This is a genomic window from Pseudomonas sp. EL_65y_Pfl1_R83 (genome assembly GCF_963970695.1).
In the GTDB taxonomy this organism is placed as follows: domain Bacteria; phylum Pseudomonadota; class Gammaproteobacteria; order Pseudomonadales; family Pseudomonadaceae; genus Aquipseudomonas; species Aquipseudomonas tritici.
The window spans coordinates 112,669-157,242 of record NZ_CAXAQI010000017.1; the positions used below are offsets into that span (position 1 = coordinate 112,669).

General features: G+C 56.9%; 37 protein-coding genes and 1 pseudogene (1 of these 38 only partly in view). 16 read left to right on the top strand and 22 right to left on the bottom strand.

Annotated elements, in window-relative coordinates; translation table 11 throughout:
- Positions 1–167 carry the 3' portion of a DUF2474 domain-containing protein gene (locus AACY08_RS22325; protein WP_339471427.1) on the top strand. 1 nt of this gene lie to the left of the window's left edge, so only the last 167 of its 168 coding nucleotides appear in the window; only part of the start codon is in view: it crosses the left edge, with 2 bases visible at positions 1–2; the stop codon is at positions 165–167.
- A gap of 68 nt (positions 168–235) precedes the next feature.
- Here the strand turns inward: AACY08_RS22325 and AACY08_RS22330 are convergent, their stop codons facing one another.
- Both AACY08_RS22330 and AACY08_RS22335 read right to left on the bottom strand, forming a co-directional pair.
- Entirely contained in the window at positions 236–1,360 is a 1,125-nt protein-coding gene (locus AACY08_RS22330; RefSeq protein ID WP_339471428.1) for a class I SAM-dependent methyltransferase, read from the bottom strand.
- A gap of 162 nt (positions 1,361–1,522) precedes the next feature.
- The gene (locus AACY08_RS22335; protein WP_339471430.1) at positions 1,523–2,233 is read right to left on the bottom strand and encodes a helix-turn-helix transcriptional regulator; all 711 of its coding nucleotides are present in this window, start codon (positions 2,231–2,233) and stop codon (positions 1,523–1,525) included.
- 383 nt (positions 2,234–2,616) lie between these two features.
- Here AACY08_RS22335 and AACY08_RS22340 point away from each other — a divergent pair, with 383 nt between their 5' ends.
- The gene (locus AACY08_RS22340) at positions 2,617–3,393 is read left to right on the top strand and encodes a ferredoxin--NADP reductase (protein ID WP_339436773.1); all 777 of its coding nucleotides are present in this window, start codon (positions 2,617–2,619) and stop codon (positions 3,391–3,393) included.
- A 44-nt stretch (positions 3,394–3,437) separates the two neighbouring features.
- On the opposite strand, the gene mscL is transcribed toward AACY08_RS22340, so the two are convergent.
- Positions 3,438–3,857, bottom strand: a complete 420-nt coding sequence (gene mscL, locus AACY08_RS22345) for a large-conductance mechanosensitive channel protein MscL (protein ID WP_339416826.1) — start codon at positions 3,855–3,857, stop codon at positions 3,438–3,440.
- Positions 3,858–4,143: 286 nt separating this feature from the next.
- Between mscL and katB the strand changes: the two genes are divergently transcribed.
- From katB to radA, 3 genes are read left to right on the top strand one after another with little or no spacing between them, the layout of a single operon-like run.
- The gene (gene katB, locus AACY08_RS22350) at positions 4,144–5,685 is read left to right on the top strand and encodes a catalase KatB (RefSeq protein WP_339471431.1); all 1,542 of its coding nucleotides are present in this window, start codon (positions 4,144–4,146) and stop codon (positions 5,683–5,685) included.
- A gap of 58 nt (positions 5,686–5,743) precedes the next feature.
- Positions 5,744–6,283: an ankyrin repeat domain-containing protein gene (locus AACY08_RS22355; protein WP_339471433.1), complete on the top strand. Its 540-nt coding sequence runs from the start codon at positions 5,744–5,746 to the stop codon at positions 6,281–6,283.
- A 35-nt stretch (positions 6,284–6,318) separates the two neighbouring features.
- A complete protein-coding gene (gene radA / locus AACY08_RS22360; protein ID WP_099584746.1) occupies positions 6,319–7,686 on the top strand; it encodes a DNA repair protein RadA in 1,368 nt (455 codons plus the stop codon).
- Positions 7,687–7,736: 50 nt separating this feature from the next.
- Here radA and AACY08_RS22365 read toward each other — a convergent pair whose 3' ends face one another.
- Complete coding sequence (locus AACY08_RS22365) at positions 7,737–8,105, bottom strand: PilZ domain-containing protein (RefSeq protein ID WP_339471434.1); 369 nt, start codon at positions 8,103–8,105, stop codon at positions 7,737–7,739.
- Between the two features lie 174 nt (positions 8,106–8,279).
- On the opposite strand from AACY08_RS22365, the gene AACY08_RS22370 reads away from it, so the two are divergent.
- The 3 genes from AACY08_RS22370 (at position 8,280) to yjiA (ending at position 11,668) form a co-directional block, all read left to right on the top strand.
- Positions 8,280–10,346, top strand: a complete 2,067-nt coding sequence (locus AACY08_RS22370; RefSeq protein WP_339456786.1) for a carbon starvation CstA family protein — start codon at positions 8,280–8,282, stop codon at positions 10,344–10,346.
- A gap of 15 nt (positions 10,347–10,361) precedes the next feature.
- Entirely contained in the window at positions 10,362–10,559 is a 198-nt protein-coding gene (locus tag AACY08_RS22375) for a YbdD/YjiX family protein (protein WP_003176208.1), read from the top strand.
- Positions 10,560–10,708: 149 nt separating this feature from the next.
- Positions 10,709–11,668, top strand: coding sequence for a GTPase (yjiA, locus tag AACY08_RS22380; protein WP_339471435.1), 960 nt, complete (start codon positions 10,709–10,711; stop codon positions 11,666–11,668).
- 99 nt (positions 11,669–11,767) lie between these two features.
- Here yjiA and glyA read toward each other — a convergent pair whose 3' ends face one another.
- Together glyA and AACY08_RS22390 are read right to left on the bottom strand one after the other, a co-directional pair.
- The gene (gene glyA / locus AACY08_RS22385) at positions 11,768–13,021 is read right to left on the bottom strand and encodes a serine hydroxymethyltransferase (RefSeq protein ID WP_339471437.1); all 1,254 of its coding nucleotides are present in this window, start codon (positions 13,019–13,021) and stop codon (positions 11,768–11,770) included.
- A 206-nt stretch (positions 13,022–13,227) separates the two neighbouring features.
- A complete protein-coding gene (locus tag AACY08_RS22390) occupies positions 13,228–17,079 on the bottom strand; it encodes a sensor domain-containing protein (protein ID WP_339471438.1) in 3,852 nt (1,283 codons plus the stop codon).
- Positions 17,080–17,395: 316 nt separating this feature from the next.
- On the opposite strand from AACY08_RS22390, the gene ettA reads away from it, so the two are divergent.
- Both ettA and gdhA read left to right on the top strand, forming a co-directional pair.
- Positions 17,396–19,060 carry an energy-dependent translational throttle protein EttA gene (gene ettA / locus AACY08_RS22395; protein WP_339436780.1) on the top strand — a complete coding sequence of 555 codons (1,665 nt, stop codon included), beginning with the start codon at positions 17,396–17,398 and terminating at the stop codon, positions 19,058–19,060.
- A 341-nt stretch (positions 19,061–19,401) separates the two neighbouring features.
- Positions 19,402–20,739: an NADP-specific glutamate dehydrogenase gene (gene gdhA, locus AACY08_RS22400; RefSeq protein WP_339471439.1), complete on the top strand. Its 1,338-nt coding sequence runs from the start codon at positions 19,402–19,404 to the stop codon at positions 20,737–20,739.
- Here the strand turns inward: gdhA and AACY08_RS22405 are convergent.
- The 6 genes from AACY08_RS22405 to AACY08_RS22430 form a co-directional block, all read right to left on the bottom strand.
- Positions 20,736–21,233, bottom strand: a complete 498-nt coding sequence (locus tag AACY08_RS22405; protein ID WP_339471440.1) for a GreA/GreB family elongation factor — start codon at positions 21,231–21,233, stop codon at positions 20,736–20,738. The genes gdhA and AACY08_RS22405 overlap by 4 nt on opposite strands.
- 70 nt (positions 21,234–21,303) lie before the next feature.
- Positions 21,304–21,660, bottom strand: coding sequence for a hypothetical protein (locus AACY08_RS22410; protein ID WP_339416807.1), 357 nt, complete (start codon positions 21,658–21,660; stop codon positions 21,304–21,306).
- A gap of 240 nt (positions 21,661–21,900) precedes the next feature.
- A complete protein-coding gene (locus AACY08_RS22415; protein WP_339471442.1) occupies positions 21,901–22,986 on the bottom strand; it encodes a type I restriction endonuclease in 1,086 nt (361 codons plus the stop codon).
- 214 nt (positions 22,987–23,200) lie between these two features.
- Entirely contained in the window at positions 23,201–23,500 is a 300-nt protein-coding gene (locus tag AACY08_RS22420; RefSeq protein WP_339471444.1) for a chorismate mutase, read from the bottom strand.
- Between the two features lie 102 nt (positions 23,501–23,602).
- Positions 23,603–25,456: an Lnb N-terminal periplasmic domain-containing protein gene (locus AACY08_RS22425; protein ID WP_339471446.1), complete on the bottom strand. Its 1,854-nt coding sequence runs from the start codon at positions 25,454–25,456 to the stop codon at positions 23,603–23,605.
- A 93-nt stretch (positions 25,457–25,549) separates the two neighbouring features.
- Positions 25,550–26,038 carry a DUF3015 domain-containing protein gene (locus AACY08_RS22430; protein WP_339436782.1) on the bottom strand — a complete coding sequence of 163 codons (489 nt, stop codon included), beginning with the start codon at positions 26,036–26,038 and terminating at the stop codon, positions 25,550–25,552.
- A gap of 267 nt (positions 26,039–26,305) precedes the next feature.
- Here AACY08_RS22430 and AACY08_RS22435 point away from each other — a divergent pair, with 267 nt between their 5' ends.
- Entirely contained in the window at positions 26,306–28,744 is a 2,439-nt protein-coding gene (locus tag AACY08_RS22435; protein WP_339436783.1) for a Lon protease family protein, read from the top strand.
- Between the two features lie 314 nt (positions 28,745–29,058).
- Complete coding sequence (locus AACY08_RS22440; protein ID WP_339471448.1) at positions 29,059–29,367, top strand: PA4575 family protein; 309 nt, start codon at positions 29,059–29,061, stop codon at positions 29,365–29,367.
- 3 nt (positions 29,368–29,370) lie between these two features.
- Here the strand turns inward: AACY08_RS22440 and AACY08_RS22445 are convergent, their stop codons facing one another.
- On the bottom strand, positions 29,371–31,194 hold the full coding sequence (locus AACY08_RS22445) for a hypothetical protein (RefSeq protein ID WP_339471449.1): 1,824 nt from the start codon (positions 31,192–31,194) through the stop codon (positions 29,371–29,373).
- 165 nt (positions 31,195–31,359) lie between these two features.
- Between AACY08_RS22445 and AACY08_RS22450 the strand changes: the two genes are divergently transcribed.
- Positions 31,360–31,848 carry a TIGR00645 family protein gene (locus tag AACY08_RS22450; protein ID WP_339471450.1) on the top strand — a complete coding sequence of 163 codons (489 nt, stop codon included), beginning with the start codon at positions 31,360–31,362 and terminating at the stop codon, positions 31,846–31,848.
- A 14-nt stretch (positions 31,849–31,862) separates the two neighbouring features.
- Here AACY08_RS22450 and AACY08_RS22455 read toward each other — a convergent pair whose 3' ends face one another.
- The 4 genes from AACY08_RS22455 to AACY08_RS22470 all read right to left on the bottom strand — a co-directional run bounded on the left by AACY08_RS22455 (position 31,863) and on the right by AACY08_RS22470 (position 36,126).
- Positions 31,863–33,296, bottom strand: coding sequence for an ArnT family glycosyltransferase (locus tag AACY08_RS22455; RefSeq protein ID WP_339471451.1), 1,434 nt, complete (start codon positions 33,294–33,296; stop codon positions 31,863–31,865).
- 134 nt (positions 33,297–33,430) lie between these two features.
- Positions 33,431–33,940: a hypothetical protein gene (locus AACY08_RS22460; protein WP_339471452.1), complete on the bottom strand. Its 510-nt coding sequence runs from the start codon at positions 33,938–33,940 to the stop codon at positions 33,431–33,433.
- A gap of 347 nt (positions 33,941–34,287) precedes the next feature.
- A complete protein-coding gene (locus AACY08_RS22465) occupies positions 34,288–34,548 on the bottom strand; it encodes a DUF6124 family protein (protein WP_339471453.1) in 261 nt (86 codons plus the stop codon).
- A gap of 1,137 nt (positions 34,549–35,685) precedes the next feature.
- Positions 35,686–36,126, bottom strand: coding sequence for a GFA family protein (locus AACY08_RS22470; RefSeq protein ID WP_339471454.1), 441 nt, complete (start codon positions 36,124–36,126; stop codon positions 35,686–35,688).
- 120 nt (positions 36,127–36,246) lie between these two features.
- On the opposite strand from AACY08_RS22470, the gene AACY08_RS22475 reads away from it, so the two are divergent.
- Positions 36,247–37,143 carry a LysR family transcriptional regulator gene (locus AACY08_RS22475; RefSeq protein ID WP_339471455.1) on the top strand — a complete coding sequence of 299 codons (897 nt, stop codon included), beginning with the start codon at positions 36,247–36,249 and terminating at the stop codon, positions 37,141–37,143.
- 229 nt (positions 37,144–37,372) lie between these two features.
- On the opposite strand, the gene AACY08_RS22480 is transcribed toward AACY08_RS22475, so the two are convergent.
- The 4 genes from AACY08_RS22480 to AACY08_RS22495 all read right to left on the bottom strand — a co-directional run bounded on the left by AACY08_RS22480 (position 37,373) and on the right by AACY08_RS22495 (position 40,663).
- Positions 37,373–37,681, bottom strand: a complete 309-nt coding sequence (locus AACY08_RS22480; RefSeq protein ID WP_339471456.1) for a hypothetical protein — start codon at positions 37,679–37,681, stop codon at positions 37,373–37,375.
- Positions 37,682–38,098: 417 nt separating this feature from the next.
- Positions 38,099–38,536: a hypothetical protein gene (locus tag AACY08_RS22485; protein WP_339471457.1), complete on the bottom strand. Its 438-nt coding sequence runs from the start codon at positions 38,534–38,536 to the stop codon at positions 38,099–38,101.
- A gap of 61 nt (positions 38,537–38,597) precedes the next feature.
- Complete coding sequence (locus AACY08_RS22490) at positions 38,598–39,935, bottom strand: sensor histidine kinase (RefSeq protein WP_339471458.1); 1,338 nt, start codon at positions 39,933–39,935, stop codon at positions 38,598–38,600.
- Positions 39,936–39,985: 50 nt separating this feature from the next.
- Positions 39,986–40,663, bottom strand: coding sequence for a response regulator (locus AACY08_RS22495; RefSeq protein WP_339471459.1), 678 nt, complete (start codon positions 40,661–40,663; stop codon positions 39,986–39,988).
- A gap of 129 nt (positions 40,664–40,792) precedes the next feature.
- On the opposite strand from AACY08_RS22495, the pseudogene AACY08_RS22500 reads away from it, so the two are divergent.
- Positions 40,793–41,952: pseudogene (locus AACY08_RS22500) on the top strand (IS3 family transposase).
- Here AACY08_RS22500 and AACY08_RS22505 read toward each other — a convergent pair.
- A complete protein-coding gene (locus tag AACY08_RS22505) occupies positions 41,883–42,269 on the bottom strand; it encodes a DUF6538 domain-containing protein (RefSeq protein ID WP_339471460.1) in 387 nt (128 codons plus the stop codon). The pseudogene AACY08_RS22500 and the gene AACY08_RS22505 overlap by 70 nt on opposite strands.
- Positions 42,270–43,236: 967 nt before the next feature.
- Here AACY08_RS22505 and AACY08_RS22510 point away from each other — a divergent pair.
- Positions 43,237–44,205, top strand: a complete 969-nt coding sequence (locus tag AACY08_RS22510; protein ID WP_143128223.1) for a hypothetical protein — start codon at positions 43,237–43,239, stop codon at positions 44,203–44,205.
- Positions 44,206–44,574: the final 369 nt, after the last annotated feature.

Genomic DNA, 44,574 nt, shown 5'->3' on the forward strand with positions numbered 1-44,574 from the left:
TGTCCGGCAAACCTACGTTGCACGAGATTGAACAGGGCGAGAAACAACCGTTGTGGCGGCGCCTGGGGTGGCTGGCGATGATCTGGACTGGCAGCGTGCTGGCCCTGTTCGTCGTGGCCAGCCTGATGCGCATGTTCATGAACGCGGCTGGCTTGACCACCCACTGACATCCCATCCCGTCGCCTTGCGGCACGGTTTTTTGGCCCCGCCTCTCCTCGCAGTGGCGGGGCTTTTTTTATTTGCGCGCTTTGAGGATCACGAATTTCGGCGTGGTGGCGATTTGCTCGACACCCCGGAACAAGCGCGCCAGCTTGGTGTGATAACCCAAGTGGCGGTTGCCGACTATATAGAGAGCGCCGCCGACTACCAGCGCTTCCCGCGCCTGCTGGAACATACGCCAGGCGAGGAAGTCACCGACCACCTGCTGCTGGTGGAAAGGCGGGTTGCACAGCACCACGTCCAGCGAATCGGGTGCCTGGCCGGCCAAGCCATCGGCGGCGCGTACGATGACATCGCGCTCACCGAGCGCTGCTTGCCAGTTTTGGGCCGCCGACTGCATGGCCATATAGGACTCGTCCACCAGGGTGTATTGCGCCTCGGGGTTTTGCAGGGCGCTGGCAATCGCCAGTACACCGTTGCCACACCCCAGGTCCGCCACCCGCGCGCTGCCCAGGCTTTTTGGTAGGTGCGGCAGGAACGCACGGGTGCCGATGTCCAGGCTTTCGCGGCAGAACACGTTGGCGTGGTTCAGCAACTCGATGGCTGGCGCGTCGAGGGTGTAGCGGGTCGGATACGGCGAGACAGCCGCGGGACGATCTTCAACAGTGGCGATCAGCAATCGCGCTTTCTTGACCGCCAGCGATGCGTGCATCGGCCCGATGTAGCGTTCCAGCAACTCGCCCGCCGCCCGTGGCAAGTGCTTGATCATCGCCCCGGCAATCACTTCGGCGCCTGGCGCAAGCTGGCCTTGCAGGCGGATCAATTGCTCTTCGAGCAGGGCCAGGGTTTTCGGCACGCGGATCAGTACGCGGTCAAAAGGCCCTGCCGGGATTTGGCTGGCCGGGATGAACGGCACAGCGTCAAACGCCTTGCTGTTGCGCACCAGGTTTTTCTCCAGGCCCTGGGCTGCCAGGAATGAGTCGCCGCTGGAGGTTACCTGTACTTGGCCCTGGAGGCTGACGGCCAGAGCGCCGAAGCTGTCATTGAGCACCAACATGCGGGTCTCAGTAGTCGGCTGCTGTTCGGCCAGATGATTGAGCAGGTACTCGTCAGCTGCATCGAAGGCTTGCAGCGGATCATTATGTTGCTCTGGCTGGCGGATCAGATCGAGCTGGGCGAAGGGGCTTTCGAGCAGGGGCATGGAGGGGGAGGCTCTGGGTAAACGATAAGTGTTCGGCAGTGGCCAGCCGAGGCGTCTGAGTGAACGACTGGCGGCACCCGGGGGGTGGCTGCTCAACACTCAGAATTGGCCGCAAATGTTACTTTTTTTTCAGGGGGATTACATGCGGTGTTTGCTGGCGGGTCAAATAATCCCGTCTTGTGCGGCGCGGAGCACGGCGGCGATCTTGTTGTTGACCCCCAGTTTTTTCAGGCAACTGCAGACATGAAAGCCCACCGTGCGTTCGGATAAACAAAGGATGGCGGCGATGTCCGCTGCGGTCTTGCCCTTGCCAGACCACATGAGCACTTCCGTTTCACGCGGGGTCAATAGGCTGGCGGGTTTGGTACTGGGTATGTCGGCATACTTATGCGCCAGTACTGCATGCATCGCGTGACACAACCACAGCATCAGCCCCGCTTTTTCGTAAAGTTCTTCCGGCGTGATTGCGCCTTTACCGCGGCTCAGGGTCAACATGCTGAACATGCCCCGGAAATCATGGACGGTTATGGTCAGCGCCATGTGCACGCCTGAAGTCTGCGCCAATGACCAAAGGCTGGGTACGTCTTTAAAGGTTTCTTCCTTCCAGACAATGGGCAGCGGGCTCTCCCTACAGTGCTTAACCACCGGGTCTACGCCAAAGAAGCTCGCCTGGTCATACACTGTTTTCCATTCATTTGGGTAGTTGGTGAATTCAATCGGCTTGACTTGGTTTTTAGGCAGGTTAGCGCTCATTTTGAAGGAACAGTGTTGGAAGCCGAGCTCTAAGGTTCTGATGGCCACCATTTCAAAGACGCTGGTGGCCTCATCTTCGTCGTCCAGTTTGGGATGCCGTATGTTGCGCCAGTTAATCATTGGTAACGCTCCATGGAATTCTCCGTGCCTTGAGGTACGTCCTGGACCCCCAACGCTGCACGGAAATGAGTGTAGGACAACGGCTACATATCGAGAGGAAAATTTCGTTCTTGTGCGCAGGTTTTTAAGAGTTTTTCTGCAAAGTGACCTGCTGGCGTTGGCCGCGGGCAGTCTGAAAGTCGCGGTTTATTAGGCGTTTGAAGGCCCTGTAACGACCAACTAACAACGTGTTTATAAGGGGGGGTGAGAGGCTAATAGCCAATTGATTGGCGGTGCAATTGGATAGCCATTACTGCATGTGTTGCGCGATACCACTACCAACCACAGGTGTTTCCACGCGCCACTTTGAGAGACACTAGGGCACCTGTTGAACGGAGGCCCCCATGACGGCCAGCGCTGAGAAATTCACCCGCCAGACCTTGCTCGATGTGCAATCGCTGACCCCCAGCCTGTTTACCCTGCGCACCACCCGCGATCCCGGTTTCCGCTTCACTGCGGGCCAGTTTGTGCGCCTGGGGGTGACCAAGGCGGATGGCAGCACCGTCTGGCGCGCCTATTCCTTAGTGTCCTCGCCGTTTGATGAGCACTTGGATTTTTTCTCGATCGTCGTCCCGGGCGGTGAGTTCACCAGTGAGCTGAGTCGCCTGCGGGTGGGCGATACCTTGATGGTGGAACGCCAGGCCACCGGATTCCTGACGTTGAACCGTTTCGTCGATGGTCGCGATTTGTGGATGCTGGGCACTGGCACCGGGGTGGCGCCGTTTTTGTCGATCCTGCAGGACTTCGAGGTCTGGGAGAAATTCGAGCGCATCATCCTGGTGTACAGCGCCCGCGAAGCCAAGGAGCTGGCCTATCAGGCGCTGATCAACGAACTGGGCGAGCGCGAGTACCTGGCCGAATACGCGCACAAGCTCACCTACATTCCTATCGTCACCCGTGAACAACACCCGGGCGCGCTGAATGGGCGCATCACGACGCTGATCGAAAATGGCGAACTGGAACGCGCGGCCGGCGTTGAGCTGGCCCCGGAGCATTCCCGCGTGCTGATCTGCGGCAACCCGCAGATGGTTGATGACACGCGGCAGTTGCTCAAGCAGCGCGATATGAATCTGAGCCTGAGCCGTCGTCCTGGTCAGGTGGCGGTAGAAAATTACTGGTAATAAAAAAGGCGCCTCAAGCAGGCGCCTTTTTTTCAAGCCGGTGTTTACTGAAGCGGCTTGTCGTTCTGTGCCTTGAGCAGATCACGGATCTCACCCAGCAACAGTTCTTCCTTGGTCGGCGTCGGTGGCAGGCTTGGCGCCACGGCCTCTTCACGCTTCAGGCGATTGATCGCCTTCACACCCATGAAGATCGCAAACGCGACGATGACAAAGTCGATGACGCTCTGGATGAACTTACCGTAGGCCAGCACCACCGCAGGCACATCGCCTTGCGCTGCCTTGAGCGTTATCGCCAGGTCAGCGAAGTCCACGCCACCGATCAGCAGACCAATGGGCGGCATTATTACGTCGCCTACAAAGGAGGAAACAATTTTGCCGAAGGCCGCGCCGATGATAATACCGACGGCCATGTCGACCACATTACCTTTGACCGCGAAGGCCTTGAACTCACTGATCACGCCCATGGTTATTCCTTGTTACAGATGAGAAGGGTGGGGCTCAGTGTAATTCAGTCGTAGCGGGCTTGCCTGACACAACCGTTAACACTGTTAGTTGTTATCGACACATTAAATCGAAAATAGTTTTCAAAGTGCCATCAATCGCGCGCGAAATACTCGCTAAATCAGGTACTTACCAGGTTATTTTATCAATCGGGTTGGTACGTCTTTTCTATTTATCTTCTGACTCTCGGGTCACTAGCCTCTGGCAAGCACAACTGAATGTGCACTAAAAAAACCAGAGGAAATCTTGATGAACACCCCAATGAGCCGCGGGCCTGTTACAGCGCGAACTGCGCTGGTACTGGTGACCGCCAGCCTGCTGTCCCTCTCTGTGCAAGCCGCCAACTTGACCCGCGATAACGGTGCAGCGGTGGGCGACAACCAGAACTCGCAAACCGCCGGCGCCAATGGCCCGGTACTGCTGCAGGACGTGCAACTGATCCAGAAGCTGCAACGCTTCGACCGCGAACGCATCCCGGAGCGCGTGGTACACGCCCGTGGCACGGGCGCCCACGGCACCTTCACGGTCACCGACAACCTCAGCGACTTGACCAAGGCCAAGGTATTCGCCGCTGGCGAAACCACACCGGTGTTCGTGCGCTTCTCCGCCGTGGTGCACGGCAACCACTCCCCGGAAACCCTGCGCGACCCGCGCGGTTTCGCCACCAAGTTCTACACCGCCGACGGCAACTGGGACCTGGTGGGCAACAACTTCCCGACGTTCTTTATCCGCGATGCGATCAAGTTCCCGGACATGGTCCACGCGTTCAAACCCGACCCGCGCACCAACCTCGATGACGACTCTCGTCGCTTCGACTTCTTCTCCCATGTGCCCGAGTCCACGCGCACGCTGACCGAGCTGTACGCCGACTCCGGCACCCCGGCCAGCTATCGGGAAATGGATGGCAACGGTGTGCACGCTTACAAGCTGATCAATGCCAAAGGCGATGTGCACTACGTCAAATTCCACTGGAAAAGCCTGCAAGGCATCAAGAATCTGGATCCCAAGCAAGTCACCGAAGTGCAGGGCCGTGACTACAGCCACATGACCAACGATCTGGTCACGCATATCAACAAGGGCGACTTCCCCAAGTGGGACCTGTACGTGCAGGTGCTCAAGCCTGAAGACCTGGCCAAGTTCGACTTCGACCCACTGGACGCCACCAAGATCTGGCCGAATGTGCCCGAGCGCAAAGTCGGGCAGATGGTGCTGAACCGCAACCCGGCCAACGTCTTCCAGGAAACCGAGCAAGTGGCCATGGCCCCGGCCAACCTGGTGCCGGGCATCGAACCGTCGGAAGACCGCCTGCTGCAAGGCCGAGTGTTTTCCTACGCCGACACCCAAATGTACCGCCTGGGCGCCAATGCCCTGCAACTGCCGATCAACGCACCACGCGCAACCGTCAACAATGGCAATCAGGACGGCGCACTGAACTCCGGCAAAACCACCAGCGGCGTGAACTACCAGCCAAGCCGCCTGGAGCTTCGGGAAGAGCCGCAAGCCGCGCGCTATAGCCAATCGGCCCTGTCGGGCAGCACCCAGCAGGCGAAGATCCAGCGTGAGCAGAACTTCAAGCAAGCCGGTGATCTGTACCGCTCCTTCAATAAAAAAGAGCGTCAGGACCTGATCGAGAACTTCGGCGGCTCGCTGGCAACCACCGATGATGAAAGCAAGCACATCATCCTGTCGTTCCTTTACAAAGCCGATCCGGAGTACGGCACTGGCGTAGCCAAGGTTGCCAAGGGGGACCTGGCGCGCGTGAAGGCGCTGGCGGAAAAACTGACTGACTGATCCGTTGGTTATGGTCGGCGCCCAGAGGTGGGCGTCGATCCTTGGCAGGAGAACACCCATGCGAATTTCTATCGGTCTGCTGATGGCCATGCTGGCCTTTGTCGCCCACGCCGAGTCGCCCGACCCGGTCGCGCTCAAGGCCCAGTTGCAGGATTACTACTTCGACGCCGCCCGTCGTGGCGACCTCGACATGCTCAATACCTTTATCGATTCCGGCTACAGCCTCAACACCCAGGATGACAAGGGCTACACCGCGTTGATCCTCGCCGCTTACCACGGCCAGGGCCCGTTCGTGGAGCGCTTGCTCAACGCCGGTGCCGACGCCTGCGTGCAGGACAAACGCGGCAACACTGCGCTGATGGGCGCGATCTTCAAGGGCGAACTGAAAATTGCCCAACGCCTGCTGTCCACCGACTGTAACCCTGACCAGCGCAATGGCGCCGGGCAGACGGCGGCCATGTACGCCGGGTTGTTCAAACGCGTCGAGCTGTTGGATGAGTTGAAAGCCAAAGGCGCCGACCTCAACGCCGAAGACCCGATCGGCAACAGTGCTTCACGATTGGCCAGCGGTGAAATCCGGACCCCGGCGCCGCGCTGAGCTATCATCGCGGTTTTTCGGTTGGAGGTTCTCAAATGGCAAAGGCCAAGCGCATGTACGGTTGCACGGAGTGCGGCGCGACCTTTCCCAAGTGGGCCGGCCAGTGCGGCGAATGCGGTGCGTGGAACACCCTGACTGAAACCATGATCGAAAGCGGCGGCGCGGCGGCCCCCACCGGCCGTGCCGGCTGGACCGGGCAACAGGCGCAGATCAAGACGTTGGCCGAAGTCAGCGTTGAAGAAATCCCGCGTTTTTCCACCGCTTCCGGCGAGTTGGACCGGGTGTTGGGCGGCGGTCTTGTGGACGGTTCGGTGGTGCTGATCGGCGGTGATCCGGGCATCGGTAAATCGACGATCCTGCTGCAAACCCTGTGCAGCATCGCCAGTCGCATGCCGGCGCTGTACGTCACTGGTGAAGAATCCCAGCAGCAAGTCGCCATGCGCGCCCGTCGCTTGGGTTTACCCCAGGACCAACTGCGGGTGATGACCGAAACCTGCATCGAAAGCATCATTGCCACGGCGCGTATCGAAAAGCCCAAGGTCATGGTGATCGACTCGATCCAGACCATTTTTACCGAGCAATTGCAATCAGCGCCGGGCGGTGTGTCCCAGGTGCGCGAGAGCGCGGCGCTGCTGGTGCGTTATGCCAAGCAGAGCGGCACGGCGATCTTCCTGGTGGGGCATGTGACCAAAGAAGGCGCGCTGGCCGGGCCACGGGTGTTGGAGCATATGGTCGACACTGTGCTGTATTTCGAAGGCGAATCCGACGGCCGCCTGCGTTTGCTGCGGGCGGTGAAGAACCGTTTCGGTGCGGTAAACGAGTTGGGCGTGTTTGCCATGACCGACCGGGGGCTGAAAGAAGTCTCCAACCCGTCGGCGATTTTTCTGACTCGCGCTCAGGAAGAAGTCCCGGGCAGTGTGGTAATGGCAACGTGGGAAGGCACTCGCCCGATGCTGGTGGAAGTGCAGGCGCTGGTGGATGACAGCCATCTGGCCAACCCTCGGCGTGTGACCTTGGGTCTGGATCAAAACCGCCTGGCGATGCTGCTCGCGGTGTTGCACCGACACGGCGGCATTCCTACCCATGACCAGGATGTATTCCTGAACGTCGTGGGTGGGGTCAAGGTGCTGGAGACCGCGTCTGACCTGGCGTTGATGGCGGCGGTGATGTCCAGCCTGCGTAATCGGCCGTTGCCGCATGACTTGCTGGTGTTCGGTGAAGTCGGCCTGTCGGGCGAAGTACGCCCGGTGCCCAGCGGGCAGGAGCGTTTGAAGGAAGCGGCCAAGCACGGCTTCAAGCGCGCCATCGTGCCCAAGGGCAACGCACCGAAGGAATCGCCGCCTGGGATCACGATTATTGGCGTGACGCGGTTGGAGCAGGCGTTGGATGCGTTGTTCGAGTAATCAGCAACACCGCAAACCAATGTGGGAGCGGGCTTAGGTTGTATTGGCTGTTAAATCTCCAGCAAAGCACCCAGCTCGCGCTCCAACTCTTCCTCGTCACCCAGGTTCAATTCGACCAGCCGCCGCAAATGGCTGATCGAGTCCAGGCCGATGTGCTGGCACACAAAGCCCAGTTGGTCACGATCCTCATGAGTCAGCCGAACCTGCATCTTGATATGGGCCTTTGGGTCCAAGCGAATATCGACGTCAAACGCCAGCGCCTTATTGCCCTTCCAATCCTCGGGGCGCTTTACCAACAAGCCCTTCAGCGACAAATCCACCAACTGCACCGGCCACTCGCGGCCGTTTTGCCGAAGTTCGGTCTTGGCATCAAAGGCGATCCGGCGAAAACGGCGGCGGTCAGACGCTTGCTCGGTCATGGTCAAACCCTCTGTAGATAGAAAGAGTGTAGCTCTGCGCCATCATCAGGCCATTTTTTCTGCTTTTTTTGCGCTGGCAAGGCTCTAGACCAACGTAGGGGGGTGGCCTTTAAGGCCAGTAGCGCTAAACTCCGGATGGCTGTCCTTTCTGTCCACCCTGGCTGGAATATAAAAATGAAAAATAATAATAGCCTGCTACGCCATCTACCCTGGCTGGTGCTGGCAATTGTAGGAGCGTGCGCCCTGGGCGTAGTGGCCTTGCGCCGCGGCGAGGCGATCAACGCCTTGTGGATTGTGGTCGCTGCGGTGGCCATCTATCTGGTTGCGTACCGTTACTACAGCCTGTTCATCGCTAATAACGTGATGCAACTCGACCCACGGCGGGCCACCCCCGCAGTGGTCAATAATGATGGTCTGGACTATGTGCCGACCAACAAACACATCCTTTTCGGTCACCACTTTGCGGCGATTGCCGGTGCAGGCCCGTTGGTCGGCCCGGTGCTGGCGGCGCAAATGGGCTACCTGCCTGGCACGCTCTGGCTGATTGCCGGCGTGGTGCTGGCCGGTGCCGTGCAGGACTTCATGGTCCTGTTCCTGTCCACTCGTCGCAACGGCCGCTCCCTGGGGGACATGGTCCGCGAAGAAATGGGCCGCATCCCTGGGACCATCGCGCTGTTCGGCTGCTTCCTGATCATGATCATCATCCTGGCGGTGCTGGCGCTCATCGTGGTCAAGGCCCTGGCCGAGAGCCCATGGGGCATCTTCACGGTGATGGCGACCATCCCGATCGCGATGTTCATGGGCATCTACATGCGCTACATCCGCCCGGGCCGCATCGGTGAAATCTCGATCATCGGCGTGCTGTTGCTGCTGGGCTCGATCTGGCTGGGCGGGCAGATTGCTGCTGATCCGGAGTGGGCCAAGGCCTTCTCTTTCACCGGTATCCAGATCACCTGGATGCTGATCGGCTACGGTTTCGTCGCGGCGGTACTGCCGGTGTGGCTGATCCTCGCGCCACGCGATTATCTGTCGACCTTCCTCAAAATCGGCACCATCATCGCCCTGGCGATCGGCATCCTGGTGACCATGCCCGACCTGAAAATGCCGGCGTTGACCCAGTTCATCGATGGCACCGGTCCGGTCTGGAAGGGCGGTCTGTTCCCGTTCCTGTTCATTACCATTGCCTGTGGCGCGGTATCGGGTTTCCACGCACTGATCTCGTCGGGCACTACGCCCAAACTGTTGGCCAGTGAAAGCCATGCCCGCTACATCGGTTACGGCGGCATGCTGATGGAGTCGTTCGTGGCCATCATGGCCATGGTTGCCGCGTCGGTGATCGAACCTGGCGTGTACTTCGCCATGAACAGCCCGGCCGCGATTGTCGGCACGGACGTGGTCACCGTGGCGCAGACCGTCAGCAGCTGGGGTTTTGCGATTACGCCTGAGGCGCTGTCTGCCGTCGCCCATGACATCGGTGAAACCACCATCCTGGCGCGTGCCGGTGGTGCTCCGACGCTAGCGGTGGGTATCGCGCAGATCCTGCACAGCGTGCTGCCGGGTGAAAACACCATGGCGTTCTGGTACCACTTTGCGATCCTGTTCGAAGCGCTGTTCATCCTGACGGCGGTGGACGCCGGTACCCGTGCCGGTCGCTTCATGCTGCAAGACCTGCTGGGGTCCTTCGTGCCGGCGCTCAAACGCACCGATTCCTGGACGGCCAACCTCATCGCGACCGCTGGTTGCGTGGCCATGTGGGGTTACCTGCTGTACCAAGGTGTGATCGATCCCTTGGGCGGCATCAACACCTTGTGGCCGCTGTTCGGTATCTCCAACCAGATGCTCGCGGGTATCGCGCTGATGCTGGCAACCGTTGTGCTGATCAAAATGAAACGCCAACGCTACATCTGGGTGACCATGCTGCCAGCCGTCTGGCTGCTGATCTGCACCACCACGGCGGGCTTCATCAAGCTGTTCGACGCGAATCCTGCGATCGGCTTCCTGTCGCTGGCCAAGAAGTACAGCGATGCCCTGGCCAACGGCCAGATCCTGGCCCCGGCCAAGAGCATCGACCAGATGCAGCACGTCATCTACAACGCCTACACCAACGCAACGCTGACGGCGCTGTTCCTGTTCGTGGTGTTCAGCATCCTGTTCTATGCGCTCAAAGTCGGCGTCGCCGCTTGGGGCAACAAAGAGCGTACGGATAAAGAAGCCCCGTTCCAGGCTGTACCGGACGCGTAATAGAGGATTGCAGCCATGTTCAATGACATCAGTCGCCTCGGTAAATACCTCGGTCAGGCCGCGCGCTTGATGGTCGGCATGCCCGACTACGACACGTACGTCGAGCATATGCAAACCAAGCACCCGGACAAACCGATGATGGACTACAAGGCGTTCTTTCGGGAACGCCAGGAAGCCCGTTACGGTGGCAAGGGTGGGCCTAAGTGCTGCTGACCCGGCACTCGGGCTTGCGGTGATCCACTGTGGGAGCGGGCTTGCTCGCGAAGGCGGTCTGTCAGTTTAGGTATGTGCTGACTGATACACCGCCTTCGCGAGCAAGCCCGCTCCCACATTTGTTTTTGTGTTCCTTCAGGAGAATTTCTTTGTCCTCTCCCATCCCCGTCACCATCCTCAGCGGCTTCCTCGGCGCCGGCAAGACCACCCTGCTGCGCCACCTGCTCAAAGCCGAGCACGGCCTGAAAATCGCGGTGATTGAAAACGAATTCAGCGACGCCGGTATCGACACCCAGCTCTTGGGCGCAGAACCGGTGCAAGTCATGACCCTGTCCAACGGCTGCGTGTGCTGCACCATCCACACCGACCTGACCAAAGCCCTCTACTTGCTGCTCGAACGTCTGGACAGCGGCGAGATCGCGTTTGATCGCCTGGTGATCGAGACGACCGGCCTGGCCGATCCGGCGCCGGTGGCCCAGACGTTTTTCATCGACGAGGAACTGCGCGAGCGCTACATCCTCGACGGCATCATCACCCTGGTGGATGCCGCCCACGCCGAGCACCACCTGACCCAGACCATCGCCCAGGCCCAGATCGGTTTTGCCGACCGCCTGCTGGTCAGCAAGCGCGACCTGGTGGATGACGCCACCTTCGACGCGCTCAGCGAACGCCTCACCCGCATCAACCGCCGTGCGCCGATCCGCGTGGTGGATCATGGCAACATCGACTTGGCGGAACTGCTCGATGTGCGTGGCTTCAACCTCAATGCTGGCATGAGCCTGCGCCCGGTGAGCGCCGCGCCGTCCATCGACCGCATTTCCAGCCTGGTGCTGCGCACTGACCAGCCGCTGGATATCGACCGTCTCAGTGAGTTCATGAACGAACTGTTGGAAGACCACGGCAAGCAACTGCTGCGCTACAAGGGCGTGCTGAACATTGCCGGGGAAGATCGACGCATGGTGTTCCAAGGCGTGCTGAAGCTCTACGGTTTCGATTGGGATACCGAGTGGGCAGAGGGTGAGGCGCGGGAGAGTGTGATTGTGTTTATTGCCGATGAATTGCCGGAAGACAAGATACGTGAAGGCTTCCAGCGGGTTTACCAAGCCTGATCTGAAAATGCACTCAAACTGTGGAAGCTGTATTTCACCGTTAAGGTGGCATAAAAAAGCCCGGCTCTTCAGCCGGGCTTCTTATTCAAGCAACCGCTATCAAGCGCCGTATACCGGCAGCTTTTTGCAGATGGCCTTGACCTTCTCACGCACCGCGTCGATCACGCTTTCGTTGTTCAGGTCAGCCAGGATGTCGCAGATCCAGCCGGCCAGTTCCTTGCACTCTGCTTCCTTGAAGCCGCGAGTGGTCACAGCTGGGGTGCCGAAGCGCAGGCCGGAGGTGACGAACGGCGAACGTGGGTCGTTGGGTACGGAGTTCTTGTTCACGGTGATGAAGGCTTTGCCCAGGGCAGCGTCAGCATCTTTACCGGAAATGTCCTGCTTGATCAGCGACAGCAGGAACAGGTGGTTTTCAGTACCGCCGGACACCACGTCAAAGCCACGGGCGATAAACACTTCAGCCATGGCCTTGGCGTTCTTCACCACTTGCTGCTGATAAGTCTTGAACTCAGGCTGCAGCGCTTCCTTGAAGCAGATCGCTTTAGCGGCGATCACGTGCTCCAGTGGGCCACCTTGGGCGCCTGGGAATACGGCAGAGTTCAGCTTCTTTTCGATCTCGGCGTTGGCGCGCGCCAGGATCAGGCCGCCACGTGGACCGCGCAGGGTCTTGTGGGTGGTGGTGGTGACCACGTCAGCGTAAGGCACTGGGTTCGGGTAGACGCCCGCGGCGACCAGACCGGCTACGTGAGCCATGTCGACGAACAGGTAGGCGCCGACTTTGTCAGCGATTTCGCGAAAACGTGGGAAGTCGAGGATCTGCGAGTAGGCAGAGAAACCGGCCACGATCATTTTTGGCTTGTGCTCGACCGCCAGGCGCTCGACTTCGTCGTAGTCGATCAGGCCGTTGGCATCGATACCGTATTGAACGGCGTTGTACAGCTTGCCGGAGGACGAAACGCTGGCGCCGTGGGTCAAGTGACCGCCGTGGGCCAGGCTCATGCCCAGAATGGTGTCGCCACCTTGCAGCAGGGCCAGGTACACGGCGCTGTTGGCTTGGGAGCCGGCGTGCGGCTGGACGTTGGCGTAATCAGCGCCGAACAGTTCTTTTGCACGGTCGATGGCCAACTGCTCAACCACGTCGACGTACTCGCAACCACCGTAGTAGCGCTTGCCTGGGTAGCCTTCGGCGTACTTGTTGGTCAGCACCGAACCTTGAGCCTCCATCACCGCAGGGCTGGTGTAGTTTTCCGAAGCGATCAGCTCAATGTGCTCTTCCTGGCGCACGGCTTCTTGCTCCATGGCGGCGAAGAGATCGGCGTCGTACTTGGCAATGGTCAAATCACGGCTGAACATGGCGGTCCTCAAGGATCGGGGGCAGAAAAGGAGGGCATTCTAACCCAGGCGCTTTTAGAAGGGGTATGAAAGGTAATCATGCGATGAAGCGCCAGCTTCAAGTTGCAAGCTGCAAGCCTCAAGTAAAAGCAGATTTGCCCTTGCTTGCCGCTTACAGCTTGCCGCTGCCCTCTTCATGGTCGATTGATTAGAGCTGTTAGCTCCAATCAATCGAACATGAAGAGGGCATCGTTACTGAACTGCGCCTCAAACCGATTCGCCGGCATCGGCCGCCCAAACAGGTAGCCCTGCACTTCATCGCAGCCATGCTCACGCAGGAAGTCCAGTTGCTCATGGGTTTCCACGCCTTCAGCGATCACCGCCAGGTTCAGGCTGTGGGCCATGGCGATAATGGCCCGGGCGATCTGTGCATCCTGCTCGCCGGACGGCAAGCCATCGACAAAGGTGCGGTCGATCTTCAACACGTCGATAGGGAATTGCTTGAGGTAATTGAGCGACGAATAACCTGTGCCGAAGTCGTCCACCGCAATGCTCAGGCCCAGGTTTTTCAGGCTGTCGAGAATATGCATGGCCTCGTTGACTTCGCGCATCAGGATACTTTCGGTCAGCTCCAGCTCCAGGCACGCCGGCGGCAGGCCAGTGTCCTTGAGGATAGTGGCAATGCGCGTGCCCAGCTGGCCGTCGGAGAACTGCCGCGCGGAGATGTTCACCGAGACTTTCGGCACGCGCACCTTGTTCTGGTGCCAGGTCTTGAGCTGGCGACAGGCTTCGCTGATCACCCAGTCGCCGACGTCCACCACCAGGCCCAACTCTTCCAGCACCGGGATGAAGTCCCCCGGCGGCACCAGCCCGCGACGCGGGTGGCGCCAGCGCAGCAGGGCTTCGGCGCCCGTCAGGCGCTTGCCGTCGCCGCTGAACTGCGGCTGGTAATAGAGCACGAATTCGTCCTGTTCCAGGGCGTGGCGCAAATCGCTTTCCAGCTCCAGGCGCTCCAGGGCGCTGGCGTTCATGTCCGACTGGTAGAACTGGAAATTGTTCTTGCCGCGCTCCTTGGCGTGATACATCGCGGTGTCGGCGTTTTTCATCAGTTGGCTCAGCTCGTTGCCGTCCTGCGGGCTGAGGGCGATGCCGATACTGGCGGTCACAAAGAATTCTCGGCCTTCTAATACAAAGGGTTTTACCAGGCTGGCGAGGATCTGCTCGGCCACATGGATCGCGCGGTTCAGCGCCATTTCACGGTTGACCCGTGGCTGCAGGAGCAACGTGAACTCGTCGCCACCCATGCGCGCCACGGTGTCGTCTTCGGCCACGCAACCCAGCAGGCGCGTGGCCATTTCCTTGAGCATACGGTCGCCGGCGGCGTGGCCCAGGGAGTCATTGATCGGTTTGAAGCGGTCGAGGTCGAGGAACATCAGCACTACCCACGACTTTTGCCGTTCGGCCGACTGCAACGCGGTGTGCAGGCGATCCTGGAACAGCGTGCGGTTGGGCAGGTGGGTCAGGGCGTCATAGTAGGCCAGGCGGTGGATGCGCTGTTCGCTGGCCTTGCGCTCGCTGATATCACTGAAAAAGCACACGTAGCTGGCCAGGTCGCCCTCATCGTCAAACACGGCAGTGATGCCGACCCACGCCGGGTAATGCTCGCCGTTACGGCGCTTGAGCCACACTTCGCCTTCCCAGGTGCTGTGCTGATGCAGTTGCTTGAGCACGTAGCGCAGGTGGGCTTCCTGCTGTTCGTCGACGGTGAGCATGTTTGGCAATTGATCGAGCACATCGCTGACCGCATAGCCGCTGACCCGACTGAACGCCTCGTTGGCCTGCACGATATAACCCGCCGGGTCGGTGATCAGGATCGCCGACGTGGAGTGCTCGAATACCGTGGCCGCCATGCGCAGGTCTTTCTCGGCGCGGCGCTGCTGGCTGATGTCGCGACCCACGCCGAGGATGCCCTCAAAGGCGCCGTGTTCGTCCCACACCAGCACCACGCGCAACTCAATCGGCACTTTGCGACCGTCGGCGCGCAGGCAATCGAACAGGAACAACTGGGTTTGAATGTCATCACGCAGCTTGTTCAGCGCCTCGGTATCGCCCAGCGCGCGGCTGACCTGCTCCATCAGGCTATAAATGCCGGTCAGTTGCTGCGGGTTGGCAATGATCGACTGCCAGCCGTTCTTGAGCACCCAATCCACGTCATAGCCCAGCACGGCATTGACCGACGGGCTGACATAGTTGAGGGCCAATTGGCTGTCGGTGGAGCAGATCACGTCGCTGATGCTTTCGGCCAGCATGCGGTAGCGCTGTTCGCTGTCGCGCAGGGATTCACTGGCTTCGATCTGGTCGGTGATGTCCTTGGCCACGCCGATGATCCGGCTGATCTGCGCGGTTTCTTCGCGGGCCAGGGCTTGTTCACGGATATCGAAACGGCGCCACTGGTTATCGCGATGACGGAAGCGCAGTTGGCAGTGCAACTGCGTGGTGTAGCCGACATTGCGCTGCTGCTGGCGCAAATCGTGGTAATGCTCGCCGTCCTCGGGGTGCAGCAGGATTTCCCAGAAGTACTCGCCCATTTGCTGCAGTTCGGCCTTGTTGTAGCCGAGGGTGTGGCCCAAATGGTGGTTGCTGAAGATCATGCGCTGGCTGATCACATCCTGCACATACAGGTGGTCGGGCACGGTGCGGACCACGTCTGACCAGAAGCTTTCCCGTTCGACCAGCGACAGCTCGATCAGCTTGCGGCTGGTGATATCGCTGATACTGAGGATCACTGCCTTGAAGTCGTCTTGTTGCTCTGGCATGCGCATCACCAGCCACAGGTATTGGTCGTTGCCGGCCACGTCCTTGAGCTGGATTTCCAGCTCCAACTGGTTCTGTTGGGTCAGGACAGCATCGAGTATCTGGTAACCGATGGACGTGGCATTGCGCGGGCAGTCATCGATCAGGCGTCCCCAGGCCTCCTCGCAGGAGCCCACGTTCAACAGGCGCACCGCCACCTGGTTGACCTCGGTGATGCGCAGCTCCTTGAGCAGTCGCTGGCGCTCGTCGGGGTTGGCCTGCATCCAGGTGTGCAATTGCTCGCGGGTCTGCAACCCGGTCTTGTCGAAGAAACCGTTCAGGCCCGACAGGTCAAGCACGCACAGGGCCACGCCGGTGCCTTCGAAAATATCCTGGTAGCGCCGCCGGCCTTCATGCACTTGGCGCTGGCGGCGCCGCATGTTCAACAGCACGATCACCGGGATCAGCGAGAACGCCAGGCCCAACAGGCATTTGCCGATAAACGCCGGCAGCAGTTGCTCCAGCACGGCGGTGCGGTCGAATAGCCCACGCAATTGCCAGTCGCTCTTGCTCAGAGGCGTGACCAGTACGCTTTTATTCAGTTCGTCCGCTGTGAGGGCGCTGGCCCACTGGGCCGGCATGCCGCTGTCACGGCTGATGACGCGGTGGTTGATGCGATTCTCGATGACCCACATCGGGCGTTGGCCCTGGCCGTCCTGGGGGGTGAGGTTGGCCAGGTAGTTGGGTGCCAGGCGCAACGCCCAGTACATCCTTGAACCGCCGCTGGGCTGGTGCAACAACAGATAGATGAGGGTGCCGTCGTCGTTGTTGCTCAGGTAATAGGACTGGGAGTGGCTGCGCTGCACGAGCTCTTCCAGCCAGGCCCCGTCCTGGCTGTCAGTGGCGCTGTCACTGATCATCGCGCCGCTGGGGGCGAGCAGGGCAATGCTACGTAGCTCCGGCAGCGAGCGCTGCAAGGTGCGCATCAAGGCCTGTTGCTGTTCGCTGTCGCGCGGTGGCTCGACCATCGGTAGTAGGTTCAGAGCGATTTTTGCGCTCAGGGCCATGTTCAGGCTGATCTGTTCTGCCAGGTCGGCACTGTAGTCGATGGTGTATTGCTGCTGGTTCTTCTGGTTTTGCTGCAACTGGTCAAGCAGTTGCCAGAACAATAAGGCGAGCAGCATGAGGACGAGCGTCGCCAATGCGCCTTTGAGGGTGCCGTGCAGGGGCGCTCCCGGCGCTATATGAGCGGCGCGCAGGGGAGTAGGCGGCGTGACTTTGGACAAGCTGTGATCCTGCGGTTTGGCTGGACTGGCGCGCGACATGCACTATAAGCCGGACGCCCGGAGGGCGGCTAGCATGCCCTGACTTGTGGCAAAGTGCCAGCCCCGCCTGGCGGGACACAAGTCAGGCACCTGTGTGGATCAGGTTGTCTGCCAAGCATGAAGGGGGGGCTGGAACCTCTGAAGGTATGGGCAGCTAATCTAATAGATAGATTTCGATACGCCCGGCCACTTAGGTTAACCTTGAGGATTCGCAATGCTATGTACAGCGCCATGACGCTACGTAGGCCTGTTCTCACTTTTTCATGAGGTCCACATTTTGGCTCAATACGTCTTCACCATGCATCGGCTGGGCAAAGTTGTCCCTCCGAAGCGGGAAATCCTGAAAAACATTTCGCTGTCCTTTTTCCCTGGCGCCAAGATTGGCGTGCTCGGCCTCAACGGTTCGGGTAAGTCCACGCTGCTGAAAATCATGGCCGGCGTCGACACCGAGTTCGAAGGCGAAGCCCGCCCGATGCCCGATCTGAACATCGGCTACCTGCCGCAAGAACCGATCCTAGACCCGACCAAGACCGTGCGCGAAGTGGTTGAAGAAGCCGTCAGCGTGATCAAAAACGCCCAGGCGCGCCTCGACGAGGTTTACGCCGCGTACGCTGAAGAAGACGCCGACTTCGACAAACTGGCGGCCGAACAAGCCAAGCTCGAAGCCATCCTGCAGGCCAGCGACGGTCACAACCTGGAGCGTCAGCTGGAAGTTGCCGCCGACGCGTTGCGTCTGCCGGCATGGGACGCCAAGGTCGAATTCCTGTCCGGTGGTGAAAAGCGCCGTGTGGCCCTGTGCCGCCTGCTGCTGTCGGCCCCTGACATGCTGCTGCTTGACGAACCGACCAACCACTTGGACGCCGATTCCGTCGCCTGGCTGGAGCATTTCCTTCACGATTTCCCGGGCACCGTGGTTGCGATTACGCACGACCGGTACTTCCTGGACAACGTGGCCGGCTGGATCCTCGAGCTCGACCGTGGCGCCGGTATCCCTTACGAGGGCAACTACTCCGGCTGGCTGGAAGCCAAGTCCGACCGTCTGGCTGCCGAATCCAAGCAACAATCGGCCCATGAAAAAGCCATGAAGGAAGAACTGGAGTGGGTGCGCAAAGGCGCCAAGGCTCGTCAGTCCAAATCCAAAGCACGCCTGCAACGCTTCGAAGAAATGCAATCGCAGGAATTCCAGAAGCGCAGCGAAACCAACGAGATCTACATCCCGGCCGGCCCACGCTTGGGCGACAAGGTCATCGAGTTCAAGAACGTATCCAAAGGTTATGGCGACCGTGTGCTGATCGACAACCTGTCGTTCTCGATGCCAAAAGGTGCGATCGTTGGCGTTATTGGCGGTAACGGTGCGGGTAAATCCACGCTGTTCCGTATGCTGATGGGCAAGGAAGCGCCGGATTCGGGCTCTATCGAAGTCGGTGAAACCGTGCAGCTGGCCTGTGTGGACCAGAGCCGCGAAGACCTCGACGGCAGCAAGACGGTGTTCCAGCAGATTTCCGACGGTTCTGACCAGATCCGCATCGGCAACTATGAAATCCCGTCGCGTACCTACGTGGGTCGTTTCAACTTCAAGGGCGGCGATCAGCAGAAGTTCGTCAAGGACCTGTCCGGCGGTGAGCGCGGTCGCTTGCACTTGGCCCTGACCCTGAAAGAGGGCGGCAACGTCCTGCTGCTCGACGAACCGTCCAACGACCTCGATGTTGAAACCTTGCGTTCCCTGGAAGAAGCGCTGTTGGACTTCCCTGGCGCCGCCATTGTGATCTCTCACGATCGGTGGTTCCTTGACCGCGTCGCGACTCACATCCTGGCGTACGAGGATGACTCCCAGGCGGTGTTCTTCGAAGGTAACTACACCGAGTACGAAGCGGACCGCAAGAAGCGTTTGGGCGATGCTGCTGCCCAGCCGCACCGTGTGCGTCACAAGAAACTGGCCTGATTGGGTCAGTGGTTTGAAAGAGCGGAGCCTTCGGGCTCCGTTTTTTTTGCGTGCTGTCTGAAAGACCTGGGTGGATTCATTCGCGAGCAAGCCCACACATTCGACCGCATTCCAGCGTTGAAACCGATCAAATGTGTGCGCGTTTGCTCGCGAGTGCGGTTTGACTGTTGGTGCATGCTCCAAGCCTGAATCCCTTTTTTGGTGCGGATAAGCGCGGTTATTTATATCTAATGCACCATTTAAATTCATAAAGGCGACATCTTGCGCTTTTCAGGTGCATGACGAGTTGCTAAGGTCGGGCTCAATCTCATTTAAAAACAATCAATCTGCCGAGACTTTTCATGATCGAATCCGTCGAATCCTTCCTCGCTCGCCTCAAGAAACGCGACCCTGACCAGCCCGAATTCCACCAGGCAGTAGAAGAAGTCCTACGCAGCCTGTGGCCGTTTCTTGAAGCCAACCCTCACTACCTGGCATCGGGCATCCTGGAGCGCATCTGCGAGCCGGAACGCGCCATTACCTTCCGAGTGTCGTGGGTGGATGATCATGGCAAGGTCCAGGTCAATCGCGGTTTTCGTATCCAGATGAACAGCGCCATTGGTCCCTATAAAGGTGGCCTGCGCTTCCACCCGTCGGTGAACCTGGGCGTGCTGAAGTTCCTCGCCTTCGAGCAGACCTTCAAGAACTCGCTGACCTCGCTGCCTATGGGCGGCGGCAAGGGCGGCTCGGACTTTGATCCCAAGGGCAAGAGCGATGCTGAAGTCATGCGCTTCTGCCAATCCTTCATGAGCGAGCTGTATCGCCATATTGGCGCGGACGTGGACGTGCCGGCCGGCGATATCGGCGTGGGCGCCCGTGAAATCGGCTTCCTGTTCGGTCAGTACAAGCGCCTGAGCAACCAATTCACTTCGGTGTTGACCGGCAAGGGCATGACCTACGGCGGCAGCCTGATTCGCCCGGAAGCCACCGGCTTCGGTTGCGTGTACTTCGCCGAAGAAATGCTCAAGCGCAATAACCAGCGTGTCGAGGGCAAGCGTGTGGCAGTGTCCGGCTCCGGCAACGTGGCGCAATACGCGGCGCGCAAGGTCATGGACCTGGGCGGCAAGGTGATTTCCCTGTCCGATTCCGAAGGCACCCTGTACGCCGAAAGCGGTTTGACCGAAGAACAATGGTCGGCCTTGCTTGAGCTGAAAAACGTGCAACGCGGGCGCATCAGCGAACTGGCCGAGCGTTTTGGCCTGGAGTTCCGCAAAGGCCAGACCCCATGGGAACTGGCTTGCGACATCGCGCTGCCTTGCGCCACTCAGAACGAACTCAATGCCGATGCTGCGCGCACCCTGCTGCGCAACGGCTGCCTCTGCGTGGCCGAAGGCGCCAATATGCCAACCACGTTAGACGCTGTGGATATCTTTATCGAGGCAGGCATTCTCTTCGCACCGGGCAAAGCCTCCAACGCCGGGGGTGTCGCGGTGAGTGGCCTGGAAATGTCGCAGAACGCCATGCGCCTGCTATGGACGGCGGGCGAAGTGGACAGCAAGCTGCACGCCATCATGCAGTCGATCCACCATGCCTGCGTGCATTACGGCGAAGAAAACGGTCGGATCAACTACGTGAAAGGTGCGAATATCGCGGGCTTTGTGAAAGTGGCCGACGCGATGCTGGCCCAAGGCATCGTCTAAGCCTCGGGCTCGATGCGCAGCACCTCGATCAACTGATCGCCGACGGGGCGCTTCCACAGCACCTCGTCGCCGACCTGAGCGCCCAGCAATGCAAGGCCCAGGGGCGAGCCCCAATTGATCAAGCCTGCACCGGCGTCGGCCTGGTCTTCACCGACCAACTGAATACGCTGCTGCTCGTCCTGATCATTGGCGAAGGTCACCCAACTGCCGATCTGCACCTTATCGCTGGAAGTGGCCGATGCGACCACTTGGGCGCTCTGCACCCGTTGGTTGAAGTAACGCAAATCCCGTTCAAGGTCGGCCTGGCGTTGTTTGTCAGCGTGCTCGCCCTTGGCGGATTCTGCGCTGTGTTCCTGCTGCAACTGCGCAACCTTGGCCTGCAACTGCGCTAACCCTTGCGCAGTTAGGCGGTTGGGCTGCTGGCTCACTTGACGCTCCACCGGCGGGTCGGCCTGGTCGGCGGCGTTGTCCTCGTTTACAAAAGCTCGGCTCATGGAGTTCTCCCTCTATGGAGTTTGGGCCATGTTCGCCGTGCATTAGTTTCGATGGATGTCTGAAAGCGACCTATTGCGAGCGATAGGCCCTGGCGGCGTCGCGGTCTTTCTCGTGCTGCCAGGCGCGCTCTCGGTCATCCCAGTGGTTGTCCTTGTAGTTTCGCAACTCTTCGTTTTCACGCATGGCCTTGCACTGGCGAAAGCCATCCTCCCAGCCTTCGGCGTATTGCCGATCCTTCAGATAGCGCGGTACATTTTTGCGAAACTCCCCGGTAATCACCCCGGCAGCCTGGCGACCGCTGCTGCAGCCATCGTCAAAACCGTCGGCAAAAGCCGGTGGATACCCCTTGGCCAGCAAATCCTGATGGGTCGTTTGACAACCCGCCAGCCACACCACCGCACACAGCAATAACGCAAACCGCCACATGGCGTACTCCCTGGCCGTTTCACGGCTGATAGGGAGAGTCTAGAAGGGGATTTGTCAGGGCGGTGTGAAAGGGAAGTGAGAAAGGTGTTGGGCGGTGAGCGCGGCACTTGTAGTTAGCCGGCTTGCCCCGCGCTGGGCTGGCGGTCCCCATTGAGTGGTTTTGGGGCCGCTGCGCAGCCCCGCTCACCACACGGTTATCGAAGATTTCGCGAGCGTATTCTAACTAACGCTCTGCGGCCTTCAGTCGTAATAACCCACTGTTTTTTTCAACTGATCGGCGTACTCGTAAATTTCATCAATGGATGAAATCGCGTGCCGTGTTTCATTTTTTTCCTCGTCGAATATTCCGAGGTATTTCTGACTGCGATTGAAGTGAAGACGGCAAATCGGCTTGCGATTATTGTCGTCCAGTAATATCCCAAAATAGCTTTGTGTATCTCTTTGAACAATCCGCTTGGCATCGACCACCGATCGAACAACGGCTCGGACGATGTGATAGCCCTCCAGCTCTTCAAGCGTCGTCAGAATTTTATCTTCTGACTCGTCTCTATCCTGCGCATCTGAATTGGCACTGTGCGCGACGGGCATTGATGCCATTGTTGGTTGGATGGCTCCGCTCATCGCTGACTTGAGTCGATCATTGATCTGATCGTTCAAAAACTGAGCTAACGCTTTTCGTGTCAGTTCGAAAAACTGCTCGCGCACTTTCTGTGTGATGACACCTTCGTAAACTCTGGATGCGAAAAATTTAACGAAGTCGTCTTCCGGTTTGCTGACCTGTAAGCCAATGAGCTTTTTGAGTTGACTGACGTATTTCAGCTCTCCAGCGGCATTGATTATTGAGTCAACGTCGAATGCCGACTTGGTGAGTTTGATCAACTCTGGTACGGAGTACTCATCAATGTCTAATAAATCCAATTCTAGAAATGGCTTTTCATCCATTTTATTTGGAGCGTCCAAGTCGGTAAAAAATCTGTAGACCTGGCCGTTTGTGAGGATTGAGATTCTTGCGCTCGTGACATGAAAGTATCGAAAAAGCTGCGATGCATGATTGATGCTCAATGACTCACCGATTTTTTTGCATTCGATCAGTATTTGGACCTCACCATCTTTCATGATCGCATAGTCGATCTTTTCGCCTTTCTTCGTCCCTACATCACAGACAAATTCAGGCATCACTTCTTGTGGATCAAATACGTCGTAGCCCAACACCGTATTGATAAAGGGCATTACGAAAGCATTTTTTGTCGCTTCTTCTGTTTGAATGGCAGGGCCTTGCAGACGAACCTTCGCTGCCAGGCTGGTGAGTTTTTCAAAAAAATCCATATAAGCCTCTACCTATTCAGATCCGTGGATAGACGTGGTGGCGATTTGATTGCTACCCGAGACTAGACACAAATCCTCATAAAGCGAGGCTTCGTCGAAGCAAGTTTGTGAATGTTAAAAAAAGCTAAAAAATCCTCTGATTATTCTCGCTTGAAAATCAATAGGTTAAATGTGTGTGAAGGATTTCTGTAGAGATGAATATATTTGGCAATTCTTAACTGGTTTGCACGAGCGCAGCATGCTCAGCCAACTCCTGCTGAATAAACGCCGCAATCATTGCCCGATACACCTGCTCAGTGACCTCTGGATTGGCGCCTACTGTCTGCGACAAATCCCGGACTTTGGTGATTACCTGTTCAACTCGCTGGGGAGCCTTTACATCATCGGCATCTTTTTTGAAGCGCGCTGCCTCGAAGACATAACGACCTCGCTCGGCGAGCAGGGTGACAATTTGCTGGTCGAGTCGGTCGATGTGGGTTCGGACTTCTTCCAGAGTTGTGCAGGTAACGGCCATGTCGTTTGAACTCCTTGAGAGGTCTCTGAATAAACTCGGGCCAAATGTGGGAGGGGCAAGCCCCCTCCCACATTTGATCTGTGTTGAGCTATAGGGGCCGGTTCAGTAGTGATACCACTTCACCTCAAGCATCACTTCGTTGACTGGCGTGGAAAGGTGGCTGTACTCGCGCTGCGCACTCAACCGCAGCCCCAGGTTGCGTGACAGCTCCCACTGCTGGTTCAAGCTGATGCTGCGCTGCACTTCGCCATTGGTGAAGAAATCACCCTTGGCTTCCAAACTCAAATTACCCAGCGGATTGCTCCACAACACCCCGGTATTGAACCCGGCTGCCGGGGAGATGGCTTCGTTGAAGTCGTTGTTATGTTCCACGCGTACGGTGCCAAGGGCGAAGCCGAGCATGTCGTCGCGCAGTTGCCAGGTGCCGCCGGCACCGCCGTTGACGTGGGCGACCAGGGTTTCGTCGTCGTGTTTGCCAGGCACGCGCTCCAGACCGCCGGTGACTTGCCATGACCAGGGTTGCAACAGCGCGTTGCGCGGGGTCAGGGAGCGGATGGTGGCCAGGTCCAGTTGCTGCAGTTGCCAGTGGTTGCCTTCGTACTGGCGCAGTTTCATTTGCAGGATTTCGATTTGCGCGCCGAGGGGGAAGCCTTCGGCGTTGTCGTTGAGGTCGTGGTAGGCCATGCGCAGGCCGTATTCACCAAAGGCTTTGTCGCCACGGGTGCCAATGCCGGCTTGCCATGTGCGCGATTCATGGCCGTTTTCCGGCAGGCCGGGCGGCACGATTTTAAGGTCGGGCGCAGGGTTCTGATTGATCGCGCGCAGCAGTTCGAAGCTGCGCTGGGAACGTATGGTGTTGCGCTCCAAGCCATTGGCGCGGTAGCGGCCCAGGCGGTAAGCGGCGTCGATGATCAGGGCCTGGCGCTCGCGGGGCAGGGCTTTGAAGGCGGGCTCCTGCAATTGTTTCTGGTCTTCGCTGACCTTCAGTACCCATTGCTGCTCGTCGCTGTCGAGTGGCTTGGCGCGCTCCAGCAGTTCACGTTCGCGGGAAGGGCGGTAGTCGATCTTTTCTACCAGGCCGGCCTCTTTCACGGCCTTGACCGTGTCGGTCGGGATGGCGGTCAGCGGAAATTGTTCAGTCAGGCGTAGGCCAGGGCGCGCCACTTGCAGCAATTCCAGCAGACGATAGGAGCAGTTTTCGTCAAAGAAGAAGTAGTCGAACTGGATCTGCTTGAGCTCCCACACGTGCTCGACCATGCGTTCGGTCTCGACCTGGGTGAGGTTGAGGCGGTATTCCCACAGGTCGCGGTTCTCCAGGCTACGGTACTCGGAGAGTTTTTCCTGGTAGGGCACCAAGGCGAACAGGCCGGGATAACCCCCCATCAGGCCCTTCCAGGCGTAGAGAATGCTGTTGTCGGAGCCCTCGATATAGGCGCCGAAGTTAATCGCGTAGCTGAGCAGGGCGGTGTTGTTGCTTTGCACGTCGGCCTGGTCGATGCGCAGCAGGGTGTGGCCGAACATCGAGGAGGGGCTGTTGAGGTAGGCCGCCGGGAAGATCATCACCGCGCTATGGGGGGCGACGTCCTTGAACCACTGCTTGAATTCTTTGCAGTCCACGGCAGGCAGGTCAGTCAGCTGCAACTGATCCTTGAGCCAGCGGGTTCGTGCGGGGTATACGCACTGGGCATGTTTTTCACCCAGGCTGGCCGGCGCGTAAAGGGCGTCGACGGTGGCCTTGAGTTCCGCATCCGGGTGATGGGCGCCGTCAGGCGCGAGGAAAAACGTTTTCTCGCTGACATAACTGCGCCAGCCGCTGATCTTGCCGGCTTCGTAGTGGCCCAGGGATAACCAGAAGGGGTCATTGGCCAATTGCTGCAAACGTTGATCATCGAGGTGCGGTGCCGCGTGCAGCGGGGCGCAGGCGAAGAGAGCCAGACAGGCGAGGCGTTTGAGCATGGGGGCTACTTAAGTCGAAATAAAAAAAAGACCCAAGGGGGGATAGGTCGAAAAAATAAAACCCGCGCCTCGAAAGGCGCGGGCAGGTCGAGCTTAAGCCTGGGTAGCGTATTTCGCCAGACGGGCATCACTTTTCAGTACAGCAATGGTGTTGTTGTGCACGTCATCAGCCGTCACGTCAGCCTTGCTGAAGATTTGCTGGAAGTGCTCGTGAGTCACGGCAGCAAAGTGCTCGCGATCTTCCGGCGCAACACCCAGTACCACAGCGTAGGTAGTCAGCGCTTCGCCGTTACCCTTGGCCATGTCTTCGGACAGCTCGTTCATCATGCCATTCATGGCAATCCAGGACTTGCCGCCATAGGTCAGGGCGCTGTTGGTGCTGCAACCGTTGGTGCCCGAGGTCATGCCGAAGGTGGCGTTACCCGAAGTGCCGTTGGTGGTAGAGGCCAGGAAGTGAGCTGGAGTACCGCGCTGGCCGTCAAACAACATGTTGCCCCAACCGCAGTTCGGGCCACCTGGTGCTTCTGCCATTGCATTGAGGGAGACGACGGTGAAGAGAGTACCGAGAAGGATCCGTTTCATAGCTTTGTTCTCTTTGTGTGCAAACCAATGGACAAGGGTTCAGGCACGTCAACGCGCCCTAGGGATCGGTTATTAGTCCAACCCGCGCAGTTTGGAGTTTAGGCACGTTCGAAGGGTTCCGTGTATTTTTATAAAACAATTCGCGATGTCGCACTAATTTTGCGGGGCGCATCCCGCGTCTGTGCTTTCCCTCAAGCGCGCCTTGCCAGAGCGCGTAACCGGGAGCCAGAATGCCGTTATCTGCCCCGCCTGATGTAAGGAAGCCCGATGCCTGATCCTGTTGCTGCCAGCTTGCGTCTAGCGCCCGAAGCGCTGACTCGCCCTTTCTCCGCTGAACAGTTCAGCTTCTCGACCACCAATGATCTGGAGCCCTTTCGCGGTGTGCTTGGCCAGGAACGTGCGGTTGAAGCACTGCAGTTCGGTGTGGCCATGCCACGCCCCGGTTACAACGTATTTGTCATGGGCGAGCCCGGCACCGGCCGCTTTTCGTTCGTCAAACGTTACCTGAGGGCCGAAGGTAAACGCCTGCAGACTCCGGCAGATTGGGTTTACGTCAATAATTTCGATGAGCCTCGCGAACCCCGGGCCCTTGAATTGCCAGGCGGCGCTGCGGCGGCGTTCATTGCCGACATCAATGGCTTGGTCGACAACCTGGTTGCTACCTTCCCGGCGGTCTTCGAGCACCCGACCTATCAACAGCGCAAAAGCGCCATCGACCGCGCCTTCAACCAGCGCTACGACAAGGCCCTGGACGTAATCGAACGCCTGGCCCTGGAAAAAGGCGTAGCGCTGTACCGCGACAGCTCCAACATCGCCTTTACCCCGATGCTCGACGGCAAGGCGCTGGACGAGGCCGAGTTCTCGCAGTTGCCGGAAGCCGATCGCGAGCGTTTCCACACGGATATTTCCGAGCTGGAAGAGCGCCTCAACGAAGAGCTGGCCAGCCTGCCGCAGTGGAAGCGTGAGTCCAATAACCAACTGCGCCAGTTCAACGAAGAAACCATCACGCTGGCCCTGCAGCCTTTGCTCGCACCGCTGTCGGAAAAGTACGCGGAAAACGCCGCTGTCTGCGGTTATCTGCAAGCCATGCAGGTGTACCTGCTCAAGACCGTAGTCGAGCAATTGGTGGACGACGCCAAGACCGACGCCCAGGCGCGCAAGCTGCTTGAAGAGCAGTACTGCCCAAGCCTGGTGGTGGGGCATGCGGTCAACGGCGGCGCACCGGTGGTGTTTGAACCGCACCCGACCTACGACAACCTGTTCGGCCGTATCGAATACAGCACCGATCAGGGCGCGCTCTACACCACGTATCGCCAGTTGCGCCCAGGCGCCTTGCACCGCGCCAATGGCGGTTTCCTGATTCTTGAAGCCGAAAAAATGCTCAGCGAGCCGTTTGTCTGGGACGCCCTCAAGCGATCCTTGCAGTCGCGCAAGCTGAAGATGGAATCGCCGTTGGGCGAGTTGGGCCGCCTGGCGACCGTCACCCTGAACCCGCAGATGATCCCGCTGCAGGTCAAGGTGATCATCATCGGCTCCCGCCAGTTGTACTACGCGTTGCAGGACGCCGATCCGGACTTCCAGGAGATGTTTCGGGTACTGGTGGATTTTGATGAAGACATCCCGATGGTCGATGAGAGCCTGGAGCAGTTCGCCCAGTTGCTCAAAACCCGCACGTCGGAAGAAGGCATGGCGCCGCTGACGTCGGATGCCGTGGCGCGGTTAGCCACCTACAGCGCGCGATTGGCCGAGCACCAAGGGCGCTTGTCGGCGCGTATTGGTGATTTGTTCCAACTGGTCAGCGAAGCGGATTTCATTCGCCACCTGGCGGGCGACGAAATGACCGATGCCGGCCATATCGAGCGCGCACTCAAGGCCAAGGCCACGCGCACCGGGCGCGTGTCGGCACGGATTCTCGACGACATGCTGGCCGGGGTTATCCTGATCGACACCGCCGGCGCCGCCGTAGGCAAGTGCAACGGGCTGACGGTGCTGGAGGTGGGTGACTCGGCGTTCGGCGTGCCGGCGCGGATTTCCGCCACGGTGTACCCGGGCGGCAGCGGCATTGTCGACATCGAGCGTGAGGTTAACCTCGGCCAGCCGATTCACTCTAAGGGCGTGATGATCCTCACCGGTTACCTGGGTAGCCGGTATGCCCAGGAGTTCCCGCTGGCGATCTCGGCCAGCATCGCGCTGGAGCAATCCTACGGCTACGTGGACGGCGACAGTGCGTCCCTGGGCGAGGCGTGCACCTTGATCTCGGCCTTGTCGAAGACGCCGCTCAAACAGTGCTTTGCCATCACCGGTTCGATCAACCAGTTTGGTGAAGTGCAGGCGGTGGGCGGGGTCAACGAGAAGATCGAAGGTTTCTTCCGCCTCTGTGAAGCACGCGGGTTGACCGGCGAGCAAGGCGCGATCATTCCGCAAGCCAACGTCGCCACGCTGATGCTTGATGAGAAGGTGCTGCAGGCTGTGCGCGCCGGGCAGTTCCATATCTATGCCGTGCGCCAGGCGGATGAAGCCTTGAGCCTGCTGGTGGGCGAGGACGCCGGTGAGCCGGATGCGCAAGGGCAGTTCCCGGAAGGCACGGTCAATGCGCGCGTGGTAGAGCGCTTGCGCGCGATTGCCGAGATGATCAGTGAGGACGACTTGAAGGAGGCGGAGAAGGAGTTGGCACAGGAGGCGCTGGCCGAAACCAAACCCACCTGATTTTTTGTCGTGACGCGGTCAAGTGTGGGAGCTGGCTTGCCTGCGATAGCGGTCTACCCGTCAACAGAATGTTGCCTGGACGTCAGTCATCGCAGGCTGGCCAGCTCCCAGATTGACGGTGGTGTATTGGAATAAATCCTGAAGCCGCCATAAATTTGACTGGGTTTGAGGGGCTAGCGCCGTTGGTCCCTACAGCCTTGGTTTGTCGCGGTTTTCTTCTATTCTGTGTTCAAGGGATATCCACAGGAGTCGCTGGATAGAGACAGCCTCGCCCCAGGTGCAGGTTGAACACCGATCTAACGAGGGTCGCCGCCATGCCGCGCAACCTTTGCCTCACCCGTCAGTGCTTTGGCCTAGTCACCCGTATCGAATGCTCCATTCGTCCTCTTGCGAGGGATAACGGCATGTGGACGTTGTTGTTTGCCGCCGGAATGACCGGCGAACAACCCTCCACTATCAAGTCCCAGGGCCCGTTTCACGGCCCCGTCGTGGCGGAAAACATTCTGGAATCCATCGTTGATAGCCTGACCCTGCATGGCTATGAGCAGGCGGGCGATCCGCAGATCTGGAGCCTGCACATGCAGGCCCATCTGCGACAGCTCAAGGGTGATACCACGCACTGAGTGCTATTTGCTCTCGGGCTTGTCCAGCTTGACTTCAAAGCCGTACTGCACAGTGCTGAGGTCGGTGCGTTGGTAGCTTTCCAGTGACGTCGGCTGGCCGTAGAAATAATGCACATCAAACAGCGCCGTGCCGTATTCCTCGGCGCGGTGGCTCACACCCAGAATTTCCTTGAGGTAGTTGCCGCTGGCGTCCTTGGCGTAGAAGCGCCAGCTGTCGGCAGGGAATTCCTTCTGGTCCACGACCAGCGCGTTGTCCTTGAGCGACAGCCCTTTGGGTAGCTTGGCTACCTCAATGTCGGTTTTTTCAATGGTCGCCAGGAGCAGTGGAATCGAGCCCACCACAAAGGCCGGGTTTTCCGGGAACAGGTTGAGGTCATAGGTGAGGGTGCCGCGCGCCGGGTTCAGTTCGAAGGCCTCAGTCGGCAATTCGATAGGCTCCCCCCGTTCGCCCTTTTCGTCGGCGGTAAAGAAGGTCACCGGCGATTCGCTGCTGTTGCGCTCACTGCCCACCAGGTCGTCATTAAAGGTGAACGGGTGGTCAAACACGATGTGTGCGGCGCTGGCGTCTTCGACCGACTGGCTGATGGTGACGCTTTTTTTCAGCTGGTCTTCGGTCATGCTCGCGTCTTTGAGCCAGCTGGCGGCGCCGTCGTCGTACACGGTAACCGGCATCGGCAAGGCCTCTACGGTTTGCTGCAGGCTGTTCTTGTCAAAACGCAGCACGGGCAGGTCGAGGTCTTTGCGGGTAAGCGTAGCGGTGGAGAAATCCAGCACGTTGACCTGCAGGCTGTCGATCAAACCGTTGAAATACACCTTGGCGTAATGGCTGCCCTGCTTGTGTTCGAAGGCTTTTTGCTGATCGGTGAGCTGTTTTTCGAACGCGTCCGACCAGACTTTCTGCTTTTGCATTTCGGCCAGTTGCTTCTCGTAGAACGCCACCTGTGCGCTGCTTTCGTTGATCGAGCCCGAGCGTGTGAGGAATTGCCCAGTGCTGTCCCGTGCCTGTACCAGCAGCGGGTTGGGCGACTCGTCACCCACTTCCGGTGCCAGTGGTTGGCTGTTGGTCAGCTCGATCTCGGCGTAGTTTTTCTCCAGGAGCAGCAGGTTGAGGGTGATGTTGCCTTCGGTACGCTTGTGGCCGACGTCCTTTTTCGACAAATCAAACGTCAACACCTTGCCCGGCGCGACCACTTCAACGGTGCCCTTTAGGTTGACGGGTTGCGGCTGGCTCTTGTTGTCGGTTTCGATGCCGTCGATAAACGGGTAGGTCACCGTCAAATCGTCGGGGTTGGTCAGGTTGGAACTGCTGGGGCTCAGTTGGATGCCCGGATCGGTTTCCGACCATTCCGGCTGAAAGGAGATGACCTTGTTGTTGCCCAAGGTGACGGACCGCCATTCCAGGCTATGGGGAAACGGGAATGGGTTCGGGATACTGAAATTAAACGGGAAGACCGGCTGCAAGTCCGTCAAATAGTCGGAGTGTGAGGTTTTACGCAGCACGAACAGGCCATTGATGTAGGTGTCCACCAGCGCCTGGGGCGTGGGGTAGTGCCTGAGCAGGGCCAGGCTGTCTTCGCCGTATTCGGCTTCGATGGGCTTGGTGGCAAGCTTGACCCGTGCCCGTTCCAGAAACAGCAGCGAACCGCCAAGTTCGGCAACGGCTTCGCGCAGCTTGGGGTCCTGGATGCTGTCGAGGGAGTGTTCGAATTGTGCGGTTTTCTCTTCGAGGGTGGCCTGCTTCTGCTCGTCGCTGGGCGAGCAGCCGCCGGCCAACAGCAATGCCGCGCACAGGCCGAGATTGGCCAAAGGGGATCGCACATCCATCATCTGAGTTTTTCCTGTCCGACGTCATCGAGCCGATTTTTATTGGGCTCGACACTAGCAGAAAAATTCTCTTACAGATGCCGCCCAGCTCAGTTTTCTCGTGGTTACAGGTGTTTTGGAACCGCTGGTATACTCGCCGCCATTTTTAGCCAAGCTGTGTGAGATCCCATGGAACGCTTTATCGAAAATACTATGTACGCCTCACGCTGGTTGTTGGCGCCCATCTACCTGGGGTTGTCCCTGGGCTTGCTGATCCTGGCGCTGAAGTTCTTCCAGGAAATCATTCACGTCATTCCCACTATTTTTACCATGCTGGAATCCGAGGTGATCCTGCTGCTGCTGTCGTTGATCGACATGGCGCTGGTCGGTGGCTTGCTGGTGATGGTGATGATTTCCGGCTACGAGAACTTCGTCTCGCAGCTGGATATCGATGAAAACAAAGAAAAGCTCAACTGGCTCGGCACCATGGACTCTTCGTCGCTGAAGATGAAAGTCGCGGCCTCGATCGTGGCGATCTCGTCCATCCACCTGCTGCGCATCTTCATGGACGCCAAGAACGTCGATCCGGAGCATTTGATGTGGTACGTGATCATCCACATGACCTTTGTGGTGTCGGCGTTCGCCATGGGCTACCTGGACAAACTCACCAAGCACTGATGTTTGCGCCAGCCTTACTGCTCCACAAAATAGTAAGGCTGGCGATTGATCGACATCTCCTTGGCTACCCTCACTGGCGTGCTCAAACCGTTGGTATGGTCCAGCAACGCAACGTTGCCGGGCTTGGCGGCGAGGTAATCGTGCAACTCGGCCTCGGTTTGCAGGATGGGCAGGTAGCCCCGCAGATAGAACACGCTGGCCCCGGCGATGCGTTCATTGGGCTGAAACAGCACAACTTCTTTGCCTTCGTCTTTGAGCGCCTGGATCTGGCTGATCACCGGCACGAACGATTGGCGCACGTCGGCCTTGGGCGCGAACCAGAAGGCGGCTGCCAGGTAGCAGGCCACGACCAGGGTGAAAGCGCTGCTGACGAGTGTTCTATGGTGTTTATACAGCGCGGGCTTGTGGTCTTTCAGCCAGCCCAGCAGCACCCGCGCATATTCCGCCGCCAACACGGCGGCGGCCGGCGTCAGTGCCATCAGGTACACCGTGCGCTTGCTGGACGCCAGTGTCAGTAGGGTGAACTGCGCCACCAGCCAGACACTGAAAAACAGCCGGTAGCGGTTGCGCACCAGGCTTTTACGCAAATGCCACAGGCCCAGGTACACCAGGATATTCCAGGGCAGGAACGCCTCGGGCAGCTTGGCGATGTAGTAGTAGAACGGCTCGTAATGCCCAGCCTCGACAAACGAGCCGCTGAAGCGCCCGACGCTGTTGGTCAACAGCACTTCGGCCACCGCTTGCATTCCACCGCGTTGGAACAGGAACCCCAACCAGATCATCAGCGGCACAAGCGCCAACAAGGTAAACAGCGCCGGCTTGAGCCAGTCGCCGATGCGCAGGCGCTTGTCCATCAGGCTGGTGCTGGCCAGGTACACAAAAATCACAATGCCCGGCATCGCCAGGCCCAGCACGCCTTTACTTAGCGTGGCGATCACCATGCCAGCGGTAAACAGTGCCCAAGCGGCTGTGCTTGAACCTTGGCGCTCGGGCCGCACGGCTTGGTAAAACGCCAGCAGCGCAGTGGTCACGCCCAGGCTGAGCAGCGAGTCTTCCCCCACGCCGCGCACATTGCTCCAGTAACTGGCCATGGTCGCCAGGATCAATGCCGCGCTGAACGCCAGCGTCTGCGGCCGGCCGAACCTGCGCAGCATGGCGTAGAGCAGCATCACGCTGAACAACCCGGCAAATGCCGAGGCCAGGCGCACGGCCCAGGTGGTGCCGCCAAACAGGCGAATGGCCCCGGCATCGATCCACAGGCTCAGGGGCGGTTTTTCCAGGAAGGGCTCACGAAACAACTGGGGCACCACCCAGTTATTGTCCAGGTGCATGGCCATGGCGATCCCGGCGACGCGGGCTTCGGTGGAGCCTTGCAGCTCGTGGTTGCCCAGGGCAAAGAAGAACAACAGGCCTGCGAGCAGGAGCAGCAGGGGAGCGGGACGTGTCATGGGTTGTGGCTACCGAGGCGGGGGACCGCTCGGGGGAGCGGTCATTGCTATCGGTTAGTATCTGTCAGTGTTTCTGAACGTTTCGTGAACAGATGGGAGAATAGTGAGGGGCGCCTATTGGGCGGTATAGGAAGTCACAGGCGCGTGGTGTCTATTACAACAATTCCCAGCGGCCCACTACGTTTTTCCACCCTTACCCAACCCTCTTCACCGTAGTAGCGGGTACTGCAAATTTTAATCTGTTTGTTCACTTCCGTATCGAATACCCGGATGCCTGCGCAATTATGCCTGCCTCCCGCTGCATATTCGTACGAAGTCACATAGCTGCTGAATACCGTGCTCGTAAGCAGAATAACCACCGATAGCAGCGCATCCATCACCAAGCCACTGGCGATGAGCAAGCCGAAAAAGACTTTTAATCGATCTAGCGGTTTTTTGCGCAGGAACCTGGAGTTACTGGTATGCCACCCCCACACCATCAAGATGATTGCCAGCGCTGGCGATGAGATCAGGGCGATCTTTTCAGCTATCGGGTTGAAATGTGCAGACGGCCAGATAATGAATATCCAGACCAGAATCAGCGCGGTGAAGAGTAGCAGGCCAATGGTGGTTGGTATCAGGTAGGCATAGGAGTTTTTGTTCAATGCGACGTTCGTCCTTGTAGTCAGAGCCTGCCGCTGGTGTCTCTCGGAGACAGGGCAGTAGTGCATCATTGAATTGTAATGGATGTGCCCCTTGGGTGGTGCGCTGAGAGCGTGAGCCGGGGAAATGAGACGATGGCAAATCGCAGACAAAGAAAAGCCCGCGATGGGGAAAAGCGGGCTTGAAAGGGATATTCACAAGGAGCTGGGATTACCATAGACGCTCAAGTGTGAAAGGGGGGTGAAAGCCTGAGCTCAGTATGAAGTGGTGATTGCCAGGGTGAGTTGTTGGACCGTTATCCGCGGCGTCAGCCTGCACGCGACTCGGCTTTTTTGATTTGCTACTGAGGTTACGTCGGGAACGGTTGCGCGTCAGCGGTGGAGGCCAGCGTGACGAGCACACGCTCAATGAGTAATCCGCCCAGCACCACTAGTTGCTGGCTACCCAAGAGTTTTTGACGGGTTAATCCGTCGAGTTCGAAGGCCAGGTCTGTGATGATAGCGTCCAGCGATGCAAGGGTTTCGCTGGCTTGGATCAGCAGTGTTTCGGGATCGATGTTTGGCGCGATGGTGAAGAGAGTTGCTGGAGGATTGGGCATGATTTTTTTCATGATGAAGCTCCTACACTGTTAAAGGAGCTGCCGCCCCCTGCTGTCAAACAGGATTGGGTGGCAGCTGTACGCGGGTTGACAGGCCGGAAGTGTAGGAACCCGGCGCACCCGAAGATGCCCCACGCACAGCCGCCATGAACGAGACGGAATGCGCGAAGCATGCCGCTAAATCAAGGGGTGTGAAAGGTTACACTTTTCGGCCTGTCAAAGCCGGTCGCTGATGAGCAGCGACTGAGTGAAATTAGCGTTGTGCTCGAGCTTGCGCCAGTTCATGAATGGCGCGACATCTTGAAGGAAAAATCCGAAGCGCCGTTTTGCGGTGATTTCTGAACCCCAGAAACAACAAAACCCGCACTAGGCGGGTTTTGTTGATGCTTCGAATTGGTGGGCCGGGGTAATCTGAATTGGTCTTTTATGTGATTGATTATTATCATTGATATTGGTTTTATATTTTGATTGGAATACCAATTGGAATACCTCACAAATGAATTTAGAGAATTAAAACTTTCGAGGAAGGGTCCCGTTTTTTGCGGCCTGCAGCGTCTTGTAGAGGAAACGCAAAACTGTCGCAACCGCCCAAAAACCCGATTCGTACGCATGTTCTAGAGAATTAAAACTGTCGCCGCCAGAAACGACGCGGCTTTAACGTACATTCAAGAGCCCCGGCGGCTGGTCAGCCGCCGGGCGTAGAATCATCGACGAGGGATGAAGTAGGCAACGAGACCGATGGTCATCAACCAGACATGGGTTGAACTGTCGACCGGGGTGTCATTTGGGAAAAGAGTACATGGTGTACATGGGCCGACTCTCCGGCCAGGGGAAGGGTCAAAGCCGGAATTGACTAGTGACTGTCCTGACTTCGTATTTAGTGGTGACGGTCGTCAATCTGACGAATCCAGACGTAAAAAATCGTTTCGCAGTGGGCTGAGTCTCAGATGCGCCAACGCATCGAAGCTTTTGATCTGTCGGCGCCGAGGCCGAGGTGACCCAGTTGCCGAGATTTCACTGCCCCAGCCTGATTTTTCGTAAATCATTGTCTGTGCTGGATTTTTGCAGGTTTAGAGATGGGCGAGTCTTGCGTCGGCAACTGGATCAATCCAGGGGCAGCGCCAACACTCATAGCGCTCTCCTCGTCAGTCATTCGACACCATTTAATGCTGCCGCGAACGCCTCGGGCGTGGGCGATTCTGGCCAGGTCGGAACACCTGCCGGCAGGCTAAGCCATGGCTGTTTGTGCTTGACCCAAATATGCGCAATGGGCATCAGGGTGGCGCGCGTCTCAAGCGTACCGGCCCTGATTACCCACATCCCCGGCGCCGCTGACGTGGTGTTGTAGAGACGGGTATGACAGACCTCGCATAGGTAGTGCTGGGCGCAAAGCCCGCCTTCTTCATAGCCGTATCGAACCGTCGGACCATGCAAGATCAACGCATCGCCGGGCACCAATGCATGCAAGGCAAAACTGCTGCTACTCCAGGCCTGGCAATGCAGGCAGTGGCAGGCGTAAACACCCACACTCAGGTCAATCGTTGAGCTATAGGCCACAGCGCCGCAGCGGCATCCACCGGCTAGTTTCATCAGTTGTTCTCGCTTAAGCGCCACTGCGCACGTGATAGGGAGGCGGGTTGCGCTAAAGCATGTACGATGCTCAATCTAATTAAAATAGATCAAACCTGCCTAGCAACTGATAGGAAATGTATGAACCTGCCGCACCTGCAATGGGAAACTCAACGGGTTTTTCTCGCCGTTCTTCGTACCGGTAGCCTGTCTGCTGCCGCTCGCGCGCTGGGTATCGCACAGGCCACAGCGCGCCGACGGATCGATGTGCTAGAGCGCAGCGTAGGAATGAGCCTGTTTGTGCGCTCGCCAGCAGGCTTGCTGCCCACCGATACCGCCAGGCAGTTGATCAAACATGCCGAATCCATGGCACTGGCCGCAGAAGCATTTTCACGGGCCGCCTCCGCGCAAGCCAACGACTTGAGCGGAACGGTAAGGGTCACCAGTAGCGAATTGCTGGGCGTCGAGGTGCTGCCTTCCATGCTGCGAGAGATACGCGACGCAGAGCCTCAGCTGACACTGGAACTCAGCGTGTCAAACCGCCTGGAAGACCTGGCCCTGCAGGAAGCCGACGTGGCCGTGCGCATACGCCGCCCTACCGAGGCGGCAGTGGTTGCCAGGCACGTGGGCGACCTGCGTATTGGCCTGTACGCCACGCAAGAGCTGCTGGCACGGTACGGTCATCCGCGCACAGCAGACGCGTTGGAAAAATGCCCCCTCATCGGCCCGGACCGCAATTTGATAGAAACAGCATTTCTCGAACAAAAAGGGTTTTTCCCGACGCAAGAACGCCCCTCCATTCGCACCGACCACCACCTGGTCCAGTTCGCAGCGCTGCGGGCGGGGTTGGGGATTGGTGTTTGCTCCAGTCAGCTGGCACGCCGCTATGGGTTGGTGAGGGTGCTGCACGAACAAGTCGACTTCCGCGTGGATATCTGGATAGCCATGCACCACGACCTGCGGCGGGTTAAGCGCATCGCGCTGGTGTTTGATTCGCTGGCTGAGTCACTTGCGCGTTTTTTGCAGGATGCGGAGTGAACGGACCTGCTGGGCAGAGTTAGCAGCAGACAATTGCGAAGCAACAATCGGAGCGTATGGCCAGTCATCGAATCGCATCATGAGCGCACCCCATCAAGGAGCCACCACTCATGCATGCCCCCCACGTTACGGTCGGGCCTCGCCGGCCGGTTACACCAGTCGCACGGCGAAGTGTTTTTCGCCGGCCCAAAAAAAGCCCGCCGAAGCGAGCTGTCCTCTCTGGGAGTCGTTACTGTTTCTGCGTGACGCGATCGCGATAGAGCGCCGAGTTCTGAGCGGTTTTTTCTACGAATTCGATGATAGGATCCGCGCCCCAAGCGTCTCCCTCATGCTCGTGAATTGCTTGGCGGAACCGCTTACCGACCAATTTACGAGTCGTTGGATGCAGATTTGCCCATTCGGAAGCTGGCTTCTTCTTAACCAATTTGTAGGCAGCAGTGAGCAGGAATGGCTTCTCTTGGGGCATCTCCAAGGCTTGCTCAATAAGCTTGGTTACGAGGTCATCAACTTGGGCGGCATCGAGAGATACCGATTGCACGCACTCTGGCCGTTCTTCAGAAAAAAAGACATGAGCTTCTTCAAACGTCAGCGACTCTTCGTCCGCGAAGTCGATGATTTCACGGGTGAGGCCCGGATGCGGGGATGGGATATGTCATGATCTTTCAGCATGGCCACGCTTACCGACACTTGGCCAATCGGTCACCATTATTCACAGCATACTGCGATCAAGCTTTACGGCTCCGTCCGATACCCTGAAGCATTCAAATACCCAACCATAGAATGCTACCTACACGTAGACCCACTACTCCTAGGCGACAAGTCGGCTCCTCGCTGCATAGGCTCTATGCAGGCGACTGGCAAAAGGCTCATTGCATATGTCGCCGTTGACCTCTAAAAGCAGATTGAACGATTATGCGGGATTTTTCCAATAGGCTTGGAGTACTCACGGCATGAACTAGAGTTCGTTAGCGCAATTTCTATCGCCGTCAGCCCAGCGCTTGATATCACTTATCTTCGGTGATCTGGTACCCACACTCAAGATATTCTTTGTTGTGTATAACCTGACCTGTGCTTTGTTCGCATCATGTCTTTCTATTTCAATTAGGGCGTTGTTAATCAACAGTCCTTCCGAAAGGAGCTTTTGATTGATCTCACCTTCACTGCGCTCATCGCTAAACTCGCTTAATACGATGACCGGCTTTCCTATATATGTCTCATATTCCAGGCATTGTCTTGCCATTAGTCTTAAGTCTCGATAAGTATCGGAGGGCGTCTTCTTGCTAGTGAAGCTGCCGTCATAAGATGAATGACTACTTTTTAATTCGCTGACGGTTATGGCGCACCCACTGATTGAGATAGAAAGGAATAGTATAGACAAGGCTAAATATTTCAATTTCAACTCCATTGTTCTGGTATAGGCCCTCCGCCGGGTAGGTATCAAATCATGCTTTTTTTCAGGCGGAATTGTGTTTTGGAAAATCAACAGTCGCCATGAGTCCACCTTCTGCAGATGTACTTAGCCATACGTTGCTGTTGTGCTGCAGTGCAACCGCTTTGACTATTGCGAGCCCCAGTCCGCTCCCGCTTTGCATTTGATTGGGGTCGCGAAAAAACCTATCGAAGACTCGCGCCCTTAATTCAAATGGAATGCCAGGCCCTGCATCTGAGACACGTAGCTGAGTAGATTTATCAAGTGATCGTACATCTACCTCAACCCGTCCGCCCTCAGGGCTGTACTTCACGGCATTTTCAATTAAGTTATCAATAAGCGACATAAGGCGTTCCCTGATGCCATTGATCCAGATTTCACCATCAGAGTAGAATTCAAGTTCAATCCTACGCTCAGCCGCTAGGGGGGCCAGTGCAGCCATTTGCTCTTGTATGAGCGTCGTCAGCGGCACAGCCTCCATAACAGTGTCGATGCGCACTTCGCTATGCATCAGCAGCAATAACTGATTGACGAGACGCGCAGCACGGCTATTGCTGCGAATAATCCCTGCAAGCAGTTCCCGTTGATTAGTGCTGCTTACATAGGACTGCAAAGCCTCAACATTGATTCGCATTGCAGCCAGGGGAGTACGCAGCTCATGAGCGGCATCTGCAATGAAAACCCGTTCCCTCTCAGAACTTTCTCGCACTCTGGCAAGAAATAGATTCGTCGCGTCCACCATTTGGCGAAGCTCTATCTGCTTTGGTCCTTCTTTTAAGGGAGAAAGATCTTCTAAAGTTCGCAAAGAAATTCCATTTACCACCTTGTTCCAAGGGCGCATTGCAATACGGACTGATAGCCATGCGGGAAAAAAAAGAAAAGGAATGCACACCAGCAGCGGCAATATATAGTATCCACGAGAGTTCAGATATATGAAGAAGTTCCAGCCTCCGGCAGGGGTAACAAGTGTTACCTCCGCGTCGGAATTCCCTGACTTGAGAGTACGGCTATTCCAGCTGCGGCCCTCACTCTGAATGCTCTGAATTTCTCCATACCTGGTATTTGTTACTCCTGTCGGAGCACCATCAGATGAATAAATTATCTTTCTATTCTTACGAACAATCAGGCTGATTGACAGTTTGGGATCTTCACCTCCGCCATAACCTTCCTGCAATGCTGCGCTGAACTTTTCCAGCACAGCGGTGAGATCCTGCGGGCGATCATCCATGCGATTAACTAATGTAAGAATGGTTTCGTAAGTATTGTTACCCGTGAGTATAGAGGGGCTACGCAAGTTCTCCCACAAAATGTAGGTCAGAAAAAGACACCAAAGCAGTGTAAGTAGTAGCATCTGGGCGAGCATAATTCGTCTTACAAGCGTTGGAGTTCTCAAGTTGAGCCAAAAATTTCGCATCAACCAATCCCTTTCTGAATTGTAACGGTATCAATGACATACCCCACACCCCGCACCGTTCGAACATAGCCTTCGCCGATTTTGCGACGCAAATTTCCCATATGCACATCCAGAGGATTACTCATATTTTCTTTCGCGCCGAATAGCCTTTCCTCCAGAAAACGTCGTGTAAGCACGCGGTCAGCGCGCATCATTAAAATTTCAAGCAGAGCGTATTCACTTGCCGTTAAATCAACATTACGTCCACTCACTGTCACGCGACGAGTCGGCATATGAAGAAATAATCCTCGAATTTCTATCACGTCATTTTGAAAACCGTAACTGCGTCGGGCCAGTGCTCTCACCCTGGCTAACAATTCGGCGAGAACAAATGGTTTTACCAGATAGTCGTCTGCACCCGCATCGAGCCCACACAGGCGATCTTGCAGAGTGCCTCTTGCAGTCAGGATGATGACGGGGATCCCCCTAAACTGCTGACGTAAGCATGCTACTAGGCTCATGCCATCACCGTCGGGCAGTCCGAGGTCGAGTAGCACAAGTTCTGGCACGCAGACATCGAGTTGATGCAACGCATCTACTTTTCGGCGAACCCATATGACATCTAACCCTTGATCTGCAAGTGCGATACGAACGCCATTGCCGAGATCCAGGTCGTCTTCGATTAGGAGAATTTTCACAATAGTTACGTTATCAAAAGTGAATGAAGAACGTCTGAAGAAAAAAACATATCAGGAAATCTATTTGTAGTGGTCTAATGATTCCGGACACTCATTTAGGCGAGAATGCTTGCCAGATAGAGGTGTCTCATGACCAAACAACGTCGTACCTTTTCACCAGAATTCAAACGCGAGGCTGCCGACCTCGTGCTCAAGCAAAACTACAGTTTCATCGAAGCCAGTCGCTCACTGAGCGTGGGTGAGTCGGCGCTGCGTCGTTGGGTCGACCAGCTTCAGCAAGAGCGCACCGGCGTCACGCCCCAGAGCAAGGCCCTGACACCAGAGCAGCAAAAAATCCAGGAGTTGGAAGCTCGGATTGCTCGCCTTGAGCGCGAGAAATCAATATTAAAATCTACCGCGCTCTTGATGTCGGAAGATCTCGAGCGTACGCGCTGATCAATCAGCTAAGCGTCCACGAGCCTGTTGACTGCTTGTGCGAGGCGTTTGAGGTCGCTCGCCCGGGGTACTTCGCGCATCGTCTAAGGCGGCGAACACCAAACGTTGAGCGACTCAGGCTGCGTAGCCGAGTGAACGAGTTGTTCACCCAGGGGCGAAGTGCTACGGGCAGTCGAAGCATCATGTTAATGATGCAAGAAGAAGGTGAGCAAATTGGACGGTTCAAGGTACGCAGGCTGATGCGCGAATTGAAACTGGCCAGCAAGCAACCTGGATCACACGCCTATAAAAAGGCGACAGTCGAGCGGCCTGATATACCAAATGTCTTGAACCGGGAGTTTGATGTCGAAGCGTCCAACCAGGTTTGGTGCGGCGACATCACCTACATCTGGGCACAGAGAAAATGGCACTACCTTGCGGTTGTTATGGATCTTTACGCCCGCCGAGTGGTGGGCTGGGCCTTATCCGCAAAACCGGATGCAGACCTAGTGGTCAAGGCGCTGGACGTGGCTTACGAGCAACGTGGAAAGCCTCAAGGGTTACTGTTTCACTCGGATCAAGGATCGCAGTACGGGAGCCGCCAATTTCGCCAACGGCTGTGGCGCTACCGCATGCGCCAGAGCATGAGCCGCCGAGGAAATTGCGGGGATAATGCGCCGATGGAGCGGGTATTTCGCAGCTTGAAAACAGAATGGATACCGACCTTGGGCTATCGAACTGCACAGGAAGCACAGCGCGATATCAGCCATTTTTTGATGCATCGGTACAACTGGATTCGACCGCATCAGTTCAACGGTGGGCTGGCGCCAACTCGGGCCGAGGAAAAACTTAACGTCGTGTCCGGGGTTAGTTGACCACTACAATCTGCCCAAGCGCCAAACTGATGCGGTTCACCAGAGATCTTCGTCAGCTCCTCGAATAGTTCCATATCCTCTTCCGAGGGCTCGTACTCGTCTCTTCCTATCATTCTCAGTACCCGGTCGAACGCAGATTCAAAGCGCACAGCATGCTGTCTGGCGCGCTTGAGTGCTAGCTTTCGACTATCAGTTTTGAGCGAGCGTCGAATCTCACGTTTGCCGTTAACCAACGGGCGAATGAGAACCGGGATCACGATCCGGAAATAATACGTTTGGTGGCGATTGAGAGAGAGGTAGCAAGGGTTGCGTTTCATTTTTGGCACCGAGTGATGCCCCACAAAAATGTCACACCTCAATGGCGCACCAGCCGGAAATGGCAGAGCCAGAAAGCACAAAGCCCCGAAAAACGGGGCTTTGTGTAGGAAGTGGTGGAGCCGGGGGGATTAAAGATCTATACATAACATATTGTTTTAAAAAGATTTATTTGAAGATTTATTATTAGGTGCCCCCATAAGTGCCCCCGTGCACGTATTTCCGATGAGCGGCTACATAAGGAGTTGAACTGGCGTCCTTAATTATCGTTTTGCGACCTGGCGAGGCCAGTCAACCACTGGGGAGCATCCAATAGAGTCGGTCGTGTACAGCATAACCTCGGTTATCTGGCCAGGAGGGTTTGAGACCAGCTCAGCACCGGGTGCTGGGTAGATGTCAGGTCATGCAGTTGGGTTTTTTCCGCGGTAGCGCACCATGGGCTCATCTAGGACGATTTGAGCTGAGGTGCGGTATGAGACACTCGATGGTTACCTGTCACAGCTGTGGCAAAGCGATGGTTCCGAGAGCGTCATATAGTCGTGGTTTCTGGGGCTATTCGCCTTCGTCCAATCATTGCCCCTTTTGCCTGAGTGAGAACTGGCACGGCGGAAATCCAGGGTTAGGAGCTCGGCTGTTCGCGTTGGTTGGCCTGGCTCTTGGTGTTCTGGCCTGCGTGTTGGTAGGAGCTCTTCTGTTCAAGGTGCAGTGGTGGCTTGGTGTCGAAGGACAGTGGCCTCTATTGACGCTGGGCACATGTGCTGTGTCGGTTAGCGCGGGATACCATTTCTACAACTGGTTTGTTGATTGCTGACCGGTGATCATGCTGTGGAAGGCAGCAATCGGCCAAAAGCGGTCCTTCGAAAGCGTCTACGGAATGAGGACCGGTTCGGGTGGCTGTTTTTGACATCTTGCATCATGATGACAGCAAGAGCAGTGTGATACCTTATGGCCATCACAAGGAGGTACACTGTGGATCTTGTCAATAATGGCTATTCCGGCCTAGCGACACCTATAAATCTAGGCCTTATAAATAACCAAAAGAAGTATTGGGCGTCTCATTTTCTTTCTGTAATTCAGTGCCTACGTTACCACGTTAATCTATCCTACCCATCTAGACGGTTTGAGAAGTTAGGAAACCCAGACTGGTGTTTAGCTGATTTACGTGCGGATGCGCCACCAAATTTTTTCTTTAATGCTAATCGATATCTGCAAAACTGGGGATTGCAGTACTTTATAGTTAATTTTTTAAATGGTTATCGCGGGAAGCCCTTGGTTGATGATTTAATATCAAGACTTCAAACCATATATGACGTGGAACGTCCTGACTGGCTTGTCAATAGATGCTTTTACATGTCTGGCAATGACTCGCAGCTCAGCTTCGAGCTCGCTAAAAAATTTGATAGTGTGTTCCCACAAAAAATACTCAATCATGTTCCGGACAAAGATAGAGTCATAAAAAATAGTGATATTTGCTTGGTTCTATCTGATGCTGTACAAGATCAAAAAGTGGGTATATTTGGTGAGGTAGAAGGTGTTCGGGGATACAAACTTTCAAATAGTGACTACTGGGACACGACTAAGTACTACTCTGTTTTTTCTCTGGGGGTGGTTACCGAAAAGGGCAATAACATATTTGCTCATGAGTATATATTTAATGGAGTGACTAGAATAGTTTATAAATTTCAAGCTGAGCATCATGTTGTTGCTGATTTTCAATACACGCTGTCGTGGTTTGAAAATATTTTCACGTACACTCCCCAGCATCGAACTAAATGTCGCGATGATGATTTTGATTATTTGCTTTCCATGCTGGAAAATAACTGGAGAACGCCGATCTCTCAAGTAATATTTTTACTGCGACAATTCATCGATAGCGACGATACGGTGACTGCATTCACAGGCTTAACCCCGATTATTACAAGTCTGCAAGCGAATTAATGTTATGCATGAATAAATCCATTTCCGAGGCTGGCCTGCAAAATCCACGGATATAGCCAGCTTAGAGAACTACCGGAATAGTGTACTTAATTGTCTTCACTACCTCGACCCGTCCTTATAGATTCGGCTATTGAGGCCTGTAGTGAGAGTCCGCTTTTGGCCGATCGTGTTGAAAAAGTCGGTCCTTCCAGGCTGCGTATGGACTGACTGCTGAAAATTCCTTTTTTTGCACGCATCTACGCTGCGGATTCCACGGCCATCCGGCCACCTATTCCATAAACATCCGGCCACTGATTCCAAGATGATCCGGCCACCCATTCCACGCTCATCCGGCCACCCTTAAGGCAGGCAGCAACGCAGGATTAATTC

Excerpts from the sequence above, each read along its gene's own strand:
- AACY08_RS22330 (WP_339471428.1), bottom strand. The coding sequence starts at position 1,360 with ATGCCCCTGCTCGAAAGCCCCTTCGCCCAGCTCGATCTGATCCGCCAG.
- AACY08_RS22335 (WP_339471430.1), bottom strand. The coding sequence starts at position 2,233 with ATGATTAACTGGCGCAACATACGGCATCCCAAACTGGACGACGAAGAT.
- AACY08_RS22340 (WP_339436773.1), top strand. The coding sequence starts at position 2,617 with ATGACGGCCAGCGCTGAGAAATTCACCCGCCAGACCTTGCTCGATGTG.
- mscL (WP_339416826.1), bottom strand. The coding sequence starts at position 3,857 with ATGGGCGTGATCAGTGAGTTCAAGGCCTTCGCGGTCAAAGGTAATGTG.
- katB (WP_339471431.1), top strand. The coding sequence starts at position 4,144 with ATGAACACCCCAATGAGCCGCGGGCCTGTTACAGCGCGAACTGCGCTG.
- AACY08_RS22355 (WP_339471433.1), top strand. The coding sequence starts at position 5,744 with ATGCGAATTTCTATCGGTCTGCTGATGGCCATGCTGGCCTTTGTCGCC.
- radA (WP_099584746.1), top strand. The coding sequence starts at position 6,319 with ATGGCAAAGGCCAAGCGCATGTACGGTTGCACGGAGTGCGGCGCGACC.
- AACY08_RS22365 (WP_339471434.1), bottom strand. The coding sequence starts at position 8,105 with ATGACCGAGCAAGCGTCTGACCGCCGCCGTTTTCGCCGGATCGCCTTT.
- AACY08_RS22370 (WP_339456786.1), top strand. The coding sequence starts at position 8,280 with ATGAAAAATAATAATAGCCTGCTACGCCATCTACCCTGGCTGGTGCTG.
- AACY08_RS22375 (WP_003176208.1), top strand. The coding sequence starts at position 10,362 with ATGTTCAATGACATCAGTCGCCTCGGTAAATACCTCGGTCAGGCCGCG.
- glyA (WP_339471437.1), bottom strand. The coding sequence starts at position 13,021 with ATGTTCAGCCGTGATTTGACCATTGCCAAGTACGACGCCGATCTCTTC.
- gdhA (WP_339471439.1), top strand. The coding sequence starts at position 19,402 with ATGATCGAATCCGTCGAATCCTTCCTCGCTCGCCTCAAGAAACGCGAC.
- AACY08_RS22405 (WP_339471440.1), bottom strand. The coding sequence starts at position 21,233 with ATGAGCCGAGCTTTTGTAAACGAGGACAACGCCGCCGACCAGGCCGAC.
- AACY08_RS22410 (WP_339416807.1), bottom strand. The coding sequence starts at position 21,660 with ATGTGGCGGTTTGCGTTATTGCTGTGTGCGGTGGTGTGGCTGGCGGGT.
- AACY08_RS22415 (WP_339471442.1), bottom strand. The coding sequence starts at position 22,986 with ATGGATTTTTTTGAAAAACTCACCAGCCTGGCAGCGAAGGTTCGTCTG.
- AACY08_RS22420 (WP_339471444.1), bottom strand. The coding sequence starts at position 23,500 with ATGGCCGTTACCTGCACAACTCTGGAAGAAGTCCGAACCCACATCGAC.
- AACY08_RS22425 (WP_339471446.1), bottom strand. The coding sequence starts at position 25,456 with ATGCTCAAACGCCTCGCCTGTCTGGCTCTCTTCGCCTGCGCCCCGCTG.
- AACY08_RS22430 (WP_339436782.1), bottom strand. The coding sequence starts at position 26,038 with ATGAAACGGATCCTTCTCGGTACTCTCTTCACCGTCGTCTCCCTCAAT.
- AACY08_RS22435 (WP_339436783.1), top strand. The coding sequence starts at position 26,306 with ATGCCTGATCCTGTTGCTGCCAGCTTGCGTCTAGCGCCCGAAGCGCTG.
- AACY08_RS22440 (WP_339471448.1), top strand. The coding sequence starts at position 29,059 with ATGCCGCGCAACCTTTGCCTCACCCGTCAGTGCTTTGGCCTAGTCACC.
- AACY08_RS22445 (WP_339471449.1), bottom strand. The coding sequence starts at position 31,194 with ATGATGGATGTGCGATCCCCTTTGGCCAATCTCGGCCTGTGCGCGGCA.
- AACY08_RS22450 (WP_339471450.1), top strand. The coding sequence starts at position 31,360 with ATGGAACGCTTTATCGAAAATACTATGTACGCCTCACGCTGGTTGTTG.
- AACY08_RS22455 (WP_339471451.1), bottom strand. The coding sequence starts at position 33,296 with ATGACACGTCCCGCTCCCCTGCTGCTCCTGCTCGCAGGCCTGTTGTTC.
- AACY08_RS22465 (WP_339471453.1), bottom strand. The coding sequence starts at position 34,548 with ATGAAAAAAATCATGCCCAATCCTCCAGCAACTCTCTTCACCATCGCG.
- AACY08_RS22470 (WP_339471454.1), bottom strand. The coding sequence starts at position 36,126 with ATGAAACTAGCCGGTGGATGCCGCTGCGGCGCTGTGGCCTATAGCTCA.
- AACY08_RS22475 (WP_339471455.1), top strand. The coding sequence starts at position 36,247 with ATGAACCTGCCGCACCTGCAATGGGAAACTCAACGGGTTTTTCTCGCC.
- AACY08_RS22490 (WP_339471458.1), bottom strand. The coding sequence starts at position 39,935 with ATGCTCGCCCAGATGCTACTACTTACACTGCTTTGGTGTCTTTTTCTG.
- AACY08_RS22505 (WP_339471460.1), bottom strand. The coding sequence starts at position 42,269 with ATGAAACGCAACCCTTGCTACCTCTCTCTCAATCGCCACCAAACGTAT.